A 56900-nucleotide genomic window follows, 5' to 3' on the forward strand; every position below is an offset into this window, starting at 1 on the left:
GTTGTTGGCGACGACCGGCGGCGGCGCGGGAGGCGGGGTTGGCGGCGTCGTTGTCGGGCGCGACCCACCGGCCCCTGGAATGAACGAGAAATCCTCGGCCAGTGAAGAGGAGATCCACGGCACCTGCTCGCCCCGGGAGGCGCGGGTGACGCCCATCTTGGTGCGGTTCAGCGTCTCCTCGGCCATCAGGTCGGGGACGCGGATTTCCTTGAGGAGTTCCTGGACGAACAGGCTGTGCTCGCCGCCGGCGTCCGAGACCACCGAGGCCAGCGCCGCCGAATACATCACCAGCGTGCCGTTCGGCGCGATGACGGGGGTGAGGCCGGCTGAGAAGCTGCGGAACCGGCGCTCGAACGGGTTGCGCCTGGAGGCATCGACCAGCGCGATTTTGACGCCGGCGCCGCGGGTGTTGAGCTCGCCGAGCACGGTTTCGAGGCTGATGCCGTCGCGCCGCACGTCGGATTCGGTCCAGATCTGCGCATCGATCGGCAGCAAATAACTCTGCCGCGCGGACTGGATGCCGAAGCCGCTGAAGAACACCAGTGCCACCGACCCCGGCTTGATCTTGCCGTAGAGCTTGTCGAAGGCGCGGCGCATGCCGTCGCCGGTCAGGTTCTCACCGGTTTCCACGGAAAAGCCGTCGCGCTTGAGCTCGTCGGCGACGTCGCGCGCGTCGTTGAGCGGTTCCTTCAGGGGAGCGTCGGCGTCCGGATATTTGGCATTGCCGATCACCAGCGCAAAGCGATCGCCGGCCGCAAGTGACGGAGCGGTCGGGATGAGCGACACGAGCAAGGACAGAACGAAAAGCAGGCGAATTTTCATAATTAGCGCGATCCAGCCAAAAAGGCGCCGTTTCCAGCTTGCGCCGCGGCGACCTTAACTTACGCAATGTGCATTATCAAACCGGGGAAGGGGGGCGTCAACCGCTTGCAGATTCGGCGCTATCGCGACAATTGACCGCGACGCATCGGCATGTGGCGGGGGGAATAAACGGGCGGTCACGATTGCACGCGATGCATTCTGGTTGTCATTGCGTCTGCACGTTAGGGCAGCCATGGCGACAAGAATGTGATTGGTCTCACATTGCGGACGGGCCTTCTCCGCAACCTCCGGTGTTTGACCTTTGCGGTGGACGATGGCTTGGTGCGGTCGATCGCACTGAAGGTGCATCCACAAAAGAGCAAGATCAAAACCATGGGAAACGCCTACGAAATCTACGCCCTGCGCTATGCGACGATGTCGCCTCGCACCCCCAATATGAACTTCCTAGCGCCCGACCCGCATGACAGCGCGGCGCAGGACCTCGACTATTTCGTCTGGCTGATCCGCGGCAACGGCCGCGACATCCTGGTTGATACCGGCTTCAATGCCGAGGAGGCGGGCTTGCGCGCGCGCAAGCTGACGCTCAATCCGGTCGACGCGCTGGAGCGCTTTGGTGTGGCGGCAGCGAGCATTCGCGACATCATCGTGACGCATCTGCACTACGACCATGCCGGCAATCTCGACCGCTTCGCGAACGCGCGCTTTCATCTCCAGGAGCGCGAGATGGCCTACGCGACGGGGCGCTGCATGTGCAACGGACTGCTGCGACATCCGTTCTCGGTCGAGCACGTCACCCAGATGGTCCGCCATGTCTATGGCGAGCGCGTCACTTTCTATTCAGGGGACGGCGAGATCGCGCCCGGCGTCACCGTGCACCGCGTCGGCGGCCATTCGGACGGCCTGCAGGTGGTGAGGGTCGAGACGGCGCGCGGGCCCGTGGTGCTGGCGTCCGACGCCGCGCATTATTACGCCAATCTCCAGCGGAGGAGCCCGTTCCCGATCGTCTACAATGTCGGCGACATGGCGGTCGGCTGGGAGACGATCGAGCGTCTCGCCGGCCATGCTGACCGGTTCATTCCCGGCCACGATCCGATCGTGACGGAAATCTATCCGCGCGCCAGCGACGAGGGCGATGTCTGGGCGCTGCATTTGCCGCCATCGCGGTCATTTGCCAAGTGATCAATACGCCTGCTTGGCGTCGGCCTCTTCGCTGGTCTGGATCAGGTCGAGGCTCTGTTCGATCTTGCCGAGCAGCGTCGATAGCTGTTTGCGCTGCTGCGCGGAGAGGCAGGCGAGGATCTCGTCTTCCCGTCGCAGCAATTGCGGAAACAGCTCCTCGTAGAGCGTGCGGCCTTTCCTTGTCAGTCGCAGGCGGAATTCGCGGCGGTCGGCTTCGTTCTCGACGCGCTCGATCAAACCCTGTTGCAGCAGCATGGTCACCGCGCGGCTGATGGTGGATTTGTGCGTGCGGGTGCATTGCGCGACGTACTGTGCGCTGCAGGCATCGTTGCGGAAGCCGAGCGTCGCGATCACGCGCCAGGCCGGGATGTCGAGGCCGTGACGTTCCTGATATTCGACCGAAAGCGCGGCGCTGACTTCCGCGGCGAGCCGGTTGAGGCGGAACGGCACGAACCTGAACAGGTCCAGCCGTGTTTTTGGCCGCGCTGAGGCCTCATCGGCCTCGCGTGTCTTCAGCGCGATGTCGCTGGATGTCCTCGCCAAGGAGAGCGCTCCGAATTCCAGTTGACGGCCGGCCGGCTCCGGTCCAAAATAGTTGCACGTGAGACTATTAGCAGATCAGGCCTCTCCTGACCAGAGCCGAGGTTAGCGCATGGCGAAGGCCAATACGCATCAGGCCAAAACCCAGTTCGGCTATCGCCGCCACCCCGATCAGGATCGTCCCGGCCAGAGCGCGGCCGAGCATCCCGTGGTGGTCGTCGGCGCGGGCCCGGTCGGGCTATCGCTTGCGATCGACCTTGCCCAGCGCGGCCAGCGCGTCGTCCTTCTGGATGACGCCGACCGCATCGGAGAGGGCTCCCGCGCGATCTGCTTCTCGAAACGCTCGCTGGAATATTGGGACAGGCTCGGCGTCGGCGACCGCATGGTCGACAAGGGCGTGGTCTGGAGCGTCGGCCGCATCTTCCACGGCGAGCAGCAGCTCTACCAGTTCAATCTGCTGCCGGACGACGGTCACAAGCGGCCGGCCTTCATCAATCTCCAGCAATACTACGCCGAAGCCTATCTGGTCGACCGCATCAGCGAGCTGTCCGAGATCAACCTGCGTTGGCGCAACAAGGTGACGGCGCTGGAGAGCCGCAACGATTCCGTCGCGCTGACGATCGAGACGCCGGAGGGCGCCTATCGCCTGCACGCGCAATATGTCGTCGCCTGCGACGGCGCGCGCTCGTCGCTACGGCAGATGGTGGGCGCCGATTTCGCGGGACAGGTGTTCGAGGACCAGTTCCTGATCGCCGACGTCAAGATGACCGCGGAATTCCCGACCGAACGCTGGTTCTGGTTCGATCCGCCGTTTCATGCGGGACGTTCGGCGTTGTTGCACCGACAGCCCGACGACGTCTGGCGCATCGACCTCCAGCTCAATCGCTATGCAGATCCCGTCGTCGAGAAGAAGCCCGAGAACGTGCGGCCGCGGATTGCGCGCATGCTCGGCCACGACGAGTTCGAGTTCGAGTGGATCTCGCTCTACAAATTCCAGTGCCGGCGGATGGACCGCTTCGTCCATGGCCGCGTGATCTTTGCAGGCGATTCCGCGCACCAGGTCTCGCCCTTCGGCGCGCGCGGCGCCAATTCGGGACTCGAGGACGCCGAGAACCTCTCCTGGAAGCTCGACCGCGTGCTGCGCGGCGCCTCACCCGCGAGCCTGCTCGAGAGCTATCATGTCGAGCGCAGTGGGGCGGCCGACGAGAACATCCGCGAATCCACCCGCTCGACCGATTTCATGGCGCCGAACTCGCATCAGGAAGCGCGGCTGCGGAAGGCGGTGCTGTCGCTGGCGAAGGAAACGGAGTTCGGCAAGCGCATGGTCAATGGCGGGCGGCTCTCGGTGCCGTGCAGCTATGACTCGCCGCTGTCATCGCCCGATGCGGATGCGTGGCGCGCTGGCCCGCTCCCGGGTTGTTCGATGCTCGATGCCCCCGTTACGATGCGCGCGGGCGAGCAAAGCTATTTGACGGATGCGTTCCGGCAGGGCGGAACGGATTTCACGTTGCTGTCGTTCAGCAATGGCGCGGCGATCGATGCGCCCGTTGGTGTGAAGGACATCTGCATCGGCGGTGAGGACGGGCTCGCAGATCCGGCGGGGCTCACCGCAAAGCGATATGATGCGGAACCAGGCTCAGCCTACCTGCTAAGGCCGGACGGCTATGTCGCGGCGCGCTTTCGCCAGCCGACGCGTGCCGGCGTCGCGGCAGCGCTGTCGCGGGCCCAAGGATTGAATTGAGGATTCGCATGCCGCTCTCGACCAGCTCCAACTTCGCGCGACCCGACGACGCCTTTCGCGCCATCATGGAGGCGCATCGTGGCTTCACCGACGAGCAGAGCGCCGATTTCGACGCGGCGCTGGTGCTGATCCTCGCCAACCATATCGGCGATATCGACGTGCTGCGGGAGGCGATCCTCCTCGCCAGGCGGCGCATGATCGACGGCCAGCAGCAACAGCAACAACAGCAATAATGTCCAAAGGAACGAACTGATGGCGAAGAATTTCGCATCCACCGGCGACCTCTCCGAGAAGAAGATCACCTTCTCCGAGATCGGCACCGATCTCTACGCCTTCACCGCGGAGGGGGATCCGAACACCGCGATCATTGTCGGCGACGACGGTTGCCTCGTGTTCGACGCGCAATCGACGCCGGCGATGGCCAACAAGGTGATCGAGCGCGTCCGTACCGTCACGGATAAGCCGATCAAATATGTCGTGCTGTCGCATTATCACGCCGTGCGCGTGCTCGGTGCCTCCGCCTACAAGGCGCAGGGCATCGTCGCCTCGCAGGAGACCTATCGCCTGATCGAGGAGCGTGGCCAGCAGGATTGGGATTCCGAATATGGCCGCTTCCCGCGCCTGTTTCAGGACGCATCGAGCATTCCCGGCCTGACCTGGCCGACGCTGACTTTCGAAGGCGAAATGTCGATCTATCTCGGCAAGCGCGAGGTGCGCCTGATGCAGCTCGGCGCCGGCCACACCTCCGGCGACATCGTCGCCTGGGTGCCTGATGCCGAGGTGATGTTCTCCGGTGACCTGATCGAATACCACTCGGCCTGCTATTGCGGCGATGCGCACTTGCGCGAATGGCCGCTGACGCTGAACGAAATCCGCAACTTCAATCCTAAGGCGATTGCGCCGGGCCGCGGCGATGCGTTGAAGGGTGTCGCCACGGTGCGCGAAGCCATCGCGATGACGCGCGACTTCGTCACCTCGCTCTACGGCGCCGCCGAAATCTCGGTCGCCAAGGGCCGCACGCTGAAGGAATCGATGGCCGCGACGCGCGAGGTGATGGATCCGAAATTTTCGAGCTTCGCCATCTACGAGCACTGTCTGCCGTTCAACGTGTCGCGCGCCTATGACGAGGCGTCGGGGATCGACGACCCCGTGATCTGGACCGACAAGCGCGACCAGGAGATGTGGGCCGCCCTGCAAGGAGGAGGATAGAAATGAACATCAATACCTCGCCCGATCAGATCATTCGCAGCTCTGCCCAGGTCACGCCGGGCTACATGTCGGGCTTCGGCAACAGCTTTGAGACCGAAGCGCTCCCCGGCGCGCTGCCGATCGGGCGCAACTCGCCGCAGCGCTGTGCCTACGGCCTCTATGCCGAGCAGCTTTCCGGCTCGCCCTTCACGGCGCCGCGCGGCAGCAATGAGCGCTCATGGCTCTATCGCATTCGCCCGTCGGTGAAACATTCGGGTCGTTTCGAGAAGGCCGACGGCGGCCTGTGGCGTTCGGCGCCGTGCCATGAAAACGATCTGCCGATCGCGCAATTGCGCTGGGATCCGGCGCCGATCCCGAAGGAGGACATGACTTTCCTTCAGGGCGTGCAGACCATGACCACCGCCGGTGACGTCAACACCCAGGCCGGCATGGCCGCGCATGTTTATCTCATCACCAAGTCGATGGTGGACCAGCACTTCTACAATGCCGACGGCGAACTGATGTTCGTGCTGCAGCAGGGCAATCTTCGCATCGTCACCGAGTTCGGTCGGATCGACGCCGAGCCCGGCGAGATCGTGGTGATCCCGCGTGGCGTCAAGTTCCGGGTGGAGATTCCGAGCGGACCGGCGCGCGGCTATCTCTGCGAAAACTACGGCGGCGCCTTCACGCTCCCGGAGCGCGGGCCGATCGGCGCCAATTGCCTCGCCAATGCCCGCGACTTCCTGACGCCGGTCGCGCACTACGAGGACAAGGACACGCCGACCGAGTTGTTCGTGAAATGGGGTGGATCGTTGTTCAAGACGCAGTTGTCCCACTCGCCTATCGACGTCGTCGCCTGGCACGGCAATTATGCGCCGTACAAATATGATCTGCGGAGCTTCTCGCCGGTCGGTGCGATCGGCTTCGATCATCCCGATCCCTCGATCTTCACCGTGCTGACCTCGCCGTCGGAGACCCCGGGCACGGCGAATATCGATTTCGTGATCTTCCCAGAGCGTTGGATGGTCGCCGACAATACCTTCCGCCCGCCGTGGTATCACCTGAACATCATGAGCGAGTTCATGGGCCTGATCTACGGCGTCTACGACGCCAAGCCGCAAGGCTTCGTGCCGGGCGGCATGAGCCTGCACAATTGCATGCTGCCGCACGGCCCCGATCGAGATGCCTTCGAGCATGCCAGCAACGGCGAGCTGAAGCCGGTCAAGCTGACCGGCACCATGGCCTTCATGTTCGAGACCCGCTACGCGCAGCGCGTCACCGCGCACGCCGCGAATTCCGCGACGTTGCAGGACGACTACGCGGATTGCTGGAAGGGCCTGGAAAAGCGGTTCGACCCGAGCAAGCCGTAGCGTTCTGCCCCTCTCCCCTTGTGGGAGAGGGTGGCTCGCCGCGAAGCGGCGAGACGGGTGAGGGGTTCTCTCTCCCCACATGAGCCTCTTGCAGTATCAATTGTCGATACAACCCCTCATCCGGCGCTTCGCGCCACCTTCTCCCACAAGGGGAGAAGGAAAAAGGACCGTCGAAAAGTGACAACGCACCCCAACGACCCCAGCCTCCGCTCTTTCATCGACGTCGATCCCGCCTCCGACTTCCCGATCCAGAACCTGCCTTACGGCGTGTTCTCGACCGCGGCCAATCCGACTCCGCGCGTCGGCGTGGCGATCGGCAATTATGTGCTCGATCTCTGGGAGCTCGAGCAGGACTCGCGGCTCGATGTCGGGCCGCTCGGCGTGTTCTCGACGTCGTCGCTCAATGCTTTCATGGCGCTGGGGCCAAAGGTCTGGGCGAAGACGCGGGCGCGGATCAGCGAGCTGCTGCGTGCCGATCATCCCGAGCTGCGCGATAACGAGGAGCTGCGCGAGCAGGCGCTGGTGCCGATGCGCGATGCGAAACTGCATCTGCCATTCGCGGTCTCCGGCTACACCGATTTCTATTCCTCTAAGGAGCACGCCACAAATGTCGGCGTGATGTTCCGTGGCAAGGACAATGCGCTGCAGCCGAACTGGCTGCACATGCCGATCGCATATAACGGCCGTGCCTCGACCGTCGTGGTCTCCGGCACCAAGGTGAAGCGTCCGCGCGGGCAGCTCAAGCCGCCGAATGTGGAGGTGCCGAGCTTCGGACCGTGCAAGCGGCTCGATTTCGAGCTGGAGATGGGTGTCGTGGTCGGGCAGCCCTCGCCGATGGGCGGCATGCTCACTGAGCAACAGGCCGAGGAGATGATCTTCGGCTTCGTGCTGCTCAATGATTGGAGCGCGCGCGATATCCAGCAATGGGAGTATGTGCCGCTTGGCCCGTTCCTCGCCAAGGCGTTCGCGACTTCGATCAGCCCGTGGGTGGTGGCGCGCGCGGCGCTGGAGCCGTTTCGCCTGAAGGGGCCGGAGCAGGAGCCGGTGCCGCTCGATTACCTCAAGCAGGGTAAGCCGCAGAACTACGATCTCGAGCTCGACGTCTCCTTGCGTGCCGCCGGAGCCAACGCGCCGGCCGGCATCAGCCGCACCAATTTCAAATACCTGTACTGGTCGTCGGTGCAGCAGCTGATGCACCACGCCTCCTCCGGCTGCGCCATGAATGTCGGCGACCTCCTCGGCAGCGGCACCGTTTCCGGCCCGGAGAAGAACCAGCGCGGCAGCCTGTTGGAGATCAGCTGGAACGGCACCGAGCCGGTCGAATTGCCCGGCGGCGTGAAGCGCACGTTCCTGGAAGACGGCGACAGCCTCGTCATGCGCGGCTGGTGTCAGGGCGAGGGCTATCGCGTCGGTTTTGGTGAGGTCGAAGGGACGATTTTGCCGGCGGAGTAGGGCGCCCCACACTCCGTCTTGTAGGGTGGGCAAAGGCGCATCAGCGCCGTGCCCACCATTCCACTCCGCGATCGCGGTAGCGTGGTGGGCACGCTTCGCTTTGCCCACCCTACGAAGTCAGCGCATTTCAGGCGGTACGTCCTTGACCCGCGCGCAATGCGCCGCGACGTCCTCCATGCTGTACTTCAAATGCACCCGCTTGTCCGACGGCGCCTGCTTGGTCGTGCACACGCCCGGTCGCCATTCCTGCGTTGGCCTGATCGGGCGCGGCGCAAAACCGCCGCCGCAGTTCGGGCAGACGTTGGATAGTTTCGTCTCCACGCAGTCCGCACAGAACGTGCATTCATAGGAGCAGATCCGCGCATCGGTTGCGTTCGGGGGCAGGTCGCGGTCGCAATATTCGCAGTTCGGTCGAAGCTGGAGGGCCATGGCTCAGTCTCCGCAGATTGGCCGGGATCATCGCAGATCGCTCGCGCAGCGCGAATGCCGGATTTCCCTCGATTTCAGCCGGGTTTGATTTCCTTCAGCGGCAGACGCGTGCTTTCCTTGAGCCTGTCGAGCACGATCGAAGAGCGCACATGCGCCACACTCTGGTGCGGCATCAGCACGTCATTGACGAGATTGGAGAGACCCTTCAGGTCGCGCAGCACGGCCTTCAGCACATAGTCGGCGTCGCCCGTGAGCGAATAGGCCTCCTGGATCTCGTCGATTCGGTTGACCAGGGTTCGGAAGCGTTTCGAATTGTCCGGGGAGTGGGTCGCCAGCGTCACCTGGATGAAGGCGACCACGCCGAAGCCCAGCGCCTCGCTGGAGAGATCGGCGTGGTAGCCTGATATCACCTTCTCCTCCTCCAGCCGCATCCGCCGGCGCGAGCATTGCGAGGCCGAGAGGCCTGCGAGGTCGGCCAGTTCCTGGTTGGTAAGGCGGCCGTCGTCCTGGAGCGCGCCCAGGATCTTGAGGTCGAAGGCATCCACCGAAGTCATGCGCAGTTTATCCATTTGATGCACAGATCGTGCACAACTTAGCCAAATGACGTCCCATTTGCACGTTCATTGCAGGCGTCGTGAAGGATAATTCATGGCAGCCGCAATTTGGGAGAGCACCATGGGTCCGTTTCCGCACGATGCACCGCCGGCCACGATCAGCGCCGACAATCCGATGGGCACCGACGGGTTCGAGTTCGTCGAATATGCGCATCCCGATCCGGAACAGCTGCACGCCCTGTTCAAGCTGATGGGCTATGCGCCCGTCGCGCGCCATAGAACGAAGAAGATCACGGTCTATCGCCAGGGCGACATCAATTACCTCGTCAACGAGGAGCCCGGCACCCACGGTCACGATTTCGTCGCCGCGCACGGCCCCTGCGCGCCGTCGATGGCGTTTCGCGTCGTCGATGCGAAGAAGGCCTATGACCGCGCGATTTCGCTCGGTGCCGAACCTGCCGATGTGTCCTCTGCGCAGAAGACGCTCGACGTCCCCGCGATCAAGGGTATCGGCGGCAGCCTGCTCTACTTCGTCGATCGCTACGGCGCGAAGGGTTCGGCCTATGACGGCGAGTTCGAATGGCTTGGCGTGCGCGATCCGCGTCCCGCCGGCGCCGGCCTGTTCTATCTCGATCACCTCACCCACAACGTCCACCGCGGCCGCATGGACGTCTGGACCGGCTTCTACGAGAAGCTCTTCAACTTCCGCCAGATCCGCTTCTTCGACATCGAGGGCCGCGCCTCAGGCCTGTTCTCGCGTGCGCTGACGAGCCCCGACGGCAAGATCCGGATTCCCATCAACGAGGACGCCGGTGATTCCGGCCAGATCGAGGAATATCTCAATATCTATCGCGGCGAAGGCATCCAGCACATCGCCTGCGGCTGCCGCGATATCTACAGCACCATCGAGGGCCTGCGCGAAGCGGGTTTGCCCTTCATGCCGGCGCCGCCCGAGACCTATTTCGAACGGATCGACGCGCGCCTACCCAAGCATGGCGAGGACGTCGCGCGACTTCAGGCCAACGGCATTCTGATCGACGGCGAAGGCGTGGTCGACGGCGGCCAGACCAAGGTGCTGCTGCAGATCTTCTCGGCCAATGCGATCGGCCCGATCTTCTTCGAGTTCATCCAGCGCAAGGGCGACGACGGCTTCGGCGAGGGCAATTTCAAGGCCCTGTTCGAGTCGATCGAGGAGGATCAGATCCGGCGCGGGGTGTTGAAGGTGGATGCGGCGTAGGCCGCGGCTTTTTGGCAGACTGCCGCGTCAAAACAGCTGTCGTCCCGGCGAAGGCCGGGACCCATACCCCCAGGGAGTGGCTGTTGCACGCAGGCGGTAACCCCGAGTCTTCGCCAAACCAAATGTCGCGGCTATGGGTCCCGGCCCCCGTGCGCAATTGCGCACTAGGCCGGGACGACCCGGAGTGTGGTGCGGCAGCAGAGATCTTGCAGCTCCTAGATCTAACGCTCCGCCCACGCCTTCGTCACCGCGCCGATCTCCGCCGCTTCCGGCTCGCGCACCGCTGATGGCGTCCGCGAAAAGCGTGGCGCCGGGGCCGGCTGCTTCACGCCGTGGCGCTCGACGAACACCTGTCGGGCGACCATGTGCGGATGCTCGGTCGCTTCCGACATGGTCAGCACCGGCGCGAAGCAGATGTCGGTGCCTTCCATGATCTTGCACCAGTCCTCGCGCGTCTTGCTCTTGAACACCGTCTTCAGTTTTTCCTTCAGCGCGGGCCATGCGTTGCGGTCCATCTGCGCATCGAAATCGGCGTCGGTCAGGCCGGCGTGCTCGCGCAGCAGCGCATAGAACTGCGGCTCGATCGAGCCGATCGAGACGAAATGGCCGCAGGCGCATTCGTAGACGCCGTAGAAATGCGCGCCGCCGTCAAGGAAATTTTCATTGCGGCCTTCGGTCCAGCGGCCGAGCGTGGTCATGTCGAAGAAGAACGACATCAGCGATGCCGCGCCGTCGCACATCGCGGCATCGACCACCTGACCCTTGCCTGACCGCGAGGCCTCCAGCAGCGCCGCAAGCACGCCGACGACGAGGTAGAGCGCGCCGCCGCCGAAATCGCCGACCAAATTGAGCGGCGGCACCGGCGCTTCCTTCGTGCCGATCGCGGCAAGCGCGCCGGTGATGGAGATGTAGTTGATGTCGTGGCCGGCGGCATTGGCGAGCGGGCCTTGCTGGCCCCAGCCGGTCATGCGGCCGTAGACCAGCTTTGGATTGCGCGCGAGCACCACGTCAGGGCCGAGGCCGAGCCGCTCCATCACGCCGGGACGGAAACCCTCGACCAGCGCGTCGGCATTCGCAAGCAGATCGAGCACCTCTGCGATCGCCGCCTTGTCCTTGAGATCGAGCTCGATCACCTTGCGGCCGCGGCCCGCGACCGACTTCATGTTCTTCCTGGCGCCGACCCGATCGAGCGTGACGATTTCAGCACCCATGTCGGCCAGCATCATGCAGGCGAACGGGCCAGGTCCAATGCCGGCGAATTCGACGATGCGGAAGCCTGCGAGCGGGCCGGAGGTGCGAACGGAGGAGGTGGGGGCTGATTTGTCGAGCAATTTGTTGTTTCCTCGGGTCGCGGGCGGATGCCGATTGTTCGGCAATCGCCTCGGACATTCCTCTGTGGGCGAGTTAACTGGCTGATTAACTTTTCTCGCCTTCACGCCAGTGAGGCAAGCTCTTTTCATCCGCACGGCCAAATAAAAACGGCGCGCACCGAAGTGCGCGCCGCGGAAAATTTGCGTCGAGGCGCTATCAGCGTGCGGCAGCCACCGCGCGCTGCGCCATCACCTTGATGAGGTTGGCGCGGTACTCCGCCGTGCCGTGAATGTCGGCCAGCAGATTGCTCGCCGAAATGCTCACGCCGTCGATCGCCGACGGTGACCAGTTCGCCTTCAGCGCCGCTTCGATGGCGGGGACCCGCATCACGCCGCTTTGCGAAGCTCCGGTGGCGGCCACCCGAATCTCGCCCGACTTCGTCTGCGCAACGAACACGCCGGTCAGCGCGAAGCGAGACGCAGGGTGGCGCATCTTTTCATAGCCTGCCTTCGCCGGAACCGGGAACGACACGGCGGTGATGAGCTCGCCGTCTTCCAGCGCCGTCGTGAACATGCCTTGGAAGAAGTCATCCGCCGTAATCGACCGCTTGTTGGTCTTCACGGTAGCGCCGAGCGCGAGCAGCGCGGCGGGAAAATCCGCTGCGGGATCATTGTTGGCGATCGAGCCTCCGATCGTGCCGCGATAGCGCACCGCGGGGTCGCCGAGCACCGAGGTGAGATAGGCGATTGCAGGAATCGCCTTCTTCACATCGGCATTCTGCATGATGTCGAAATAGGTCGTGCCGGCCTTGATGGTCAACACGTCGCCCGAGAGCTCGACGCCCTGCAGCTCCTTGATCTTGCCGAGGTCGATCACATCGGAGGGGCTGGCGAGGCGCTGCTTCATCACGGGCAGCAGCGTCTGGCCGCCGGCGAGGAACTTTGCTTCGCTGCTCTTGGAGAACAGGGCGACGGCTTCGTCGACCGAGGACGCGCGATGATAAACGGTCTGGTACATCTTCGTTCCTCCTTTATGCCGCGTGGATGGTGCGCCACACCCGGTCAGGGGTTGCGGGCATTTCCAGATTGTTCTTGCCGATCGCATCCGTGATCGCGTTGATCACGGCCGCTGACGCCCCGATCGCGCCGGCCTCACCGCAACCCTTGATGCCCAAGGGATTGCCCGGGCACAGCGTCGTGGTGTGGGAGAGGTTGAACGAGGGAACGTCGTCGGCGCGCGGCATGGCGTAGTCCATGAACGAGGCCGTGACCGGCTGCCCGCTGGCGTCGTAGATCGCGTGCTCGAGCAACGCTTGTCCGATGCCTTGCACAAGACCGCCATGGACCTGGCCCTCGACGATCATCGGGTTGATCAGCCGGCCGAAATCGTCGGCTGCGACGAAGTTGACGAAGGAGGTCTTGCCGGTGCCGGGATCGACCTCGAGCTCGCAGATATAGGTGCCGGCCGGGAAGGTGAAGTTGGTCGGGTCGTAGAAGGCGCTCTCCTTCAGACCCGGCTCCATCCCGTCAGGCAGATTGTGCGCGGTGTAGGCCGCGAGCGCGACCATCGGGAAGGCGATCGCCTTGTCGGTCCCGGCCACCTTGAACTCGCCGTTCTCGATGACGATGTCGCCTTCCGAGGCTTCCAGCGCATGGGCGGCGATCTTCTTGGCCTTGGATTCCATCTTCTCCATCGCCTTCAGGATCGCGGTGAGGCCGACGGCCGCGGAGCGCGAGCCGTAGGTGCCCATGCCGAACTGCACCTTGTCGGTGTCGCCATGGACGATCGAGACCTGGCTGATGGGAACGCCGAGGCGCTCCGCGACGAGCTGGCAGAACGTGGTCTCGTGACCCTGGCCGTGACTGTGCGATCCCGTCAGGACCTCGATGGTGCCGACCGGGTTGACGCGGACTTCGGCGGACTCCCAAAGACCGACGCCGGCGCCCAGGCTGCCGACGGCCTTCGACGGCGCGATGCCGCAGGCCTCGATGTAGCAGGACACGCCGATGCCGCGCAGCTTGCCGTCGGCTTTCGCCTTGGCCTTGCGCCCGGCAAAGCCGGCGTAGTCGATCGCCTTCATCGCGGCGTCGAGCGAGGCGTTAAAGTCGCCGGTGTCATAGGCCATGATCACCGGCGTCTGATGCGGGAACTGGGTGATGAAGTTGGTCCGGCGCAGCGCGGCCGGATCGACCTTCAACTGCCGCGCCGCCGTCTCCATCAGACGTTCGATCAGATAGCTCGCTTCGGGGCGGCCAGCGCCGCGATAGGCGTCGACCGGCGTGGTGTTGGTGTAGACCCCGACCACCTCGGCATGGATCGCCGGGATGTTGTACTGGCCCGACAGCAGCGTCGCGTAGAGATAGGTCGGCACCGAAGACGAGAACAGCGACATGTAGGCGCCGAAATTGGCGTAGGTCTTCACCTTCAGACCGGTGATCTTGTTGTTGGCGTCGAACGCCATCTCGGCATGGGTGACGTGGTCGCGGCCATGCGCGTCGGTGAGAAAGGCTTCGGTGCGGTCGCCGGTCCATTTGACGGGACGGCCGACTTTCTTCGAGGCCCACAGCGCCACCATCTCTTCGGGATAGATGAAGATTTTCGAGCCGAAGCCGCCGCCGACGTCGGGCGCGATCACGCGCAGCTTGTGCTCGGGGGCGATGTTGTAGAACGCCGACAGCACCAGGCGGGCGACGTGCGGGTTCTGCGAGGTCGTGTAGAGCGTGAAATGCTCTTCCGCCGCATCGTAATCGGCAATTGCGGCGCGGGGTTCCATCGCGTTCGGCGCAAGACGGTTGTTGGTAACGTCGAGCTTCACCACGTTGGCGGCCTTGGCGAAGGCGGCATCGGTGGCGCCCTCGTCGCCGATCACCCAGTCATAAACTTGGTTGCCGGGAGCTTCGGGATGCAGCTGCGGCGCGCCGGACTTGATCGCGGCGTGGACATCGGCGACCGCGGGCAGCTCTTCGTAGTTCACGACCACGGCTTCGGCCGCGTCGCGTGCGAGATTTTTGCTCTCGGCGATCACGACTGCGACGGCCTGACCGACGAAGCGCACCGTCTCCGGCGCCATCGCCGGCCATGCGCCCATCTTCATCGGGCTGCCGTCCTTGGAGGTGATGGCCCAGCCGCAGATGAGATTGCCGACCTTGTCGTCGACGATCTCCTGTCCCGTGAGCACCGCGACCACGCCCGGCATCTTCAGCGCGGCAGAGGAATCGATTCCCTTCACCTTGGCATGCGCGTGCGGGCTGCGGATGAAATGGGCATGGGTCATGCCCTGCAACTTGATGTCGTCGACGTAGCGGCCCTTGCCGGTAATGAAACGCTTGTCTTCCTTGCGCACGACACTCGCGCCAATGCCTTCAACACCCATGTCTGGTCCTCCCGACCGGAATTTGTCTTGACCGCGCTTTCCCTCGAAAGCGGCGGCGATCGTTCTTATATCGAGGCGGGCCGCTTACTCGGCCGCCTGCGAGACCTTCATGCGGCCTGCCGCATCCAGCACGGCTTTGACGATGTTGTGGTAGCCGGTGCAGCGGCAGATATTGCCTTCCAGCTCGTGCCGGACGGTGGCTTCGTCGAGCTGGCCACCATAGCGGTGCACGATGTCGATCGCCGACATGATCATGCCCGGCGTGCAATAGCCGCATTGCAGACCGTGATTGTCGCGGAAAGCCGCCTGCATCGGGTGCAGTTCGTCGCCTTTGGCGATGCCTTCGATCGTGGTGATGCTGGCGCCGTCGGCCTGTCCCGCCAGCATGGTGCAGGATTTGATCGCCTTGCCGTCCATATGGATGACGCAGGCGCCGCACTGGCTGGTGTCGCAGCCGACATGGGTTCCGGTGAGGTTGAGGTGGTCGCGCAGCAGCTGAACCAGCAGCGTGCGGTCCTCGACGTCAACGGCAACAGCCTTGCCGTTCACCGTCAGTTTGACTGTAGACACGGTTGAACTCCTCCCGGGATCGATTTTGATTGTTTCTAATTAGAGACAGCGACCCGGAACTTTGCAACTACGATTTTGGTCGCCTGCGTCATGGAAAAGTCATTGATTCAGAATGGCCAACATTGGTTGGGGGGCGAGTCGGCCGGATCGGGTGCGGCGCCGCGGGCGGAGCTGGGATGCCAGCCTCTATATGTCTAAGGGGTCCGCCTTGGCCGATAGAGCCGGAAATGCTGTGGGCGCACCGAATTTACCGCCCCTTATCGATTCTGCCTTAGTTTTGCGCAGCCAGGTCAGGGGGCGGGGCGCCACCGGATCTCGGCTGAATGAAAATGGGGGTGGGAATGTCCGGGCGTATCGCGTCGTCCTCGAAGCGCACAATAATGCCGACCCTCAGGTTCCGCGCCAAGATCATTCTGGGCTTTGCCGCCGTGCTGGTGATCTCCGCCGGCAGCATGGCCTTCTCCTATTTTGGCTTCGAACGGGTCTCGTCCGGGGTCGGGTCCTACCGCAGCAGCGTCACCGAGGCCGATCTCGCCCGCAACATCGACCGGGAGCTGCTCGCCTATCGCTCGGCCGTCAAATATTTCGTCGTCACCGGCAAGGAGGACGACGCCAAGGCGGCGCTGGACGCGGAGACCGGCCTGAAGAGCGCCATCGACCAGGCCGTCAAGAGCGCCAAGAAGCCGGCAGGCCAGGAGAGCCTGGGCAAGCTCGGCAAGGAGTTTTCCAACTTCTCCGCGACCTTCGCAAAGGTCCTCCAGGCCAAGCGTGACAGCGCGCTGCTGGTGCAGAACCAGCTCACGCGCAACGCCAACCTCCTGAAATACAAGCTCGACGACATCGGTAACAACGCCTCCGATTCCGAGGCGCAGGCGATCGAGTTCGGGACCAAGCAGGTCAATGCTCAATTCCAGACCGCGAACGCGGCCGCGACCAATTTCGTGCTGACATCCGACCAGGCGATCGCGACCAGCGCGCTGGCGCGGCTGAAATTCGTCGAGAACTCGCTCAACGCGGTCTATTCCATGGACGACAAGATCGTCGCCGGCCTGAAGGACGCCAAGGAATTGCTCGGTGCCTATCGGGAATCGCTGGAGAAGCTGATCGCCAACGCCAAGATGGTCGATGCTCTCGTCACCGAGATGAGCGGCTCGGCCGGCGCGATCCTTCAGGGCGCCACCGCCATGAAGGCGGACCTCGTTGCCGAACAGCAGCGGTTGGAGTCCGAATCGGAAGCGACCATCGGGAAGACCGAGCAACTGGTGCTGATGCTGGCCGTCGGCGGCACGCTGCTCGGCGCGGTCCTCGCCTTCCTGCTCGGCACCGGCATTTCACGTCCGATGATCGCGATGTGCAAGGCGATGCGCGAGCTTGCCTCGGGCAATTTCGACGTCGTGCTGCCGGGCCTGGGCCGCAAGGACGAGATCGGCGAGATGGCCGGCGCCGTCGAAGAATTCAAGGTCCAGGCCGTGGCCAAGGCCGAGCGCGACGCCGCGGCCAACGAAGCCCAGAATAAAGAAGCGAGCGCTGCTCGCCGCTCCGAACTGATCCGCTTCGCCGACGATTTCGAGAGCGCGGTTGGCGCCATCGTCTCCAACGTCTCGGCTTCCGCCGTGCAGCTGGAATCGGCGGCCTCGACGCTGACCCGCACCGCCGAGACCACGCAGAGCCTGTCGAGCCAGGTCGCCGACGTCTCCGAGCAGGCCTCCAGCAACATGCAGTCGGTCGCAACCGCGACCGAAGAGCTTTCAGCCTCGGTCGAGGAGATCGGCCGTCAGGTGCGCGATTCCAGCCGCATTGCCGAAGCTGCCGTGGTGCAGGCAAAGGAGACCGATAATCGCATTGGCAAGCTCTCGCATGCCGCCCAGCAGATCGGCGAAGTCGTCAAGCTCATCACCGCGATCGCCGAGCAGACCAATCTTCTGGCGCTCAACGCGACCATCGAGGCGGCACGCGCCGGTGAAGCCGGCCGCGGCTTTGCAGTGGTCGCCAGCGAAGTGAAGTCGCTCGCAAGCCAGACCGCGAAGGCCACCGACGAGATCTCCTCGCACATCACGGGCATGCAGGGCGCCACCGCCGAGTCGGTTGCGGCGATCAAGGAGATCGGCGCGACCATCGGCCAGATATCGTCGATCTCGACATCGATTGCGAGCGCGGTGGAGCAGCAAGGCGCGGCGACGCAGGAAATCGCACGCAGTGTCCAGACCGTCGCACAGGGTACTCAGACCGCCGCCACCGACATCGGTCAGGTCAACCGCGGCGCTGCCGAAACTGGCTCGGCCTCGGAAGAGGTGCTGCACTCGGCCAAGACACTGTCGTCCGAAAGCACCCGCCTGCGCGCCGAACTCGACCGCTTCATGGGGAATATCCGGGCAGCGTAAGCTCGAAGCGCGTCACGCACTCCGCCGTCGTCCTGGCGAAAGCCAGGACCCATGACCCCAAGGCGGAGTTGTCGGGCGAACTGCTAACTCCGAGTCATCGCCAAACTGCTCCCCGGGGTAACAGGTCCTGGATCAGCGCTTCGCTTGTCCAGGACGACCAGACCCTGCGTCACCTAACCGTCGGTTGCGGCGCCACAAATTTACCGCCGCTTATCCTTTGCCATTTACCGTGCTCACGCGTCAGGAAGCGGGCTGCTTCCGGGCTGCGCCTGGTTTTTCCGCGAATGGAATGGGGTGGGGGAATGCCCGTCAAGTCGAAGCCGACCACATCGAAGCTGCTCACCTTGCGTTTTCGCGCAAAAATCATCCTCGGCTTCGTGGCGGTGCTCGCCATCCTCGCCGTCAGCATGGCTTTCGCGTATTTCGGCTTCGAGCGGATTCAGGCCGCCGTGGCCTCCTACCGCACTAGCGTCGCCGAAGCGGACCTTGCGCGGACGGTCGATCGCGAGCTGATCGCTTACCAGGGGCTGGCGCGGGCCTACACGCTGACCGGCGCGGCCGATGATGAGACCGCTGCCAAAGCAGCCGAAGAGAATTTGAGGGCCGCGATCGCCAAGTCGGCGGCGGCCACCACGGGCGCGGCGCGCCGCGAGCAGGTCGGCAAGCTCGAGGCCGACTTCAAGAGCTTTACCAAGGTGTTCGGCGAGATCATCGGTTTGACGCGCGAGAACGGCAAGATCGCGACCGATGAGCTCAACAGCGTCGGCAACAAGATCCGGTTCAAGTTCGACGACCTCGCCGATACCGCGGCACTGGCGGGCCTGAATTCGGTTCAGAGCACGGCCAAGGACATCACATCGCAATATCTGGCGGTCTCCACCTCGGTCAGCGCCTTCGTCGCCAAGCCGGAGCCGAAGACCGCCGACGGCGTGATCGCCCGCATCAAATTCCTGGAGACCTTGCTGGTCTCGATCTATGCCAACGACCAGAAGATCACCGACCGCGTTACCGAGATCAGCAATCTCCTCAAGCAGTACCGCACCTCCTTTTCAAAGCTGACCGAGAACGTGAAGGTCATCGTCAAGCTGAACGGCGAGATGACCAAGACGGCCGCGTCCATTCTCAAGCTCTCGGGTGAGCTGCGGTCGGAGCTGACGGCGGATCAGCAGCGCATCGAAGTGAGCGCCAATGCCACCATTGGCGACACCGAGCGGACGATGCTGATGATGGCGCTCGGCGGCCTCGCCATTGGTGCCGCGTTGGCCTGGATGCTGGGCAATGGCATTTCACGTCCGATGATCGCGATGTGCAAGGCGATGCGCGAGCTTGCCTCGGGCAATTTCGACGTCGTGCTGCCGGGTCTGGGGCGCAGGGACGAGATCGGCGAAATGGCCGGCGCGGTCGAAGAATTCAAGGTCCAGGCCGTGGCCAAGGCCGAGAGCGATGCTGCCGCCAACGAACTCCAGAACAGGGAGCAGGCCGCAAGCCGTCGTTCCGAGCTGATCCGTTTCGCCGACGATTTCGAGAGCGCGGTTGGCGCCATCGTCTCCAACGTCTCGGCCTCCGCCGTGCAGCTGGAATCGGCGGCCTCGACGCTGACCCGCACCGCCGAGACCACGCAGAGCCTGTCGAGCCAGGTCGCCGACGTCTCCGAGCAGGCCTCCAGCAACATGCAGTCGGTCGCGACCGCGACCGAAGAGCTTTCAGCCTCGGTCGAGGAGATCGGGCGCCAGGTGCGCGATTCCAGCCGCATTGCCGAAGCTGCCGTGGTGCAGGCAAAGGAGACCGACAATCGCATTGGCAAGCTTTCGCATGCCGCCCAGCAGATCGGCGAAGTCGTCAAGCTCATCACCGCGATCGCCGAGCAGACCAATCTTCTGGCGCTGAACGCGACCATCGAGGCGGCACGCGCCGGCGAAGCCGGCCGCGGCTTTGCAGTGGTCGCCAGCGAAGTGAAGTCGCTTGCGAGCCAGACCGCGAAGGCCACCGACGAGATCTCCTCGCACATCACGGGCATGCAGGGCGCCACCGCCGAGTCGGTTGCGGCGATCAAGGAGATCGGCGCGACCATCGGCCAGATCTCGTCGATCTCGACATCGATTGCGAGCGCAGTAGAGCAGCAAGGCGCGGCGACGCAGGAAATCGCGCGCAGCGTCCAGACCGTCGCACAGGGCACTCAGACCGCCGCCACCGACATCGGTCAGGTCAACCGCGGCGCAGCCGAAACCGGCTCGGCCTCGGAAGAGGTGCTGCATTCGGCCAAGACGCTGTCGTCCGAAAGCACCCGCCTGCGCGCTGAGCTCGACCGCTTCATGGGGAATATCCGGGCGGCGTAGGGGCAATCCCGCCAATGTCGTCCTGGCGAAAGCCAGGACCCATGACCCCAAGGCGGAGTTGTCGGGCGAACTGCCCACTCCGAGTCATCGCCCAACTGCTTCCTGGGGTCATGGGTCCTGGATCAGCGCTTCGCTTGTCCAGGACGACCTAGCGCTCACTCCCTCCCGAACGCCCGCTTCAGCTCCACCTTTGCCCGCTCCAGCAGCGTGCGCTGCGTCTGCGGCAGCGTCTTGCCGGCGCGGTTGATGTAGAACGTCAGCATCGACAGCGCTGAGCGGTAAGCGCCGGTCTTGCGGCGCGCGCTGTGCTCGGCCGAGCGCTTCAGCGAAGCCGCGATCTTCTTTGCGCTGGTCAGCTTGAACACGCCTTGTTTGAGGTCGAGCGCGTCGCTGGCCTTCGTCACGCGCTGTGACCAGCGCTTCGGTGCGGTGCGTTTGGTGCTCTTGCGCGCCGCTGTTCTGCGAGAATGTGTCGTCTTTCTGGCATGAGCCATGCGTCAACTCCTTGCGGCTCCGGCGAAAACCGGCGGCGCGAACAGTCGTTCCACGGGGAACCTGCCCTAACCGCAGACGTTGTCGCAGGTGGCAGGCGGAATGCCGCACCCCCTTGATCGGATCGCCCCCCTCCACGTCATGTGAACCGGGGCCATGTCCATTGGTCAGATGCAACAACGCGATGGAATTGCAGCGAAGCCCAGCGCCGAACGATGGACCTGTGGTCTCCAAGGCGGTCGCGAAGGCGGCCGCGGCCGATCGCATCATCGAAACCAGCATTCCCGCACGACTTGACGCGCTGCCGTGGAGCGGCTTTCACACCCGCGTCGTGCTCGCGCTCGGCATCACCTGGATTCTGGATGGCCTCGAGGTGACGCTGGCCGGCGCGCTCTCCGGCGCGCTGAAGCAGAGTCCCACCCTGCATTTCTCCAATCTCGATCTCGGCATTGCCAATTCCGCCTATCTTGCGGGCGCGGTGCTCGGCGCGCTCGGTTTCGGCTGGCTGACCGACCGCATCGGCCGCAAGAAGCTGTTCTTCATCACGCTGGCGCTCTATCTCTCGGCGACGGCCGCGACCGCTCTGTCATGGGATGTCGCGAGCTACGCGCTGTTTCGCTTTCTCACAGGTGCCGGCATTGGCGGCGAATATACCGCGATCAATTCGACCATCCAGGAACTGGTGCCCGCGCGCTATCGCGGCTGGACCGATCTCGTCATCAACGGCAGCTTCTGGATCGGTGCCGCGATGGGCGCGGTGGCGGCTATCGTGCTGCTCGATCCCGCGGTGATCGGCCCCGATCTCGGCTGGCGTCTCGCTTATCTCATCGGCGCGGCCATCGGCCTCGTCGTGCTCTTGATGCGGATGTGGATTCCGGAGAGTCCGCGCTGGCTGATGATCCACGGGCGTCCCGACCAGGCCCACGCCATCGTCGACGAGATCGAACGCTCGGTGATCGGACACGACCAGGATACGAGCGAGGCGCGCTTCGCCAAGATTCGCCTGAAAATGCGGAGTCACACGCCGATCCGCGAGGTCGTGCACACGCTGTTCTCGGTCTATCGACAGCGGGCGATGGTCGGCCTGGTGCTGATGATCGCACAGGCTTTCTTCTACAACGCCATCTTCTTCACCTTTGCGCTGGTGTTGACCGACTTTTACGGGATCAGCGCCGATCACGTCGGCTGGTATCTGCTCCCCTTCGCGGCCGGCAACTTCCTCGGTCCGCTGCTGCTCGGTCGCCTGTTCGATACGCTCGGCCGCCGTACCATGATCATGTTCACCTATGGGACGTCGGGCCTGTTGCTGGCGCTGTCGGGCTATCTGTTCTCGATCGGCGCCTTGAGCGCGCAGGGGCAGACCATCGCCTGGATGGTGATCTTCTTCTTCGCCTCGCCCGCTGCGAGCGCCGCCTATCTCACCGTCAGCGAGACCTTTCCCTTGGAAGTCCGCGCGCTCGCGATCGCCGTGTTCTATGCGGTCGGCACCGGCATCGGCGGCGTGATCGGCCCCGCGTTGTTCGGTGCGCTGATCGACACGGGATCACGCACGAGCGTGTTCGCAGGCTATCTGCTGGGGGCATTCCTGATGATCGCGGCCGCGATCGTGGCGTGGCGCTATGCCGTCTCGGCGGAACGCAGATCGCTCGAAGAAATCGCACGGCCGCTTGCTTCCATGGAGTAGACTATGAAATCGGAACTGGCTGAATTGGATCAAAAGCGCACCATGATCGACGATGAAGCGCCCGATGCGGTGCCGGTGCCTCACGCGCTCGTGCCGCATCTCAATGAAACAGCGATCCTGCTCGACATCGACGGGACGCTGCTCGACCTGATGCCGACGCCGCGTGAGGTGTGGGTGCCGCCAGGCCTGTCGGAAACACTGAACCGGTTGACGGAGCGCACCTCGGGCGCGCTGGCGATGGTCAGCGGCCGTTCGCTCAATGACATCGATCTGATCTTCGCGCCCGATGTCTTTCGCGCCGTCGCCGGCCACGGCGCGGAAATGCGGCTTTCCATTGACAATGAAGCCGATGCCATCGGTGCGCCGCCGCTGGACAAGGAGCTGAAGCGGCGGCTCGCGGCGGTTGCCAAGCTCAGTCCCGGCATTCTGCTCGAAGACAAGGGCTATTCGCTGGCGCTGCACTACCGCCTTGCGCCGCATGCGGAGAAGGCGATCTATGAAGCCGTTTCGCTGATCCGCGCCGACCTGCCCAATGCGCCGATCGAGGTGCTGCCCGGCAAGTTCGTTTGCGAGATCAAGCATTCCGGTTTCACCAAGGCGACCGGGGTGCGCGAGTTGATGAAGCACGAGCCTTTTAAGGGACGCCGTCCGATCTTCATCGGCGACGACGTCACCGACGAAACCGTGTTCGCGATCATGCCCGACATGGACGGGCTCGCCTTCTCGGTCGGTCGCCGCGCCAGGGGTGTCAACGGGCACTTCGACGCGCCGAACGATGTGCGCGCGTTCCTTGCGCGGCTGCTCGACGACTCACGGTTGGAATAAGGCGCCGACATCGCGAAGCCACATTATCGCGCGCGCAATCCCCTGGCGCGCTCGCTTCGTGCTGCGCGCCGACGGTTCCGAAACCGAGTTTGTGCAGCGAAAACGTCAGGTTCCCTGGAGGTAAACCGGTTCCAACGCGCTCGCCCGATTTTGGTTTCAATTGGTGCAAAGGATGATCAGGAACCATATTGATGAACGGCAGTTAAATGGGGTGGAATGAAACAGGAGGGGACGACCTGTGAACTTAGTCGTCGTTTCGAATCGCGTCGCGCGCGGCAAACCCAACGAGCCCATGACGGGCGGTCTCGCGGCGGCCTTGTTACCTGTCGTAGAACATTCGGGCGCGATCTGGGTAGGTTCCTCGGGCCGTGTGCGTGACGGTCATCAAAAGGAGCCGTTCGCCGAGATCGAAGCACTGGGTTCGGGCGCGATCGCGACGTTGGATCTGCCGGCGGCGCACTATGGCGGCTATTACGAAGGCTTTGCCAATTCGGCTCTGTGGCCGGCGCTGCATTCGCGCAGCGATCTGATCCGCGTCTCGCGCGACGACTACGTCAGCTATCGCGAGGTCAACGCCTTCATGGCGCGCGCCTTGATGCGTTTCCGGAAAGCACAAACCGCGTTCTGGGTGCAGGATTATCATTTCCTCGCGCTCGGCGCGGAGCTGCGCGACCTCGGCGTCGACGATCCGATCGGCTTCTTCCTCCATACGCCATGGCCGGTCGCCGCGGTGATGCAGGGCGTGCCCAATCATCGCGAGCTGATCACGGCGATGCTGGCCTACGATCTGATCGGCTTCCAGACCCATGACGATTGCCAGAATTTTCTCGGCTATGTCGCGAGCGAACTCGGCCTCGCCGTCGAAGACGGCGTTGCGATCTCGCAGCATGGCCGAACGCGCTGCGAGGTGTTTCCGATCGGCATCGACGCCGAGAAGTTCGCGCAATACGCGGCGAAATCGGCGTCGCATCCGGACGTGTCGCGGCTGCGCCGCAGCCTCAACGGTGAGCGGCTCGCGATCGGCGTCGACCGGCTCGATTATTCCAAGGGCCTCGTCAACCGCATCAGCGCGTTCGATCGACTCTGGACCGATCATCCGCAATTTGCGCGCAGCATTTCGCTGTTGCAGATCGCAAATCCCTCGCGCGGTGCCATCGAAGCCTATGGCAATTTGCAGAACGAGGTTGCGCGGCTCGTGTCCGACGTCAATGGCCGCCACGGCGAGGCCGACTGGACACCGATCCGCTATCTCAACAAGGGTTTTAGCCAGGCCGTGCTGGCGGGTCTCTACCGCACCGCGCAGATCGGCGTCGTGACCCCGCTGCACGACGGCATGAACCTTGTCGCCAAGGAATACGTCGCCGCGCAAAACCCGGCCGATCCCGGCGTGCTGGTTTTGTCGAAATTCGCCGGCGCGGCCAACGAACTCGACGCCGCGCTGCTGGTCAATCCGCACGACATCGACGGCATGGCGCGCGCGATCGCGGTCGCTGCCGCGATGCCGCTCACCGAGCGCAAGATGCGCTGGGATGCGATGATGAAGAAGCTGCGCGGCCACACCATCCAGCAATGGTCTGCGGATTTCGTCGCTGAGCTGGAGAAGTGCCGGACCGAGAAGGCCGCGGTCGCGCCGCTCGCCAACCAGCCGCCGCAAGCGCTGCGCTGGCTCAAGTCGGCGATATCAGGTGTGCGGTTGATCTAGTCTTCTTCTCCCCGTTTTTTCGGGGAGGGCAGGGGCGAACACGAGAACCTCAATAGCAATACGACACGCCCTCCAGAATCGCGCACTGCCGCTTGTTCGGCGCGTTCGGATCGTCGAGCGGCACCATGCCCTTGCCTTGGCCGACGAACACGCCTGGCCCGACATGCACCGACCTCTTGTTGCCGATGATGACGCTTTGATGCGGCGTCGAGCTCGAACGCGTGCCGTCCGGCCAGAGGATTGAGTCTCCCGAAAGCATCCCGCGCCGTCCGTCGTCGCAGCTGACGTCGAGCCCTTGCCGGGTGCAGACCTGTGCGGCGGCCGGTCCGGCGAAGGCGGCGGCAAGGGCCGAAATCAGGCTCAGCGCAGCGATGGTGTTGCGGATGGTCATGGTGCCCCCGGACGTGTTTGACGGTCTTGAGTGAATCGTCGCGCCAAACCCGCCACCGGTTCAGTTGGCGGGCGGTTCCGAGCGGTGGCGCCGCGCCTGATATTATCTATAAAATACAACACCTTACGGAAAAATCACCCGATTTCCCCGCGATCCCTTGCAAAATCATCGGCGCCCCTTCAAGAGAGTGCGCTCCGGAGAGATGGCCGAGTGGCTTAAGGCGCACGCTTGGAAAGCGTGTGTGCGGGAAACCGTACCGTGGGTTCGAATCCCACTCTCTCCGCCATCAGCCCCGTCCGGCCAATCTATACCTTGCGTCCCTCTCGCCCGTCCGCAACACCCTTCCATCGGCGATCGCTGCTGACATGGCGATGCTATGCAGCTGCAGGCAAATGCTCCAATTGTCGCTGTCCAAATGGCGGCGTCAAAACCCGGGCGCGATGCGGCAATCTGGCGGCAGTTTATTCCATCATTCAACCAGTACATGCGTCGTTGGAAAAGAACCAAAGGTGCATGAGCGCTGCCGCGTGCTTCGGCCGCCACAATGCGTCGCGACGGCTCGCCATGCAGAAACGCGCCTGTACACGGTCGCGTGACCTCCATAACTTCCGCGGCGCAATGTGAGGAGATGCGACGTGGCGAAGAAGACGGCGATCAGGAAGAAAACTGCTGCGAAGAAAGCAGCGAAGACCTCCAGCAAGAAAACCGCCGTTCGCAAGGGCAAGGCTGCGAAGGCTGCAACGAAGCCGGTCAAGCAGGCAGCCCCGCGCAAATCGTCCGCACCGCGCCGTCCCAAGGGCCCGGCCTGGCAATGGTCGGCGGTCGAGACCGCAGCCGCAATCCGCTCCGGCGCCATCTCCGCGGTCGAGACCGTCGAGGCGCATCTCGATCGGATGCGTGCCGTCAACCCGAGGCTGAACGCCGTCGTCGTCGATCTCTCGGAGGAGGCGCTGGCTGCGGCGCATGCGGCCGACAAGCGGCGCGCGAAGGGCGGCGAGCTCGGCCTTCTGCATGGCGTACCGATCACGATCAAGGAGAATGTCGATTACGAAGGCCGTCCGAATTTCAACGGCGTGCCGGCGAACAAGGACCTCATCGCGCCGTCGGATTCGCCGGTGGTGCGCAACCTGAAGAGAGCTGGCGCGATTGTCATCGGCCTCACCAACACGCCGGAATTCTCCTTCCGCGGGTTCACCGACAATCCATTGCACGGGCTGACGCTCAATCCCTGGGATCCGGATATCACCTGCGGTGGCTCCTCGGGCGGTGCGGGTTCGGCGGTCGCCGCCGGCATCGGCACCATCGCGCACGGCAACGACATCGGCGGCTCGCTGCGCTGGCCGGCGCATTGCAACGGGGTTGCGACCATCAAGCCGACGCAGGGGCGTATCCCGGCGTTCAACGCAAGCGCAACCGCCGAACGGCCGATGCTGGCGCATCTGATGTCGGCGCAGGGGCCGCTCGCCCGCCACGTCGCCGACGTCAGGCTCGGGCTGGAGGTGATGAGCCAGCGCGATCCACGCGATCCCTGGTGGGTGCCGGCGCCGCTGGTCGGACCGAAGCCGAAGGGGCCGATCAAGGTCGCGCTCGCCAGGATTCCTGAAGACATGGACGTCGATCCGCACGTCGCGGCGGCGTTGCGCCAGGCCGCCGATCATCTGGAGCGTTCCGGCTATCGGGTCAGCGAGGTCGAGGTGCCCGACATCGACGGCGTCTGGCAGACCTGGTGCGACATCATCACCAACGAGACGATGGTGATGCAGGAAGCGGGCATGTTGAAGGTGACGTCCGAAGACTTTCACAAGGCGTGGGGCGGCATGAAAGCCAAGGCCAACGTGCTCGACCTCAAAGCCTGGATGCAGGCGACCGCCGCGCGCAACGGCCATATCCGCGCCTGGCAGCTGTTCTTCGAGGAGTATCCGGTGGTGCTGGCACCGACCACGGTGAAGCCGATTCCGGGCCCGCGCGAGGATACTGTCAGCCCCGAGCGCGTGCGCGAGATTTTCTGGGGCGAAATCCGCTTCATCTCCGCGATCAACGTGCTGGGCTTGCCCGGCGCCGTGGTGCCGGTGGCGCTGCACGACGGCAAGCCGATCGGCGTGCAGCTCATTGCCGGGCGCTATCGCGAGGACCTCGCGCTCGATGCGGCGACCGCGATCGAGAAACGCGCCGGCGTGCTCGCCCATCGGCTGTGGGAACAGATGGACTGACAGGGCAGCGAAGTTGTTTCCCTCTCCCCTTGTGGGAGAGGGTGGCTCGCCGCGCAGCGGCGAGACGGGTGAGGGGTCTCTCTCCGCTAACGCAAGCTTGGCCGTATGGATAGAGACCCCTCATCCGGCGCTTCGCGCCACCTTCTCCCACAAGGGGAGAAGGGAGTGCAGCGTGGTCGCTGCCTTCATTAACAATTTGACTTGAATTTTAGCCAATTCCCCAACAAGTGTTAGGGTTACTTCCTCGATCTCTAGACGAATTATTGTCCGCTTTACCACCCGCCTCTAACAGAGGGACGGCGGACAACGCACATGCCTCATACAGGCCAATAAGTGCGGCCCGCTCCACGCGGAGGTGGCACGATGCGCAACGAGACGATCGCTATTCACGCCGGCTACGAGCCCGAAGCCACCACGCACGCGGTTGCCGTGCCGATCTACCAGACCGCGGCCTACGCCTTCGATAGCGCCGATCACGGCGCGGCGCTCTTCAATCTCGAGACCGAAGGCTATCGCTATAGCCGCATCGCCAATCCGACCAGCGCGGTGCTGGAGAAACGTATCGCCGAGCTCGAGGGCGGCGTCGGCGCGCTTGCGGTCGCGACCGGGCAGGCCGCGCTGCATTTCGCCTTCGTCAATGTCGCCGATCACGGCGGCAACATCGTTTCCGTGCCGCAGCTCTACGGCACCACGCACACGCTGCTCTCGCACATCCTGCCGCGGCAGGGCATCACCGGCCGCTTCGCCGAGAGCGACAAGCCCGAGGCGATCGAAAAGCTGATCGACGAGAACACCCGCGCCGTGTTCGCCGAAACCATCGGCAATCCCGCCGGCAATGTCTGCGACATCGAAGCACTGGCGAAGATCGCGCATGCGCATGGCGTGCCGCTGATCGTCGACAATACCGTTGCAACCCCCATCCTGCTCAAGCCGTTCGATTACGGCGCCGACATCGCCGTGCATTCGCTGACCAAGTTTTTGGGCGGCCACGGCACCACGCTCGGCGGCGCCATCGTCGATTCCGGAAATTTCCCCTGGGCCAAGCACGCCGATCGCTTCCCGGGCTACAACAAGCCGGACGCCTCCTACCATGGCCTGGTCTATGCCGAGCGCTTCGGCAAGACGGCCTATATCGAACGCGCGCGCAGCATCTATCAGCGCACCATGGGTTCGGTGCTGTCGCCGTTCAACGCCTTCCTGCTGCTCCAGGGCATCGAGACCGTCGCGCTGCGCATGGAGCGCCACTGCGAGAATGCCCGCAAGGTCGCCGAATTCCTGCGCAAGGATCCGCGCGTCGCCTGGGTCAACTACACCGGTTTCCCGCATAGCCCCTATTATCCGCTGGTGCAGAAATATCTCGACGGCAACGCGTCGTCGCTGTTCACCTTCGGCATCAAGGGCGGCATGGAAGCCGGCAAGTCCTTCTATGATGCGCTGAAGCTGATCACGCGTCTCGTCAATATCGGCGATGCCAAGTCGCTGGCCTGCCATCCGGCCTCGACGACGCACCGGCAGATGTCGGCGGAGCAGCAGCGGGTCGCCGGTGTTTTGCCGGAAACGATCCGCTTGTCGATCGGTATCGAGCATTGCCAGGACATCATCGAGGACCTCGACCAGGCGCTGGAAAAGGCCTGCCCGTCCGCGCGCCTCCAGGCCGCGGAGTAGGCGGCCGCGCCGATGACGATCCTGATCGACAGGGATCAAGCCATATCGAGCCCGACGCTGGTGCCGCGAGCGGGTGATCTGGCGCGCGAGCCCGGCGGCACCGAGCTCACCATTGGCCTGATCAACAACATGCCGGATCCCGCGCTGAAGGCGACCGAGCGGCAGTTCATGAAGCTGCTGCAAGCTGCAGCAGGTCCGCGCCGCGTCCGCTTTCAATGCTTCTCGCTGCCCTCGGTCAAGCGCTCGCCGCAAGCGAGATGGCATGTCGAGAGCGAATATTCGGAACTCACCGAACTCAGGCGCCACAAGTTCGACGGTCTGATCGTGACCGGCGCCGAGCCGATCGCGCCCGAGCTCGACCAGGAACCATACTGGCGCGACCTCACCGAGCTGATCGACTGGGCCAAGGTCAACACGCGCTCGACGATCTGGTCGTGCCTCGCTGCCCATGCCGCGGTGCTGCATCTCGACCGCATCGAACGGCGGCCGCTGCCGGCCAAATGTCACGGCATTTTCGACTGCGAAGCCGTCACCAGCGATCCGCTGACGCGGGCCGCGCCTGCGCCCCTCAAGGTCTCGCATTCGCGTCTCAACGAGATCGCCGAGAGCGACCTCGCGCAGGCCGGTTACCAGGTGCTGACGCGTTCTGCAAAGGCCGGCGTCGATATCTTCGTCCGGCAATATGCCAGCCGCTTCCTGTTCTTCCAGGGCCATCCGGAATATGACGCGCTGTCGCTTCAGCGCGAATATCTGCGCGACGTCGGCCGTTACCTCGCGCGTGAGCGCGACAATTATCCGCATTTGCCCGTGAGCTATTTTGACGCTGCGAGCGAAGAGAAGCTGGTGCGCTTCGAGAAGCAGGCAAGGCACCAGCGCCACCCCGCGCTCAGCAACGAACTGCCGGCGCTGAATTTGCGTGCCGATATCGCCGCGGGCAGCGCCGCGGCGGCATTGTTCCGGAACTGGCTGCAATATCTCGGCGCGGAGACCGACGCGTCGGTGCTTGCACGATAGGTCAGGACGGCGGGGTCGACGTTAGGACTAACGAAGTGTGAAGCTTGCCTCAAGCAGCGCACGAATGCTTCAGTGAGGGGCGGGGCAGACAGGAAATGCGAGTCGTGTGGTCGGCACTCCAGGGACGCGTGAGCAATCGGCTGGCCCGGCATTTCCGCGCCGCGCCGCACCGGCTGCCCGCGCATGCGCCCATGGTGAGCTTCACCTTCGACGATGCCCCCGATAGCGCCGCAGGCGAGGGGGCCGGGCTTCTGGAGCAGCATGGCGGCCGCGGCACGTTCTATCTCGCCGGCAGCCTGGTCGATCGTCCCTCGGACCACTGGCACGGCCTGTCAAACGACGCCGTGGTGCGGCTTCACCGGGCCGGGCACGAGATCGCCTGCCACACCTTCTCGCATCAGAGTGCGGTCAATCTCGACGAGGCCGCGATGGCCCGCGAGATCGAGCGAAACCGCAGCCATTTTCGCGCCATCGATTCCTCGATCACGCTGGAAAATTTCGCTTACCCCTATGGCATCGCGTCGGTGTGGCGCAAGCCGCAGCTCGCCAAGACCTTCCGCTCGGCGCGCGGCATCCTTCCCGGCGTCAATCGCGACGTCATCGATCTCCAGTTCCTGAGGGCCTCGCCCTTGGTCGATTGCGAGATCGATATTGCCGGTGTCGATCGCCATTTCGACGAGGCGGTCGAGAGCGGCGGATGGCTGATCTTCTACGGTCATGACGTCGCCAACGCGGCGAGCCCGTATGGCTGCACGCCGCACCTGATGCGCCATGCGCTGCAGGCCGCCGGGAAGCGCGACATGCCAATCGTGACGGTCGCGGAAGCGCTGCGAAGGATCGGGGCGTAGCGACTTCTTCCCTTCTCCCCTTGTGGGAGAAGGTGGCGCGAAGCGCCGGATGAGGGGTTGTTTCCGCGAATTCAACTGCAGCAGGCTCACGCGCGGAGAGGTACCCCTCACCCGTCTCGCCGCTACGCGACGAGCCACCCTCTCCCACAAGGGGAGAGGGGAAGACTCGCGTCTCGCTCCGCAAACAGTCTTGCCACGCCTGCGCGGTCATGCGACTGGCCTTGTGACGAATCCCAGGTCCGCCACTCCATGTCCCCTCCTTCCACTGCTCCGCTTCCTGCGCCCCAAAACGGCCGCGATGCGCTGTCGGTGCTGCGTTCGGTGTTCGGCCTGCCCGGGTTCCGCGGCGCGCAGGGCGAGATCATCCGGCACGTCACCGACGGTGGCAATTGCCTCGTGTTGATGCCGACCGGCGGCGGCAAGTCGCTTTGCTATCAATTGCCGGCACTGCTGCGTGAAGGCTGCGGCATCGTGGTGTCCCCCTTGATTGCGCTGATGCGTGACCAGGTCGCCGCCATGCTCGAAGCCGGGGTCAACGCCGCTGCGCTGAACTCGTCGCTGACCCCGCAGGAAGCCTCCGATATCGAGCGGCGCCTGATTGCGGGTGATCTCGACCTGCTCTATGTCGCGCCGGAACGGCTGGTGACGCCGCGCTGCCTGGCGCTGCTGGCGCGGGCGAAGGTGGCGCTGTTCGCGATCGACGAGGCGCATTGCGTCTCGCAATGGGGCCATGATTTCCGCCCCGAGTATGTCGGCCTGTCGATCATCGCCGAGCGCTTTCCCGACGTGCCGCGCATCGCGCTGACTGCGACTGCCGACGAGTTGACCCGCAAGGAGATCGTCGAGCGGCTTCAGCTTGCAGACAGTCCGCACTTCGTCTCCAGCTTCGATCGTCCCAACATCCGTTACGAGATCGTCGACAAGCGCAATGCGGTGTCGCAGCTCAAGGATTTCATCCGGGATCGTCACGCGGGCGATGCGGGCGTCGTCTATTGCCTGTCCCGCAAGCGGGTCGAGGAGGTCGCCGCCGCGCTCGACGACGCCGGCATTGCGGCGTTGCCCTATCACGCCGGGCTCGACAGCAGCGTGCGCTCGCGCAACCAGGACCGCTTCCTCAACGAGGACGGCATCGTCATCGTCGCGACCATTGCCTTCGGCATGGGCATCGACAAGCCCGACGTGCGCTTCGTCGCGCATCTCGATCTGCCCAAGAGCATCGAGGCCTATTACCAGGAGACAGGACGCGCCGGCCGTGACGGCAAGCCGTCGGCGGCCTGGATGGCGTACGGTCTCTCGGACATCGTGCAGCAGCGTCGCATGATCGACGAGTCGAGCGGCTCCGACGAATTCAAGCGGGTCTCGATCGGCAAGCTCGATGCGCTCGTTGGCCTTGCCGAAACGCCGCACTGCCGGCGCCGGCGGCTGCTCGCCTATTTCGGCGAGATCGTGATGGGCGAGGGCTGCGGCAATTGCGACAACTGCCTGACGCCGCCGAAAATGCGCGACGGCAAGGTGCTGGCGCAAAAACTGCTATCCTGTGCCTATCGCACCGGGCAGCGTTTCGGCGCTATGCATCTCATCGACGTGCTGATCGGACGCCTGACCGAGAAGGTGACGCAGTTCGGCCACGACAAGCTGACGGTGTTCGGCATCGGACGCGAGCTCAACGAGAAGCAGTGGCGCACGGTGCTGCGGCAGCTCGTGGCGATGGGACATTTGTTGAGTGACAGCGAAGCTTTCGGCGCGCTGAAGCTGACGGATTCGTCGCGCGGCGTGCTGCGGGGCGAAACGGAAGTGTGGCTGCGCGAGGAAGCGCCCGGCGCCCGGATCCGTTCGAGCCGCGCCAAGTCCCGCCGCGGTGATCTGGCGCCGGCGGCCGGCGCGCCGCAGGGCGATGTCGATCCTGAATTGCGTACGCGGCTACGAGCGTGGCGCTCGGATATTGCCCGCGAACGTGGCGTTCCGGCCTACGTCGTGCTGCACGACGCCACCATCGACGGCATCGTTCGCGCATGGCCGACCACGCTGGACGAGCTGCGCAACGTGCCCGGCATCGGCGACAAGAAGCTCGAGCATTACGGCGACGAGCTGCTGCAGATCGTCAGGACGCGGTAGGGCGCGGTGGCGGTTGTTAGCGCGCCAACTCTCTCCACATCGTCATCCCGGACAAGCGCAGCGAAGCGGAGCGCAGATCCGGGATCCATACCGCGTGATTTCTCTTGGGGCACGCGCGACGACGCTCCTCGCCAAACCACTCCCTGGGGTTATGGGTCCCGGCCCCCGTGCGCAATTGCGCACTAGGCCGGGACGACAGCGGTAAATGAGGCGCGAGGCGGGCAACCTCAGCCGTTCCTGAACGCATACCCATAGCCGTTCAGCGCCGGCGCGCCGCCGAGATGGGCGTAGAGGATCTTGGCGCCCTTCTCGAAATAACCCTTCTGCGTAAGGTCGATCAGGCCCTGCATCGACTTGCCCTCGTAGACGGGGTCGGTGATCATGGCTTCGAGACGCGCGGTCAGGCGGATCGCCTCCTTGGTCTCTTCCGACGGCACGCCGTAGGCGGGATAAGCATAATCCTCGATCAGCACGACGTCGTCGGCGACGAGATCCTTGCCGAGCTCGACGAGCTTGGCCGTGTTCTGCGCGATCGAGAGCACCTGCGCCTTGGTCTGCGCCGGGGTGAAGGAGGCGTCGATGCCGATCACCTTTCGCGCGCGGCCATCGGCGGCGAAGCCGACCAGCATGCCGGCATGGGTCGAGCCGGTGACGGTGCAGACCACGATATAGTCGAACTTGAAGCCGAGTTCGGCTTCCTGCTTGCGCACTTCCTCGGCGAAGCCGACATAGCCGAGCCCGCCGTATTTGTGCACGGAGGCGCCGGCGGGAATCGCATAGGGCTTGCCGCCCGCCGCCTTCACCTCCTCGATCGCCTCCTCCCAGCTCTTGCGGATGCCGATGTCGAAGCCGTCGTCGACCAGGCGCACGTCGGCGCCCATGATGCGCGACAGCATGATGTTGCCGACGCGGTCGTAGACGGCGTCCTCGTGCGGCACCCAGGCCTCCTGCACCAGGCGGCACTTCATTCCGATCTTGGCCGCCACCGCCGCGATCATGCGGGTGTGGTTGGATTGCACGCCGCCGATCGAAACCAGCGTGTCGGCGTTCGAGGCGATCGCGTCGGGGATGATGTATTCGAGCTTGCGCAGCTTGTTGCCGCCATAGGCGAGCCCGGAATTGCAGTCCTCGCGCTTGGCATAGACCTCGACATTGCCGCCGAGATGCTTGGACAGCCGCTCCAGCTTCTCGATGGGCGTCGGACCAAAGGTCAGCGGATAGCGCGCGAATTTTTCGAGCATCGTCAGGTCATCCCGATTGGCGTTAATGTCTGCGAAAACGCTAGCATCGCGCTGCAAAAAGGTGCTTTCAAATATTGCGCCTATGTTGCGGTTGATCTTGCGATATTGAGGGCCGATACGTGCTATTCCTTTCGCAATAGATGTCATTTACGGAAGCTTCTTCCATGTCTGCTCGTCTCGATCGTATCGACCTTAAGATGTTGCGATTGCTGCAAAATAACGGCCGGCTCAGCAACGCGGAGCTGGCCGAAACCGTCGCCATCAGTCCGGCCACCTGCCATCGCCGCACCCAGCGCCTGTTCGAGCACGGCTTCATCGCCGCCGTCCGCGCCATGGTCGCGCCGAAGAAGGTGGCAAAGGGCACGTTGGTGATGGTCGGCGTCGTGCTCGACCGTTCGACGCCGGAGAGCTTTGCGATCTTCGAGCAGGCGATCACCAGGCTGAAATTTGTGCTCGACTGTCACCTCGTCGCCGGCGACTTCGACTATTTCCTCAAGATCCGCGTCGGCGACATGGAGGATTTCAACCGTATCCACGGCGAGCAACTGATCGCGCTGCCCGGCGTGCGCCAGACCCGCACCTTCTTCGTGATGAAGGAAGTCGTCGACAACGCGCCGCTGGAGTTTTGAGCGGGAGCTATTGATGCGCGATCCGCATCATGAGAGATTCAGCCGATGCAGACATTTCCCTTCCGGCATCTCAATCCGGCCGGACCGGCCTATCGGCGCGGATGGGTCGACGAAGCGGTCGCCGCGATCGAGGCCGACCAGTGCCGCACGGCCGACACGCATCTGATCCGGCTGATCGTGCCGGCGCTATCGGGCATCGACATCTATCTGAAGGATGAGTCGACGCATCCGACCGGCAGCCTGAAGCATCGGCTCGCGCGCTCGCTCTTCCTTTACGCGCTCTGCAACGGCCACATCCGCGAAGCCACGCCTGTGGTCGAGGCCTCGTCGGGATCGACCGCGGTGTCGGAAGCCTATTTTGCACAGATGATCGGCGTGCCCTTCTATGCCGTGATGCCGCGCACGACCTCGGCGGAGAAGATCGCCGCGATCGAGCATTACGGCGGCAACTGCCATCTGATCGACGACGGCCGTGCGCTGTATGCAGAAGCCGGCGCGCTGGCCGCACGGCTGGGCGGCCACTACATGGACCAGTTCACCTTCGCCGAGCGCGCTACCGACTGGCGCGGCAACAACAACATCGCCGAATCCATCTTCACCCAATTGCAGGGCGAGCCGCGCCCGCTGCCGGACTGGATCGTGATGGGCGCGGGCACCGGCGGCACCTCGGCCACCATCGGACGCTATTTGCGTTATCGCCAATATCCGACGCGGCTGTGCGTCGCCGACGTCGAGCATTCCGCCTTCTTCGACTGCTTCAGCTCGCAGGACCGCTCTCATGTTTGCGAGCGCCCCTCGCTAATCGAAGGTGTCGGCCGGCCACGCTGCGAACCCTCCTTCGTGCCGGGCGTGGTCGACCGCATGATGAAGATCCCGGATGCGGCGACGATCGCGGCGATGAACGTGTTGTCGCGCCGGCTGCGCCGCCCGGTGGGAGGCTCTACGGGCACCAATTTCCTGGCGCTGTGCCGGCTCGCCTCGGAGATGCGAAAGACGAATCAGACGGGGTCGCTGGTGACGCTGATCTGCGATTCCGGCGAGCGCTACCGGCAGACCTATTATGAGCCCGCCTGGCTGAGAGCGCGCGGTCTCGATCCAGCTCCGTTCGAGGCGGCGTTGTCGTCATTCCTCGACACGGCACAGCCACTGGCGCTCGAGTTCGAAGACGTAACGAATCCGCAGAACCTGCAAAATCCTGAGGCCTGATAGCTGGCGCCTCCCTGCCGTTGCGAAATTGCACGGCCGTCACGGCAACTTCACTTGCCTTGCGCCGTCGCGCGGGCGAGCCTCGCTGCTTCTCAACGAGGAGACTCTGCTGTGCGCCTTCCCATTCTCGATCCGAAAGACCTGAGTGCCGAACAGAAGCCGCTCTATGACGACATGCGAGCGGGCATCAAGGACCACTTCAAGGGCTTTGTGAACATGCGCGACGATGGCGCGCTGCTCGGTCCCTGGAATCCCTGGATCCGTGAGCCGCGCTTCGGCAAGCCCGTGTGGGAGCTGGTCAAGTCGATCGCGGCGAACCCGCTGCTGCCGGCGCCGGTGCGTGAGGTCGCGATCCTTGTCACCGGCTCGCATTTCCGCTCCGGCTACGAGCTCTATGCGCATGTGCTGGTCGCCGAGCAGCGCGGCCTCTCCGACGAGAAGCTCGCGACCATCGTCGCCGGACAGCGCCCGGTGGATCTCACAAAGCAGGAGGCCGTCGCCTACGACGTGGCGTCCGCATTGGTCAGCGGCGGCGTGCTGCCGGAACTGACTTATCGGGCCGCGGTCAAGGAATTCGGCGAGCACGGCGCGGCCGAACTGTCCTATCTCGTCGGCGTTTACTGCATGGTGTCGGTCACGCTGAACACGTTCGACGTGCCGGTGCCGGAATAGATCTGCGGTGCGATCACTCCGCCGCCTTGTTCATGGGCGGCGGGGGCGACCAGGCAATACAGCGGTTGCGACCGTCGGCCTTCGCCTGGTAGAGCGCGTGATCGGCCGCGCTCATCAAGGCGTCGATGCCGGACATGCTGACACTGGCTTCCGCAATGCCGATGCTCACGGTGACGCCGAACTGAACCTGATTGGCAACGATCTGCGAGCTCATTACGCGCTTGCGGATTCTCTCGGCGACGATCCTTGCACTCGACAGGCTGGTCTCCGGCAGCAGAATCGCGAACTCCTCGCCACCGAAGCGGCCGACGACGTCCGATTTGCGCTTGCCATCAAGGCATGCGGCTGCCACGGCCTTGATCGCCTCGTCTCCGACCGCGTGACCATAGCGATCGTTGACCGACTTGAAATGGTCGATGTCGAGCATCAGGACCGAAACAGAGCGATAGTAGCGCTGGAAGCGGCTCCATTCGGCCTCGAGCGAGCCGAGCAAATGGCGGCGATTATAGAGGCCCGTGAGCGGGTCGGTGGTGGCCAGACGCTCCAGCATGTTGGCCTTGTTGGTGAGATCGGTAATGTCGACATAGGTCAGCATGCGGCCGCCGTTCGACATCGTGGTGCAGTGGGCCCTGATCCGCCGAGCATCCGGTGTCTGGAGGTCGCGCACATGATCGCCCGCCTTGACCTCGGCGACGCGCTTGATGGGAAATTTCGCCAGTTCGTTAGCCGGAAGATCGGGCGCGCTCGCACGGTGCACCCGGCTCACCAACGATGCATAGGTCGGGCGGGCGGCGGCATCCTGTTCGCTCACCTCCCAGAACCGCCGCATGCGCCGGTTCATGAAGCTGGCGTTGAGATCGCGGTCGAGCAGCAGCACGCCGTCCTCGACATTCTCGAGGGCGTCGCGCAGCAATTTCAGCTCGTCGGAATAGCGCACGATGTCGGTGACCGGCGTATAGGTCAGCATCCGCCCGCCGTCGGGCAGAGGCGTGCATTGCATCCGAACGACGTCGCCGCCGGTACGGCGCAGGTCGCGCGGCGACGCATCGCCTGCCTGTATTTGACGGACGCGCTCGGCGACATAAGCCTCCAGCTCGGCCGGCGGAATCTCGTAGGCGAGCGTATCGCGGCCATGATGCATCAGCGTCGCAAATGACGGGTTGCTGTTGGCGACTTCCTCCGGCAGGAGCCACATCTGCCGGAACGCCCGATTGATCAACTGCGCGCGGAGATTGGCGTCCAGCAGCACGATGCCCAGCGGAACGAAATCGAGAGCCGCGCGAAGCGCCAGCATCTGTCCGCGAATCAGCGAAGCGGTCGGCCGCTCCTGGTCATCCACGGCCTTCGGTTCGACATGATCTCCGAGCGCAACCCCGACCTGACGGTCCGACCGCCAGAGCACACGACAGGAGAGGATCTCCTCGCCCGCGAGCCGGAGCTGGAACCGATCGGGCACGCCGAGGCTGCTCTGCATCTCCAGCGTCGCGCCATCTTCGGACATCCGGCGCACGACGCAATCGATCGTCGACTGGCCGAAGTTGAAGAAGATCTGGCCGGCGAGGAACGTTCGTTCCGATACCAAGCGGGGCATTCCCAACCTCCCAGGCGAAAGCGGCCCAGTTTGCCCGAAGCTTACTTGCAGAAGGGTAAGCTGGTGCGCGATTTTGCGAGAGGGCTAATAATTGGTTCACGCATCCGGCCGTCGTCTACCTCAACGATGAGGGGAGCGGCCGCTGTCGTGACAATCCGACGCGTCTGATGGCGGAACTGCCTGCTGGATGGAATGTGATCGCCCGCGTGGTCAAGCGGTGCCCGCAATCGGTGGACGGTGCGAATGCACGCAGGTACGTTGCCGTGACCGCACCGACACAGTCCCCCGCCAGAGTGCAGGCCGGACAATGGAGAACGACAGCCATGGACACGTCACGCCGCATCCTGCTCGCCGGACTGGCGGGACTCGCCGTTGCGCCGACCGCCGCAGGAGCCGCGCCCTCGGCCGCGTCCGATGATGTGACAGTCGCTGAAGAGCGCTTTGCGCGCATGATTGCGGCTGCGCATGCGCCCGACGTCACCTGCGCGCGACAAGCCGAGCGTTATGCGGACACGCATTGGCCAAACTACGTCGCGGCAGCGCGTTCCGTCATCGAGGCGAGAGCGTGAGGCATTCTCTTTCCTCTCCCGGTGCAAGAGACGACAAGACGAGGTGCTTCACGTCCCCACCGCCCGCCTGACCTGCTCACCGATCTGCGACAGCACGAGCTGCGCCTGCGGCAGAATTGCGCCCATGGCGTGGAAATTGTGGACCATGCCCTCGTGGCAGACGTGCTCGACGGCGACGCCCGCGGCGAGCAGCTTGCGCGCATAGGCATTGCCCTCGTCGCGCATCGGGTCGAACTCGGCGGTGTGGATGATGGCGGTCGGCAGGCCCGCAAGCCGCGTCGCGCGCAAGGGCGAGATGCGGGGATCGGCGGCATCCAGGGCCTCGGGCAGATAGTCGGCGAGATCGGCTTCGATCGTGGCGCGGTCGATCAGGTGGCCCTCGGCGAACGCCTCGCGCGAAGGTGAGGCCTCCTCGAAATCCAGCACCGGGCAGATCAGGCATTGCGCGACGATGGAAAGGCCTGCGCTCTGCGCCGCCTCCTGGCACACGATCGCAGCGAGCGTTGCACCCGCGGAATCGCCGCCGAGCACCAGACGCCCGGCGTCGATGCCGAGCGATGCGGCCTCGCGCGCCACCCATTCGGTGGCTGCGATCGCATCGTCCACGGCGGCGGGGAATTTGTGCTCGGGCGCCAGCCGGTAATCGACCGAGACGAGACGGCAGCCGGTCGCATGTGCCAATGCCGCCGCGATGCGGTCATGCGTGGCAATGCTGCCGGCAACGAGGCCGCCGCCGTGAAAGAACACGAAGCCGGGCGCGCGATCATCGGCGCCTGCGGGTGAATAGAGGCGATAGGGCAGCGCGCCGCCGGGACCAGGCAGCACGCCGTCGGACGACGTCACGTCAGGCGCATCGGCGCGCGCAAACTGCATCAGTTTTGCCAATGATTGCCGGCGTGCCTCCACGCTGGGCCGGCTCCGTGCCTGCGGCGCAGCCGCAGCCATCATGGTCAACAAGCGCTTTGCGAGCGGATCGAGCGGCATGGGACTCCCTTTCCCTTCCGGGAGGGTAACTCACCATTCTCCCGCAGGGAATCATTTAGAAATTGCGCCCAATAGTGGCGCTATAATGCGGCACCACGCCAAGGGGGAGGCCGGTCATGGCCGAGATCAAAAAACCCATCGCATATTCGCCAAGCTGGACTTTCTTCGAGGGCAATTGGCACGACGGCAATGTGCCGATCATGGGCCCGCGCACGCATGCGGCCTGGCTCGGCTCGGTCGTGTTCGACGGCGCGCGTGCGTTCGAAGGCGTCGCGCCCGATCTCGACCGCCACGTCGCCCGCGCCAATCAATCCGCGATCAACTTTGGCCTGAAGCCGGTGGTCGATACCGGAACCTGGATGACGCTCGCAAACGAGGGCATCGCACGCTTCGCGCCGAATGCCGAGCTCTACGTCCGTCCGATGTACTGGGCACGGAACGGCTCGGGCGGCGGCGTGCTGTTCGATCCCGAGACCACCGATTGGTGCCTGTGCATCTACGAGGCGCCGATGCCAAAACCCGTCGGCAGCGCGATCACGCTGTCGCCGTTCCGCAGGCCCACCGCCGAATGCGCCCCGGTCGAGGCCAAGGCCGCCTGTCTCTATCCGAACAATTCGCGCGCGCTTGCCGAAGCCGCCTCGCGCGGCTTCCAGAATGCGCTGATGCTCGACATGCTCGGCAACGTCGCAGAGTTCGGCAATTCCAACGTGTTCATGGCCAAGGACGGCGTGGTCTACACGCCGGTGCCGAACGGCACCTTTCTCAACGGCATCACCCGCCAGCGCGTCATCAGCCTGCTTCGCGCCGATGGCGTCACCTTGGTCGAGAAGACGCTACGCTATGCCGACTTCCTCGCCGCCGACGAGATCTTTTCGACGGGCAATTTCGCAAAAGTCGCGCCGGTGATCCGCATCGACGACCGCGAGCTGAAGCCGGGCCCGCTCTACATTCGCGCGCGCAAGCTCTATTGGGACTTTGCCCACGCGGTGAAGCTGGCGGCTTGATTCGCGCTGCCCTTAGCTGTGTCGCTTGAACCGGCTGAACTGAAACGCCTGCGTCGAATTCCACGGCGTGTGGTGCGCCTCGTTGCGCGTTTCGACCAGCTCGAACCCCGGCCCGAGCTCAGCCGCAAGACTCGCGCTGTCATGACGCTGCACCGGCAGGCCGCTGCATTTCTCGGGGCCGTCGAGTGCAAACGTCGCAATGATGACGTGGCCGCCGGGCGCAACCGCCGACCGCAGCCGCTCGATGTAAGCGGTCCTGTCGCCGGAATCGGTCAGGAAGTGAAACGCCGCCCGATCGTGCCATAGATCGTATGCCTTTGTCGGGCGCCATGTCGTGGCGTCGGCAACGATCCAGTCGACCCTCGAAGCGGCTGCGCCGATTCGCTTCTTTGCAGCATCAAGCGCATTGGCTGAGAGATCCAGCACGGCGACGTCGCGATATCCGTCCAGCAGGAGAGCATCGACAAGTCGCGATGCGCCGCCGCCGATGTCGATGATCGCGGCCGCGCGGTCCGGATTGGCCGCCCGGATCATCGCGAGCGAAGTCGCCGGACTGTTCTGAAACCAGCTGACCTCGGCTTCGCCCTTGGTGGCGTAAACGTTGTCCCAATGGGTGCTTCGGTCGGACATGCGCGTCCTCCGGCTTGCCGGGAGCCGGCGCAGAGGGACGATCTACTCGTCCTTCTTCGACATCCGCTCGAGGCGTTCCTGCATGTCCTTCATCTGCTGGCGCAGATCGTCGATGTTGCTGTCCTTCGGCGCTTCGGCGGGCGCATCGGGCACCGGCTCCGTGGAGCCCGCGGGGCGTGCCGCGCCGGGCGCAAAAGGCTTGAACATCGAGAAGGTCTGCTGGAACAACTCCATGTTGCGGCGGACCTGTTCCTCTAGCGGCGCAAACGGGGTTCCGGACAGCGAGGTGGCGATCTGCTTGCGGAACTTCTCCTGCTCCTGAGTGAGCGACGCGATGGCCTGTTCCAGATATTTCGGCACCACCATCTGCATGCTGTCGCCGTAGAAGCGGATCAGCTGGCGCAGGAAGGTGGTCGGCAGCAGGTTCTGGCCGGCCTTGTTCTCCTGCTCGAAGATGATCTGGGCGAGCACGGAGCGGGTGATGTCGTCGCCGGTCTTGGCGTCGTAGACCAGGAAATCTTCGCCGTCCTTGACCATGGCGGCGAGGTCTTCCAGCGTCACGTAAGTGCTCGTTCCGGTGTTATAGAGCCGGCGGTTCGCGTATTTCTTGATGGTGGTGGGTTGGTCTGATTTCGCCATGGGCTCTCACTTGCAAGACGCGGAGAACGGGAACCTGTCGGGCTATGCCGCAGGGCGGGAAGAGTACGCAACGCAACAAAATAAGCATTTTCAAAGGGGTCACGCTACCGTTTTGTGCGCCACGGTTAATCGGGCAGCAAAAACGTGCTTGCGAAAGCGCCAAGAACGCTATTTTGAATGCGCTGCGGGATGAATTCGGCCGCCGGCCGATTGACATGCCTCAACGACGTTAACAGGATGCCGTCCGAGACTGGCGAGCCGTTTCCCCAGCCCCGTCTGCCCCCATACAACCCAGGAGATGCCCATGTCAGACGATGTCGTCATCGTCAGCGCCGCCCGCACCCCGGTCGGAAGCTTCAACGGAGCGTTCGCAACCCTTCCCGCCCATGATCTCGGGGCCATCGCCATCAAGGCCGCGCTGGAGCGCGGCGGCATCGAGCCCGGCCGGGTCTCCGAAGTCATCATGGGCCAGATCCTGACCGCCGCCCAAGGCCAGAACCCGGCCCGTCAGGCTTCGATCAATGCCGGCATCCCGGTCGAGAGCCCGGCCTGGGGCGTCAACCAGCTCTGCGGCTCGGGTCTGCGCACCGTTGCGCTCGGCTATCAGGCGCTGCTCAACGGCGATTCCGAGATCGTGGTCGCCGGCGGGCAGGAATCCATGAGCATGGCTCCGCACGCCCAGTATCTGCGTGGCGGCGTCAAGATGGGTGCAGTCGAATTCATCGACACCATGATCAAGGACGGCCTGTGGGACGCCTTCAACGGCTATCACATGGGCAACACCGCCGAGAACGTCGCGCGGCAGTGGCAGATCACCCGCGCCCAGCAGGACGAGTTCGCGGTCGCCTCGCAGCAGAAGGCGGAGGCCGCGCAGAAGGCCGGTAAATTCAACGACGAAATCGTTCCCGTCACCATCAAGGGACGCAAGGGCGATGTCGTCGTCAGCGCCGACGAATATCCGCGCCATGGCGCAACGGTCGACGCGATGGCGAAGCTCCGTCCCGCGTTCGAGAAGGACGGCACGGTCACCGCGGGCTCTGCGTCCGGCATCAATGACGGCGCTGCCGCCGTCGTGCTGATGACCGCCAGGCAAGCCGCCAAGGAAGGCAAGAAGCCGCTCGCGCGCATCGTGTCCTGGGCGCAGGCGGGCGTCGATCCGAAGATCATGGGCTCTGGCCCGATCCCGGCCTCGCGCGCCGCGCTGAAGAAGGCCGGCTGGAATGTCGGCGATCTCGACCTGATCGAGGCCAACGAAGCCTTCGCGGCGCAGGCCTGTGCGGTCAACAAGGATCTCGGCTGGGATACTTCCAAGGTCAACGTCAACGGCGGCGCGATCGCGATCGGCCATCCGGTCGGCGCCTCCGGCGCGCGCGTTCTGGTGACACTGCTGCACGAAATGCAGAAGCGCGATTCGAAGAAGGGGCTCGCCACGCTGTGCATCGGCGGCGGCATGGGTATCGCGATGTGTGTGGCGCGCGACTGAGATAGTTGACGCATCATTTGCGCGTGCGCTGCACGCGTTGCTGAGTGCGTTGCACGCGATTAAAAAGGCAGCGGTTGCAAATCAAATATTCTTCGCAACCGTACAAGCCTCGACTAAAGAGAAACGCCCGGCTCGACGCCGGGCGTTTTGTTCTTGATGTCCGTCAAACGTCCCCCATAATCCGCACTTAAAAACGATCACTCAGAAACGTCCGAAGAGTCCAAGGGAAGGAAATACGATATGGCACGTGTTGCATTGGTGACGGGTGGTACGCGGGGCATCGGAGCTGCAATCAGCAAGGCGCTGAAGGCGGCTGGCTACAAGGTTGCGGCGAGCTATGCCGGCAATGATGCGGCGGCGGAGAAGTTCAAGGCCGAGACCGGCATCGCGGTCTACAAATGGGACGTCAGCAATTTCGATGCCTGCGCCGAGGGCGTGAAGAAGGTCGAGGCCGAGGTCGGCCCGATCGACGTGCTCGTCAACAATGCCGGCATCACCCGCGACACCGCCTTCCACAAGATGACCCTCGAGCAGTGGAACGCTGTCATCAATACCAACCTCGGTTCGCTGTTCAACATGACGCGTCCAATCATTGAAGGCATGCGTGCGCGCAAGTTCGGTCGCATCATCTCGATCTCTTCGATCAACGGCCAAAAGGGACAGTTCGGCCAGGTCAACTATTCCGCGGCGAAGGCCGGTGACATCGGTTTCACCAAGGCGCTCGCGCTCGAGAACGCCAAGGGCGGCATCACCGTCAACGCGATCTGTCCCGGCTACATCAACACCGAAATGGTGCAGGCCGTGCCAAAGGACGTCCTGGAAAAGAACGTGATCCCGCAGATCCCGGTGAACCGGCTCGGTGAACCGGAAGAGATCGCGCGCGCGGTCGTGTTCCTGGCGGCGGATGAGGCCGGCTTCATGACCGGCTCGACGCTGACCATCAACGGCGGCCAATACCAAGCCTGATGACGCCAATTCTCTCGGCTGGACGTCGCTGAGCCAAATGCCTGTAGCTTCAGGCGCGACAAGGCGATAGTGAAGACGAAAATGCCCGGCCTTGTGCCGGGCATAAACGTCCTCAGAGCCTTTTGATCGATGACTCCCCGCACGGCAACGCTGATCGGACTGACCGCGATCCTGATGTGGTCGCTGCTGTCAGTGATGACGGTGGCGACCGGAAAAATCCCGGCGTTCCAGCTCGCCGCGATGACGTTCGCGATCGGCGGTCTGGTCGGCCTGCTCACTTGGATCGGCCGCGGCGAGGCGGCCAAAAGCCTGCGTCAGCCGCTGGCCGTGTGGACCGTCGGTGTGGGCGGACTGTTCGGCTATCACGCGCTGTATTTCCTCGCGCTGCGTTTCGCGCCGCCGGCGGAAGCGGGTTTGCTCAACTACCTCTGGCCGCTCCTGATCGTGCTGTTCTCGTCGTTGCTGCCGGGCGAGCGGCTGGCCGCGCATCACATCGTCGGCGCCATGCTCGGCCTCGTCGGCACCGTGCTGCTGTTCGCCGGCAACACCTCCGGCTTCACACCGGAGCAATTGCCGGGATTGGCCGCGGCCTTCATCGCAGCGTTCGTGTGGGCAACCTATTCGGTGCTGTCGCGGCGCTTGAAGGCAGTGCCGACCGATGCGGTCGCCGGATTCTGCCTCGCCACCGCGGTGCTTGCCGCGCTGATGCATGGACTGCTTGAAACCACCGTATGGCCGGACACCACGCTGCAATGGCTTTCCGTCATCGCGCTCGGCATCGGTCCCGTCGGTGCTGCGTTCTACGCCTGGGACATCGGCATGAAGCGCGGCGACATCCGCGTGCTCGGCGCCGCCTCCTATGCGACGCCGCTGCTCTCAACCGGCTTCCTCATCGCCGCGGGGTTTGCCAATGCTAGCGCCAACATCGCCATCGCCGCGATCCTGATCGCCGGCGGCGGCCTGATCGCCGCGAAGGACATGGTGCTGCGGAAGCGATGAGGCGCTCGTTCGCCATACTGCTGATCTCGATGCTCACAGCTCCGGGCGCCGTGGCGCAAGTCAGCGCGGCGCCCGAAACATTCACCGGCGTTTATCGGAACGAGCACGCGAATGGCCGGCCCGAGACCGTTACGATAAGCGATGGAAAATCCTTCATTGAATTGACAGAGGAAGATTATCGAGCCGGTGGTTATCGGCCGGCCTATGAGAGGCTTCCGGCGAGGTTTGTTCGTCGAATACCCGTGCGGAAGCCCACTCCAGCCGACCAGGATTGATCCGCAGCTAAAGCGCCGGCTGCCAACCCGGCGGCCGATACATCGCCTCCGGAATCTGTCCGAGTTCGGAGCGCTGCAAGCGTTGTGGCATTAGGCCGTAGAACTCCTGGAAGCTGAGGATCAGCGGCCGCCATTTGTCCGGATCGATGCGGTTGCTTGCACCGTCCATCATGATGTTGGGATGCGCATGCACGCGGGTAATGCGGACCTCGATCGCGGCCAGATGGCCGCGAAAGACCTGATCGTCCTGCGCCATCTCGTGCATATGCGCGACCTTGGCTTCCATCTGCACGGGGCACTCGGCCGCGCGTGGTGCGCCGACCGTTTCGCCTGCCAGCGCTGTCAATCCGCAAACGCTGAACTTGTCCTTTTCGTGCCGATAGCCGCGATAGAGTTTGCCGGGCGGCACCGGAGCCGATCCCGTGGTCCGTGCGAGGCGATCGACCGCGGCTACGAGATCGGCGGACGGCAGATTGAGCACGCATTCGCCCGTGCGAATCATGTTCTCGGTGGTCTTGGAATTTCGGGCCAGTCCCAGCATGCAGCGCCACCCGACCCACCATGCCGACGACATCGGCGCGAGATTGGAAGTGCCGTCTTCATTGGTTGAGCCGATGAGGACGACGGGCGTGCCGAAATACAAAATGGCCGGGTCGATCTGGACGGCGGCGGGGCCGAGTGTTCCGTGCATCGTGCGCTCCTGTTCGCTGGAAGCGCTGTCCTAAGGCGTGACGCGGACCGAACCCACCCGATTCCAGATTGAGATTCAGGGCTCCCAGCCCTTCGGCGCGAGCTCGAACTTGGCGAACTCGAAGGCGGGTGCCACGGTGCAGCCGACCAGGGTCCACTCGCCGGTGGTCTCCGCCGTCTGCCACGCATCGGCCGGCACGATCGCCTGTGGCCGCTCGCCGTTCAACAGATCCGTGCCGAGCCGCACCTCGTGCTGCGAGCAGCCGTCGTGCGCGATGCGCAGCGTCAGCGGGCTGCCGGCGTAATAGTGCCAGCTCTCGACAGCATCGATGCGATGCCAGTGCGAGCGCTCGCCGCGCGCCAGCAGGAAGTAGATGAGCGTCGAGCGCGCGCGGCCGTTGAGGTCCGTGGTTTGGTCGCGAAACGTCTCGCGATAGTGCCCGCCTTCGGGATGCGGTCGGAGTTCAAGGCGCGCGATGATCTCGGCTGCGGTCGGCATTGATCCCCGTCAGGATTTGCTCTTCAAGACTTGTTCTTGCGCTCGCGCAGTTCGCCGAACACCGCGGTGGCATCCGCGCCCTTCATGTGCAGCCTGGCTGCGATCGACGGTTCGTCGGCGCGTAGGAACACGTTTGTCCGCTTCTCGTCACCGAGCAGCGAGGGAATGGTCGGTTTGTTCTCGGCCCGCAGCCTCGCCACCTCCGCCGCGCGCGCCTGCAGCGCCGCATTGTCGGGATCGACGGTCAGCGCGAACTTGACGTTGGACGCCGTGTATTCATGGCCGCAATAGAGCTTGAAGTCGTCGGGCAGGGCACGCAGCTTCAGAAGCGAATCCCACATCATCGGATAGGTGCCCTCGAACACGCGGCCGCAGCCGATCGAGAACAGCGTGTCGGCGGCGAACAGCGCTTTCTCGGTGTCGAACACGTAGGAGATGTGGTCGAGCGTGTGGCCGGGCGTCTCCAGTACACGCCCCAGCAAGCTGCCGACCTTGACGATTTCGGCATTGGCGACGCGCAGGTCAACGTCTGCGATCTTAGTCGTCTTGTCATGCGGCGCGACGACGCGGCAATTGTATTTCTGCTTGAGTTCGGCGACCCCGCCGACATGATCGCCATGATGATGGGTGATCAGGATGTCGGTGAGCTGCCAACCCTCGCGCTCGAGCGCCTTCAGGATGGGACCGGCCTCCGGCGCGTCGATCGACGCCGTCGCCTTGGTTTCCACATCGTGGATCAGATAACCGAAATTGTCGTTTAAACAGGTAAAAGTACGAATTTCGGCGGCCATGTCATCTCCATCGCGCTCAGCTCCGTCAGACAAATATGGCGTTAACGTTGCGCAGGCAATGCAATATTCCGCGCGCGGGGGCCGCCTCGTGCATGTTACATTGCGGTCATGACCATTGATGTCGTTGACCTCCGCGAGTTCTACTCCCGTCGCCTCGGGATTGTGGCGCGGCAAATGATCAATCGCGGCATTCGGGAGCGCTGGCCGCGCGTCGACGGCCAGCGCGTGCTCGGCTTCGGCTATCCCACGCCCTATCTCGGGTTGTTCCGCGAGGATGCGGAGCGCTGCATTGCCTTCATGCCGTCGGCCCAGGGCGTCCTGAAATGGCCGACGGGACGGCCGGCGCTCGCCTCGCTGGTGGATGAGTTCTCGATGCCGCTTCCCGACGCCGCGGTCGATCGCATCCTGCTGGTCCATGCATTGGAAATGTCGGACGATCCGGCCGCGCTGCTGCGCGAGGTGTGGCGCGTGCTGTCGCCGTCCGGCCGCATGATTGCGGTCATCCCGAACCGGCGCGGGGTGTGGACCCGCACCGACAGTACGCCGTTCGGTCACGGCCGGCCCTATTCGCGCTCGCAGATCACCGACCTGTTGCGCCAGACCTGGTTCACCCCGACCACTTGGGGCGAGGCGCTGTTCATGCCGCCTTATGCCGGCGGCTGGGTGCTGAAATCCGCGCAGATGTGGGAGCGCGCCGGCGCCGCGCTGTCGCTGCCCTTTGCCGGCGTGCACATCGTCGAGGCGACCAAGCAGGTCTACCGCGCGATCCCCGCCAAGCGCGAGCGGGCGCGGCTGATTCCCTCGCTGGCGAAGCCGGTGCTGGTACCGTCCTCGACGACGGCGACGCGCAGCTAAAAACAAATCGTCCCGGACATGCCGGGACGATTCAGGTCAGGGTATCTGGCGCAAGATGTCCGGCGAAAGGTTTACTCGCCGGGGGCCACTTCGTCGCTCGAGGCGGCCGGAGCGGCTTCGCGCTCGGGGCGCGGGCCATTCGGCCGGCGGCGCCGCCGCGGAAAGCGCTCGCCACCACCACCCTCGAAGCCGGCCTGGCCGGGCGCGCCACCGCTCACCTGCGGTTGCGGGCCGGTGATGAAAGAGGGCAGCCGATCGACGCTGACAGCGTCGGCGACGACGGGCTGGGGCTGATTCAGCGGCAGCGGTTGCGGCTGGGGCTGATATTGCGGCTGCGGACGATGGTCGCGTTCGCGATGCTCGCGCGGCTGCTGGTTGTCGCGCTGATAGTGGTTGTCGCGGGGCTGATGATCACGCGGTTGATGATCGCGCGGGCCGTCGCGGTCGCGCGTGAAGGGCTGCGGCGGCGGCTGTGGGACAAAGCCCGGCTCCTGGCCGAAATTCGAGAAATTCTCGCCGTCGTCCTCGCCGTCGTCGCCGCTGCTATTGCTGATGGGCTCATCGCCGCGCGGCTGCTGGTTCTGCCGGAACTGTTCCTGAGCCGTCGCGATCAGGCGAAAATAATGCTCGGCATGCTGGTAGTAGTTCTCGGCCGCAACGGGGTCTCCGGAGGAGCGCGCGTCGCGCGCGAGCTGGAGATACTTTTCAGCAATATGCGAAGCCGTGCCGCGGATCTTGATGTCGGGTCCGTTGGACTCGTAGACCCGGGTCATCGGGTTCTGGCCGCGCCGGTTATTATTGTTGTTATTGTTATTATTATTGTTGCGGTTGCGCATCCGCTGCTTGTTCTGACCGTTTCTCATGTCCTGCCTTTAATTCCAGCCCTAAAGGTTGCACGCATTACTGATTGCCGAGAGTGACCTGGTGACAGCGGTTCACATCGCTTGCGCGCAACCGCACGCAAGAGCGGATTGATCCCTGCCGATGTTCGTCGACCGTCGCGTTCAACAAAAGACGCGTTCCCCACCGCCAGCATCCATCGCCAGCGAACCCATTCATATCGCCTGCCGAAACAAGCCCTGCTTTGTTGCGTAAGTCTTCAAGCGCAATATCAGGCTTTCGTTCACGTTGCGGTCGGTAAGCAGCGCAGCTCAAATGGCCATCGCGCTCAACAGGACCTGCGGCTTGGAACCATTATCAGTAAGCTCTCGCCCGAGAGCCCGGCTTTCGCCCGTAGGTCTACGGGGCCGGCACCGATGTGTTGATCGGAAGGTAGTCGTTCCCAAGGGATATTCCAAGAGGTTTTTTGCAGCCCAATCCGGCTTTTATGGGGGCATTTTCCGGGCCGAAACCGCCCGCGGTATGCCCGCCAGATCGGCCTTGGGCGGCCTGTCCACGACCAACGCGGCAGCCGTCATCAAGGTTTCAATATTCCGGGCCTGGCCCTGTCCGGCCTCGACGATCAGTGCTCCGCCGGGGGCGAGACGTTCAGCCGCCTGCGGGATCAGGGCCCGATAGGCGTCGTAACCGTCATTGCCGCCATCGAGCGCCAGATGTGGATCGTGCTCGCGCACCTCGATGCTCAGTTTCGGAATTTCGGCCGACGAGATGTAGGGCGGGTTCGACACGATGAGATCGAACGGGCCGCGGAGCGCGGCTGCGTAGGAGCAGGCGACGAAGCTGGCGCGGTCGGCGAGGCCCAGAGCCGCGGCGTTGTCTCTGGCGGTCTTGAGCGCGGTCAGACTGAGATCGGTGCCGACGCCGGAGGCGCCGGGAATTTCGTGCAGCAACGCGAGCAGGATGGCGCCGGATCCGGTGCCGATATCAGCGATGCGGATCTGATGAGAGGCTTGCCGCTCGCGAAGGATTTCGAGCGCGAGTTCGACCACGGTCTCGGTATCGGGACGCGGCACCAGCGTTGCTTCCGACAGACGAAACGGCAGGCCCCAGAATTCACGTGTGCCGAGAATGCGGGCGACCGGCTCGCCGGCGATGCGGCGCCCGGCATATTGCGCGAGCCGCGACGTCTCGGCTTCCGCGAGCAGGCGGGCGGCCTGCGCGATGAGGCCCGTGAGATCAAGTCCGAGTGCCGCGCCGAGCAGGATACGCGCGTCGAGCTCGGCTTCTTCGAGCTGCGCCGATCTCAGTTGCGCGGCCAGCGCGCGCCGCGCGCTCTCAACGGATAATCCGGTGAAGGGATTGCTCACGCGCCGGTCACGCCGCCGCGCCCTGGGCGGCGAGCTGCGCGGCCTGGTGCTCGGTGGTCAGCGCGTCGGTCAATTCGCCCAGCGCTTCGCCCGCCATCACCTGCGGCAGCTTGTAGAGCGTCAAATTGATGCGGTGATCGGTGACGCGTCCTTGCGGGAAATTATAGGTGCGGATGCGCTCGCTGCGATCGCCGGAGCCGACCTTCTCCTTGCGCTCGGCCGAGCGCGCCGCGTCGAGGCGCTGCTGCTCGGCGTCGTAGATGCGCGAACGCAGGATGTTCATGGCGGAAGCGCGATTCTTGTGCTGCGAGCGGCTGTCCTGCATCATCACCACGATGCCGGTCGGGATGTGGGTGATGCGGATCGCCGATTCCGTCTTATTGACGTGCTGGCCGCCGGCGCCTCCGGCGCGCATCGTCTCGATACGCAAATCATCGTTCCTGATCTCGACATCGACCTCCTCGACCTCGGGCATCACGGCGACGGTGGCGGCGGATGTGTGGATGCGCCCCTGCGTCTCGGTGTCCGGCACGCGCTGCACCCGGTGCACGCCGGACTCGAACTTCAGCTTCGAGAACGCGCCGCGGCCCTGCACCTCGGCGATGATTTCCTTATAGCCGCCGACGCTGCCCTCGCTCGCCGAGATCACCTCGACCTTCCAGCCCTGCAGGGCCGCGAAGCGCTCGTACATCCGGAACAAATCGCCGGCGAACAGCGAAGCCTCGTCGCCGCCGGTTCCGGCGCGGATTTCCAGCACCACGTTGCGGTCGTCCATGGCGTCCTTCGGCAGCAGCGCGACGCGGATCTTCTGGACCAGCTCCTCGATCTTGGGCGTCAGCTCGTCGCGCTCGGCTTCCGCCATGCTGCGCATCTCCGCATCGGTCGCGGGGTCGGCGATCAGCGCTTCGGTGTCGGCGAGCTCCTTGACGGCCGAACGATAGGTTTTGACCGCCTCGATCAACGGCGTGAGCTCGGCGAGTTCACGGGTGATCTGCACATAGCGTTCGGAGGCGAGCTGACCGAGCGATTCGGCCTCCAGCGAGGCGTGATGCGCGAGCAGGACGTCCAGTTTGGCTTCGGGGAGTGACGACATCGGTTCAGTCTCAAAAATGCGGAAAAGGGCGAGGCGGCGGGAAGGGGCGACAGGCCCGCTACAACGCCAGGCCTTCGGCCTCGGCAAATTCCGTCAGCTTCTGCCGGATCGAGACGCTGCCGGCGGGCGCGTCCAGCAACGGACCGAGCATCGCTTCGGCCTTCTTGGCGTCAAGATCGATCACCATCGCCTTGACCGGGCCGAGCGCGGTGGCCGAGAGCGACAGCGAGCGATAGCCCATCGCGATCAGGGCGAGTGCTCCGATCGGCTTCGAGGCCATCTCGCCGCAGAGCGACAGCGATTTCTTCGCGGCTTGCGTCTTGCGCGCAATGTCGCGCAGCGCGCGCAGGATCGGCGCCGACATGGTGTCAAAGCGCTCGGAGACTTTTGCGTTGCCGCGGTCGACAGCGAACAGGAACTGGAACAGATCGTTGGAGCCGACCGAGATAAAGTCGACCTTCTTCAGGAGCTCGTCGAGCTGATAGAGCAGCGCCGGCACCTCGACCATGGTGCCGATGTCGATTCTTTCAGGCAGCGTGTGGCCGTGCTGGCGCAGATAGGTCAGCTCGCGTTCGACCAGCGCCTTCGCCGAATCGAATTCACCCACCTCCGAGATCATCGGGAACATGATGCGCAGCGCGCGGCCGCCGCCGGCGCGCAGCAGCGCGCGGATCTGGCCGCGCAACAGGCCGGGACGGTCGAGCCCGAGCCGGATCGCGCGCCATCCGAGCGCGGGATTCTCCTCGATCACCGCCTCCATGTAAGGCAGCGCCTTGTCGCCGCCGATGTCGAGGGTGCGGAAGGTGACCGGCTTCGTGCCGGCGGCATCCAGCACGGTGCGATAGAGCGCGAGCTGGTCGCTGGTGCGCGGCAGGCTCTGGCCGACCATGAATTGCAGCTCGGTGCGGAACAGGCCGATGCCGGCGCTGCCGGTGTCTTCGATGTGCGGCAGGTCGATCGCGAGACCCGCATTGATCATCAGCTCGACCTTCTGGCCGTCTTTGGTGACGCAGGGCAGGTCGCGCAGCGCCAGATACTGCGCCTGGCGGCGGGCGCGGAAGCGCACGCGCTCCGCAAAGGCCGCCTCGACCTCCTGCGATGGGCGCACATAGATCATGCCGGAGGTGCCGTCGACGATGACGGCGTCGCCGGGATCCGCGATACCAGGCGCGTTCGGGACCTCGCCGACCGCGGGAATGCCGAGCGCGCGCGCCACGATCGAGACGTGAGAGTTGGCGGTGCCTTCCTCCAATATGATGCCGCGCAGGCGCTTGCGGTCGTAGTCGAGCAGCGCCGCCGGGCCCATCGCGCGCGCGATGACGATGGCGTTGTCGGGCAATTGTTCGCGTGAAGGCGCGTGATCCTGGCCGACCAGCTGCCGCATCAGGCGATAGCCGAGATCCTCGAGATCATGCAGCCGGTCACGCAAATAGGGATCGGTCGAGCGCAGCATGCGCGCGCGGGTGTCGGATTGCACACGCTCGACGGCGGCTTCCGCCGTGAGGCCGGTGGCGACCGCCTCGTGCAGCTTGTGCGACCAGCCCTGGTCGTTGGCGAACATGCGGTAGGCTTCCAGCACCTCGCGATGCTCGCCGCCTTCCGCCACGTCGCCGCGCTCCAGCATGCGATCGAGATCGGCGCGCAGCTTGGCGAGTGCGGTGTCGAGCCGCTTGATTTCCTTCGGCAGGTCCTCGGCGATGTAGTCCTTGATGACGACGCGCGGCTCGTGCAGCACGACATGGCCGAGTGCGATGCCTTCCGACAGGATGGCGCCGACCTTCTGCGCCGAATGACGCGCCGCGGGCTCATGGCCCGGCTGGGCCAGCGCAGACAGCTCGCCGGAGGCGATCAGCTCCGCCAGCACCATCGCTGTGGTCTGAAGCGCCTCGAGCTCCTCCTCGACATAGTTGCGCTTGGCGCGGTTCTGCACCACCAGCACGCCGAGCGTGTTGCCGGCGCGCAGGATCGGCACGCCGAGGAAGGAGTGGTAGATTTCTTCGCCGGTCTCCGGGCGGAACGAGAAGGCCGGATGGCTCTGCGCATCGCTCAGGTTGAGAGGGGTTGCCTCGCTGGCGACCAGGCCGACAAGGCCCTCGTGGGCGCTGAGCACGGTGTGGTGCACCGCCTCGCGGTTAAGGCCTTCGGTGGCATAGAGCTCGAGCGTGTTGTCGACGCGCAGCACATAGACCGAGCACACCTCGGCCACCATGTTGGCGGCGATCAGCACCACGATCTTGTCCAGCCGCTCCTGGGCCGAGACCTGCTCCGCCATGGTTTCGCGGAGCCGTCTCAACAAGACGCGGGGACCTCCCGACGCGCTCCGCATGAACCGTCAATCTCCTCCGTCTGCCGGGGCCGAAAGGACCCGCGGCGGCTCGCCCAGAAATCCAGAAAAACAACAAATTTGCTCGTCCGGCCCCGGCCCCGGCGGTTGCCTGGGCCGAATCAGCACCGCCTCAACTGGGGCACAGTTTCCGGCAGCCCACCCTGTTCGCCGTATAGCGAATTGGGGCTTGTTTTGCCAAGCAAAACGCCTGCCAAACGCGAAAGTGTGGAGACCTTAGCGTTTGCTGCGACCGCTAAGAGAAAATTAGCCTAAGCTTGATCGAGACCGTAGAGCGTGTGCAGCGTGCGCACCGCAAGCTCGGTATAGGCGGTGTCGATCAGGACCGAGAATTTGATCTCGGAGGTTGTAATGGCCCGGATGTTGATATTCCGTCCTGCGAGGGCCGAGAACGCCTGGGCGGCAACGCCTGCATGGCTGCGCATGCCGCTGCCGATCACCGAGATCTTGGCGACGTCGGTCGCGGTGTCGAGCCGGGCATAATTGATCTGGCTCTTGGCCGCGGTGATGGTCTCCTTGGCCCTGGTGTAGTCGGCGGCCGGGACCGTGAAGGTGAGATCGGTGGTCTTGCCGTCCTCGGAGACGTTCTGCACGATCATGTCGACGTTGATGTTGGCATCCGCGAGCGGGCCGAAGATCGACGCTGCCACGCCGGGCTTGTCCTCGATCTGGCGCACCGAGATCTGGGCCTCGTCCTTCGAAAAGGCGATGCCGGTGACGACGTGGCTTTCCATGATCTCCTCCTCGCTGCAGATCAGCGTGCCGGGCGGCTGGTTGGCATGCGGGTCGATATCCTCGGGCTTGTCGAAGCTCGAGCGGACGAAAATCGGCATGTTGTGGACCATGCCGAGTTCCACCGAGCGGACCTGGAGCACCTTGGCGCCCTGGGAGGCCAGCTCCAGCATGTCTTCGAACGCGATCTTGTCGAGCCGGCGCGCCTTCGGCACGATTCGCGGATCGGTCGTGTAGACACCGTCGACGTCGGTGTAGATGTCGCAGCGGTCGGCTTTGACGGCGGCGGCGATCGCCACGGCCGAGGTGTCGGAGCCGCCGCGGCCGAGCGTGGTGATGCGGTTGGTCTCGGGGTTGATGCCCTGGAAGCCGGCGATCACGGCGACTTCCTTGCGCTCCCTGAAGCGCTTGATGATCTCGCTGCCGTCGATGCCCTCGATCCGGGCCGAGGCATGGGCGTCGCTGGTCTTGATCGGGATCTGCCAGCCCTGCCAGGAGCGGGCCTGGATGCCCATGCCCTGAAGCACGATGGCAAGCAGGCCGGACGTCACCTGTTCGCCCGAGGCGACGACGGCGTCGTATTCGCGCGCGTCGTGCATCGGCGAGGCCTCGGTGCACCAGGCCACCAGCTCGTTGGTTTTCCCCGACATCGCCGAGACGACCACGGCCACTTCATGGCCGGCGTCGACCTCACGCTTCACATGGCGTGCGACGTTGCGGATACGTTCAATGTTGGCGACGGATGTGCCGCCGAATTTCATCACGAGGCGGCTCATGACGACGCGTGCATTCCCTCATAAGGATAAGTATGGTGACCCGCGCTGGACGGGTGCCTGCGATACCGACCGCGCGTATACAGAGCGGCGGGGCCGGGGGCAAGCGGGTTCCTGCGCAGGCCAATCCGGGCAATGGGTTAATCGAGGTCATGGCGCGTTATATCGACGAGATCCTGCAACCGGGCGAGCGGGTGCTGTATTCGACCAATGCGCACTGGATCTTCTATTTGCCGGCGATCCTGGCCTGGATCGTGGCGCTGGCCCTGTTCGTCCTGTCCCGGCAAACCATCGTCGAGGGGCTCGTGCTGCTCTGCCTCGTCGCGGCCGGCCTGGTGGCTCTGGCGGCGCTGTACTGGACCGTGAAGGGCTGGTTCCATCGCTTTACCACCGAGACCGACGTGACCAATTTGCGGATCGTGCACAAGACCGGCTTCATCAAGCGCCGCACCTTCGAGATGGCGCTGGACAAGGTCGAGAGCGTCGATGTGAATCAGACCATTCTTGGACGCATTCTCAACTATGGCGACGTCACCATCAATGGCGTGGGGGAAGGCCGCGAAACCATCCGCACCATCGCCTCGCCGCTCGCCTTCCGC

50 protein-coding genes and 1 tRNA gene (1 of these 51 running past the window's edge) are annotated in these 56900 nt (G+C 64.2%); 28 read left to right on the forward strand and 23 right to left on the reverse strand.

All coding sequences use genetic code 11. The features are described from left to right. Positions 1-822 (reverse strand): caspase family protein (locus GWG67_RS28530; RefSeq protein WP_275172664.1); only part of this gene is annotated, 822 nt, incomplete at its 3' end. A 372-nt stretch (positions 823-1194) separates the two neighbouring features. On the opposite strand from GWG67_RS28530, the gene GWG67_RS28535 reads away from it, so the two are divergent. After that, entirely contained in the window at positions 1195-2001 is an 807-nt protein-coding gene (locus tag GWG67_RS28535; RefSeq protein WP_275172665.1) for an N-acyl homoserine lactonase family protein, read from the forward strand. Here GWG67_RS28535 and GWG67_RS28540 read toward each other — a convergent pair whose 3' ends face one another. Further along, positions 2002-2544, reverse strand: a complete 543-nt coding sequence (locus GWG67_RS28540; protein ID WP_275172666.1) for a MarR family winged helix-turn-helix transcriptional regulator — start codon at positions 2542-2544, stop codon at positions 2002-2004. A gap of 109 nt (positions 2545-2653) precedes the next feature. Here GWG67_RS28540 and GWG67_RS28545 point away from each other — a divergent pair, with 109 nt between their 5' ends. The 5 genes from GWG67_RS28545 (at position 2654) to fahA (ending at position 8292) form a co-directional block, all read left to right on the forward strand. Continuing rightward, the gene (locus tag GWG67_RS28545) at positions 2654-4282 is read left to right on the forward strand and encodes an FAD-dependent oxidoreductase (protein WP_275172667.1); all 1629 of its coding nucleotides are present in this window, start codon (positions 2654-2656) and stop codon (positions 4280-4282) included. A gap of 8 nt (positions 4283-4290) precedes the next feature. Further along, positions 4291-4515, forward strand: coding sequence for a DUF2783 domain-containing protein (locus GWG67_RS28550; protein WP_275172668.1), 225 nt, complete (start codon positions 4291-4293; stop codon positions 4513-4515). A 19-nt stretch (positions 4516-4534) separates the two neighbouring features. Further along, complete coding sequence (locus GWG67_RS28555) at positions 4535-5491, forward strand: MBL fold metallo-hydrolase (protein WP_275172669.1); 957 nt, start codon at positions 4535-4537, stop codon at positions 5489-5491. 2 nt (positions 5492-5493) lie between these two features. Beyond that, positions 5494-6840 (forward strand): homogentisate 1,2-dioxygenase, encoded by a 1347-nt coding sequence (gene hmgA / locus GWG67_RS28560; RefSeq protein WP_275172670.1) that lies wholly within the window; start codon positions 5494-5496, stop codon positions 6838-6840. 177 nt (positions 6841-7017) lie between these two features. Then, entirely contained in the window at positions 7018-8292 is a 1275-nt protein-coding gene (fahA, locus tag GWG67_RS28565) for a fumarylacetoacetase (protein WP_275172671.1), read from the forward strand. Positions 8293-8409: 117 nt separating this feature from the next. Here the strand turns inward: fahA and GWG67_RS28570 are convergent, their stop codons facing one another. Both GWG67_RS28570 and GWG67_RS28575 read right to left on the reverse strand, forming a co-directional pair. Beyond that, positions 8410-8721: a DUF1272 domain-containing protein gene (locus GWG67_RS28570; RefSeq protein ID WP_275172672.1), complete on the reverse strand. Its 312-nt coding sequence runs from the start codon at positions 8719-8721 to the stop codon at positions 8410-8412. Between the two features lie 74 nt (positions 8722-8795). Continuing rightward, complete coding sequence (locus GWG67_RS28575) at positions 8796-9275, reverse strand: Lrp/AsnC family transcriptional regulator (RefSeq protein ID WP_247496000.1); 480 nt, start codon at positions 9273-9275, stop codon at positions 8796-8798. Between the two features lie 121 nt (positions 9276-9396). On the opposite strand from GWG67_RS28575, the gene hppD reads away from it, so the two are divergent. Further along, the gene (hppD, locus tag GWG67_RS28580; protein WP_275172800.1) at positions 9397-10512 is read left to right on the forward strand and encodes a 4-hydroxyphenylpyruvate dioxygenase; all 1116 of its coding nucleotides are present in this window, start codon (positions 9397-9399) and stop codon (positions 10510-10512) included. Positions 10513-10733: 221 nt separating this feature from the next. On the opposite strand, the gene GWG67_RS28585 is transcribed toward hppD, so the two are convergent. The 4 genes from GWG67_RS28585 to GWG67_RS28600 form a co-directional block, all read right to left on the reverse strand. Then, positions 10734-11843, reverse strand: a complete 1110-nt coding sequence (locus GWG67_RS28585) for a CaiB/BaiF CoA-transferase family protein (RefSeq protein ID WP_275172673.1) — start codon at positions 11841-11843, stop codon at positions 10734-10736. A 196-nt stretch (positions 11844-12039) separates the two neighbouring features. Then, entirely contained in the window at positions 12040-12840 is an 801-nt protein-coding gene (locus tag GWG67_RS28590) for a xanthine dehydrogenase family protein subunit M (RefSeq protein ID WP_275172674.1), read from the reverse strand. Positions 12841-12853: 13 nt separating this feature from the next. After that, the gene (locus GWG67_RS28595) at positions 12854-15196 is read right to left on the reverse strand and encodes a xanthine dehydrogenase family protein molybdopterin-binding subunit (RefSeq protein ID WP_275172675.1); all 2343 of its coding nucleotides are present in this window, start codon (positions 15194-15196) and stop codon (positions 12854-12856) included. Between the two features lie 84 nt (positions 15197-15280). Further along, complete coding sequence (locus tag GWG67_RS28600; RefSeq protein WP_275172676.1) at positions 15281-15766, reverse strand: (2Fe-2S)-binding protein; 486 nt, start codon at positions 15764-15766, stop codon at positions 15281-15283. A gap of 341 nt (positions 15767-16107) precedes the next feature. Between GWG67_RS28600 and GWG67_RS28605 the strand changes: the two genes are divergently transcribed. Together GWG67_RS28605 and GWG67_RS28610 are read left to right on the forward strand one after the other, a co-directional pair. After that, positions 16108-18147 carry a methyl-accepting chemotaxis protein gene (locus tag GWG67_RS28605; RefSeq protein WP_275172677.1) on the forward strand — a complete coding sequence of 680 codons (2040 nt, stop codon included), beginning with the start codon at positions 16108-16110 and terminating at the stop codon, positions 18145-18147. Positions 18148-18449: 302 nt separating this feature from the next. Next, the gene (locus tag GWG67_RS28610) at positions 18450-20483 is read left to right on the forward strand and encodes a methyl-accepting chemotaxis protein (protein WP_275172678.1); all 2034 of its coding nucleotides are present in this window, start codon (positions 18450-18452) and stop codon (positions 20481-20483) included. Positions 20484-20638: 155 nt separating this feature from the next. Here the strand turns inward: GWG67_RS28610 and GWG67_RS28615 are convergent, their stop codons facing one another. Continuing rightward, entirely contained in the window at positions 20639-20977 is a 339-nt protein-coding gene (locus tag GWG67_RS28615; protein ID WP_275172679.1) for a DUF3175 domain-containing protein, read from the reverse strand. 182 nt (positions 20978-21159) lie between these two features. On the opposite strand from GWG67_RS28615, the gene GWG67_RS28620 reads away from it, so the two are divergent. From GWG67_RS28620 to GWG67_RS28630, 3 genes are all read left to right on the forward strand, one after another. Beyond that, complete coding sequence (locus tag GWG67_RS28620) at positions 21160-22659, forward strand: MFS transporter (protein ID WP_275172680.1); 1500 nt, start codon at positions 21160-21162, stop codon at positions 22657-22659. A 3-nt stretch (positions 22660-22662) separates the two neighbouring features. After that, positions 22663-23484: a trehalose-phosphatase gene (otsB, locus tag GWG67_RS28625; protein ID WP_275172681.1), complete on the forward strand. Its 822-nt coding sequence runs from the start codon at positions 22663-22665 to the stop codon at positions 23482-23484. A gap of 238 nt (positions 23485-23722) precedes the next feature. Then, on the forward strand, positions 23723-25186 hold the full coding sequence (locus GWG67_RS28630) for a trehalose-6-phosphate synthase (protein WP_275172682.1): 1464 nt from the start codon (positions 23723-23725) through the stop codon (positions 25184-25186). A 49-nt stretch (positions 25187-25235) separates the two neighbouring features. On the opposite strand, the gene GWG67_RS28635 is transcribed toward GWG67_RS28630, so the two are convergent. Beyond that, complete coding sequence (locus GWG67_RS28635; protein WP_275172683.1) at positions 25236-25577, reverse strand: hypothetical protein; 342 nt, start codon at positions 25575-25577, stop codon at positions 25236-25238. 196 nt (positions 25578-25773) lie between these two features. On the opposite strand from GWG67_RS28635, the gene GWG67_RS28640 reads away from it, so the two are divergent. The 6 genes from GWG67_RS28640 (at position 25774) to recQ (ending at position 33429) form a co-directional block, all read left to right on the forward strand. After that, positions 25774-25863: transfer RNA gene (locus GWG67_RS28640), tRNA-Ser, on the forward strand. Positions 25864-26212: 349 nt separating this feature from the next. Further along, positions 26213-27787 carry an amidase family protein gene (locus tag GWG67_RS28645; RefSeq protein ID WP_275172684.1) on the forward strand — a complete coding sequence of 525 codons (1575 nt, stop codon included), beginning with the start codon at positions 26213-26215 and terminating at the stop codon, positions 27785-27787. A 363-nt stretch (positions 27788-28150) separates the two neighbouring features. After that, on the forward strand, positions 28151-29452 hold the full coding sequence (locus GWG67_RS28650; RefSeq protein ID WP_275172685.1) for an O-acetylhomoserine aminocarboxypropyltransferase/cysteine synthase family protein: 1302 nt from the start codon (positions 28151-28153) through the stop codon (positions 29450-29452). Between the two features lie 12 nt (positions 29453-29464). Continuing rightward, the gene (locus GWG67_RS28655) at positions 29465-30466 is read left to right on the forward strand and encodes a homoserine O-succinyltransferase (protein ID WP_275172686.1); all 1002 of its coding nucleotides are present in this window, start codon (positions 29465-29467) and stop codon (positions 30464-30466) included. Between the two features lie 104 nt (positions 30467-30570). Beyond that, positions 30571-31314 carry a polysaccharide deacetylase family protein gene (locus GWG67_RS28660; RefSeq protein WP_342761061.1) on the forward strand — a complete coding sequence of 248 codons (744 nt, stop codon included), beginning with the start codon at positions 30571-30573 and terminating at the stop codon, positions 31312-31314. A 249-nt stretch (positions 31315-31563) separates the two neighbouring features. Then, positions 31564-33429, forward strand: a complete 1866-nt coding sequence (recQ, locus tag GWG67_RS28665) for a DNA helicase RecQ (protein WP_275172688.1) — start codon at positions 31564-31566, stop codon at positions 33427-33429. Positions 33430-33656: 227 nt separating this feature from the next. Here recQ and GWG67_RS28670 read toward each other — a convergent pair whose 3' ends face one another. Further along, entirely contained in the window at positions 33657-34670 is a 1014-nt protein-coding gene (locus tag GWG67_RS28670; RefSeq protein ID WP_275172689.1) for a 1-aminocyclopropane-1-carboxylate deaminase, read from the reverse strand. A 164-nt stretch (positions 34671-34834) separates the two neighbouring features. On the opposite strand from GWG67_RS28670, the gene GWG67_RS28675 reads away from it, so the two are divergent. From GWG67_RS28675 to GWG67_RS28685, 3 genes are all read left to right on the forward strand, one after another. Next, positions 34835-35299 carry an Lrp/AsnC family transcriptional regulator gene (locus GWG67_RS28675; RefSeq protein WP_007599137.1) on the forward strand — a complete coding sequence of 155 codons (465 nt, stop codon included), beginning with the start codon at positions 34835-34837 and terminating at the stop codon, positions 35297-35299. A gap of 45 nt (positions 35300-35344) precedes the next feature. After that, the gene (locus tag GWG67_RS28680; RefSeq protein WP_275172690.1) at positions 35345-36505 is read left to right on the forward strand and encodes a PLP-dependent cysteine synthase family protein; all 1161 of its coding nucleotides are present in this window, start codon (positions 35345-35347) and stop codon (positions 36503-36505) included. A 111-nt stretch (positions 36506-36616) separates the two neighbouring features. Further along, entirely contained in the window at positions 36617-37177 is a 561-nt protein-coding gene (locus GWG67_RS28685; protein WP_275172691.1) for a carboxymuconolactone decarboxylase family protein, read from the forward strand. Positions 37178-37190: 13 nt separating this feature from the next. Here GWG67_RS28685 and GWG67_RS28690 read toward each other — a convergent pair whose 3' ends face one another. Beyond that, positions 37191-38768: a sensor domain-containing diguanylate cyclase gene (locus tag GWG67_RS28690; RefSeq protein WP_275172692.1), complete on the reverse strand. Its 1578-nt coding sequence runs from the start codon at positions 38766-38768 to the stop codon at positions 37191-37193. Positions 38769-39091: 323 nt separating this feature from the next. Here GWG67_RS28690 and GWG67_RS28695 point away from each other — a divergent pair, with 323 nt between their 5' ends. Beyond that, a complete protein-coding gene (locus GWG67_RS28695) occupies positions 39092-39337 on the forward strand; it encodes a hypothetical protein (protein WP_275172693.1) in 246 nt (81 codons plus the stop codon). 48 nt (positions 39338-39385) lie between these two features. Here the strand turns inward: GWG67_RS28695 and GWG67_RS28700 are convergent, their stop codons facing one another. Further along, positions 39386-40321, reverse strand: a complete 936-nt coding sequence (locus GWG67_RS28700; RefSeq protein WP_275172694.1) for an alpha/beta hydrolase — start codon at positions 40319-40321, stop codon at positions 39386-39388. Positions 40322-40437: 116 nt separating this feature from the next. Between GWG67_RS28700 and GWG67_RS28705 the strand changes: the two genes are divergently transcribed. Continuing rightward, positions 40438-41325, forward strand: coding sequence for a branched-chain amino acid aminotransferase (locus GWG67_RS28705; RefSeq protein WP_275172695.1), 888 nt, complete (start codon positions 40438-40440; stop codon positions 41323-41325). Positions 41326-41337: 12 nt separating this feature from the next. On the opposite strand, the gene GWG67_RS28710 is transcribed toward GWG67_RS28705, so the two are convergent. Further along, on the reverse strand, positions 41338-41955 hold the full coding sequence (locus GWG67_RS28710; protein WP_275172696.1) for a trans-aconitate 2-methyltransferase: 618 nt from the start codon (positions 41953-41955) through the stop codon (positions 41338-41340). 42 nt (positions 41956-41997) lie between these two features. After that, positions 41998-42594 carry a polyhydroxyalkanoate synthesis repressor PhaR gene (phaR, locus tag GWG67_RS28715; RefSeq protein ID WP_275172697.1) on the reverse strand — a complete coding sequence of 199 codons (597 nt, stop codon included), beginning with the start codon at positions 42592-42594 and terminating at the stop codon, positions 41998-42000. Between the two features lie 304 nt (positions 42595-42898). Between phaR and GWG67_RS28720 the strand changes: the two genes are divergently transcribed. The 3 genes from GWG67_RS28720 (at position 42899) to GWG67_RS28730 (ending at position 46042) form a co-directional block, all read left to right on the forward strand. Continuing rightward, positions 42899-44077 (forward strand): acetyl-CoA C-acetyltransferase, encoded by a 1179-nt coding sequence (locus GWG67_RS28720; protein WP_275172698.1) that lies wholly within the window; start codon positions 42899-42901, stop codon positions 44075-44077. Between the two features lie 240 nt (positions 44078-44317). Continuing rightward, positions 44318-45043 (forward strand): acetoacetyl-CoA reductase, encoded by a 726-nt coding sequence (gene phbB, locus GWG67_RS28725; protein ID WP_275172699.1) that lies wholly within the window; start codon positions 44318-44320, stop codon positions 45041-45043. Between the two features lie 129 nt (positions 45044-45172). Then, positions 45173-46042 (forward strand): DMT family transporter, encoded by an 870-nt coding sequence (locus GWG67_RS28730; protein WP_275172700.1) that lies wholly within the window; start codon positions 45173-45175, stop codon positions 46040-46042. Between the two features lie 282 nt (positions 46043-46324). On the opposite strand, the gene GWG67_RS28735 is transcribed toward GWG67_RS28730, so the two are convergent. The 3 genes from GWG67_RS28735 to gloB form a co-directional block, all read right to left on the reverse strand. Next, entirely contained in the window at positions 46325-47008 is a 684-nt protein-coding gene (locus GWG67_RS28735; protein WP_275172701.1) for a flavin reductase family protein, read from the reverse strand. Positions 47009-47083: 75 nt separating this feature from the next. Then, the gene (locus GWG67_RS28740) at positions 47084-47506 is read right to left on the reverse strand and encodes a cupin domain-containing protein (protein ID WP_275172702.1); all 423 of its coding nucleotides are present in this window, start codon (positions 47504-47506) and stop codon (positions 47084-47086) included. A 23-nt stretch (positions 47507-47529) separates the two neighbouring features. Next, positions 47530-48297, reverse strand: a complete 768-nt coding sequence (gene gloB, locus GWG67_RS28745; protein WP_275172703.1) for a hydroxyacylglutathione hydrolase — start codon at positions 48295-48297, stop codon at positions 47530-47532. Between the two features lie 108 nt (positions 48298-48405). Here gloB and GWG67_RS28750 point away from each other — a divergent pair, with 108 nt between their 5' ends. Next, a complete protein-coding gene (locus GWG67_RS28750; protein WP_275172704.1) occupies positions 48406-49152 on the forward strand; it encodes a class I SAM-dependent methyltransferase in 747 nt (248 codons plus the stop codon). A 71-nt stretch (positions 49153-49223) separates the two neighbouring features. On the opposite strand, the gene GWG67_RS28755 is transcribed toward GWG67_RS28750, so the two are convergent. The 5 genes from GWG67_RS28755 to GWG67_RS28775 all read right to left on the reverse strand — a co-directional run bounded on the left by GWG67_RS28755 (position 49224) and on the right by GWG67_RS28775 (position 56304). Next, entirely contained in the window at positions 49224-50015 is a 792-nt protein-coding gene (locus tag GWG67_RS28755; protein WP_063992452.1) for a DUF4167 domain-containing protein, read from the reverse strand. 462 nt (positions 50016-50477) lie between these two features. Then, positions 50478-51359 (reverse strand): peptide chain release factor N(5)-glutamine methyltransferase, encoded by an 882-nt coding sequence (gene prmC / locus GWG67_RS28760; protein ID WP_275172705.1) that lies wholly within the window; start codon positions 51357-51359, stop codon positions 50478-50480. A 7-nt stretch (positions 51360-51366) separates the two neighbouring features. Continuing rightward, a complete protein-coding gene (gene prfA, locus GWG67_RS28765) occupies positions 51367-52452 on the reverse strand; it encodes a peptide chain release factor 1 (protein WP_275172706.1) in 1086 nt (361 codons plus the stop codon). A 58-nt stretch (positions 52453-52510) separates the two neighbouring features. After that, positions 52511-54778 (reverse strand): phosphoenolpyruvate--protein phosphotransferase, encoded by a 2268-nt coding sequence (ptsP, locus tag GWG67_RS28770; protein ID WP_275172707.1) that lies wholly within the window; start codon positions 54776-54778, stop codon positions 52511-52513. A gap of 269 nt (positions 54779-55047) precedes the next feature. Further along, positions 55048-56304 carry an aspartate kinase gene (locus tag GWG67_RS28775; protein ID WP_035973494.1) on the reverse strand — a complete coding sequence of 419 codons (1257 nt, stop codon included), beginning with the start codon at positions 56302-56304 and terminating at the stop codon, positions 55048-55050. Positions 56305-56453: 149 nt separating this feature from the next. On the opposite strand from GWG67_RS28775, the gene GWG67_RS28780 reads away from it, so the two are divergent. Next, positions 56454-56900: the 5' portion of a PH domain-containing protein gene (locus GWG67_RS28780; RefSeq protein ID WP_035973495.1), read on the forward strand. The gene runs 21 nt beyond the window's last position; the window shows 447 of its 468 coding nt (coding positions 1-447); it begins with the start codon at positions 56454-56456; the stop codon falls past the right edge of the window.

The sequence above is a fragment of the Bradyrhizobium sp. CSS354 genome (assembly GCF_029051725.1).
GTDB lineage: Bacteria > Pseudomonadota > Alphaproteobacteria > Rhizobiales > Xanthobacteraceae > Bradyrhizobium.

What these genes read in the sequence shown, in the direction of transcription:
- GWG67_RS28555 (WP_275172669.1), top strand. Translation starts at nt 4,535, where the DNA reads ATGGCGAAGAATTTCGCATCCACCGGCGACCTCTCCGAGAAGAAGATC.
- GWG67_RS28710 (WP_275172696.1), bottom strand. Translation starts at nt 41,955, where the DNA reads ATGTCCGACCGAAGCACCCATTGGGACAACGTTTACGCCACCAAGGGC.
- phbB (WP_275172699.1), top strand. Translation starts at nt 44,318, where the DNA reads ATGGCACGTGTTGCATTGGTGACGGGTGGTACGCGGGGCATCGGAGCT.
- GWG67_RS28655 (WP_275172686.1), top strand. Translation starts at nt 29,465, where the DNA reads ATGACGATCCTGATCGACAGGGATCAAGCCATATCGAGCCCGACGCTG.
- GWG67_RS28595 (WP_275172675.1), bottom strand. Translation starts at nt 15,196, where the DNA reads ATGGGTGTTGAAGGCATTGGCGCGAGTGTCGTGCGCAAGGAAGACAAG.
- hppD (WP_275172800.1), top strand. Translation starts at nt 9,397, where the DNA reads ATGGGTCCGTTTCCGCACGATGCACCGCCGGCCACGATCAGCGCCGAC.
- GWG67_RS28550 (WP_275172668.1), top strand. Translation starts at nt 4,291, where the DNA reads ATGCCGCTCTCGACCAGCTCCAACTTCGCGCGACCCGACGACGCCTTT.
- otsB (WP_275172681.1), top strand. Translation starts at nt 22,663, where the DNA reads ATGAAATCGGAACTGGCTGAATTGGATCAAAAGCGCACCATGATCGAC.
- GWG67_RS28675 (WP_007599137.1), top strand. Translation starts at nt 34,835, where the DNA reads ATGTCTGCTCGTCTCGATCGTATCGACCTTAAGATGTTGCGATTGCTG.
- prfA (WP_275172706.1), bottom strand. Translation starts at nt 52,452, where the DNA reads ATGTCGTCACTCCCCGAAGCCAAACTGGACGTCCTGCTCGCGCATCAC.
- GWG67_RS28690 (WP_275172692.1), bottom strand. Translation starts at nt 38,768, where the DNA reads ATGCCCCGCTTGGTATCGGAACGAACGTTCCTCGCCGGCCAGATCTTC.
- GWG67_RS28545 (WP_275172667.1), top strand. Translation starts at nt 2,654, where the DNA reads ATGGCGAAGGCCAATACGCATCAGGCCAAAACCCAGTTCGGCTATCGC.
- GWG67_RS28605 (WP_275172677.1), top strand. Translation starts at nt 16,108, where the DNA reads ATGTCCGGGCGTATCGCGTCGTCCTCGAAGCGCACAATAATGCCGACC.
- GWG67_RS28620 (WP_275172680.1), top strand. Translation starts at nt 21,160, where the DNA reads ATGGAATTGCAGCGAAGCCCAGCGCCGAACGATGGACCTGTGGTCTCC.
- recQ (WP_275172688.1), top strand. Translation starts at nt 31,564, where the DNA reads ATGTCCCCTCCTTCCACTGCTCCGCTTCCTGCGCCCCAAAACGGCCGC.
- GWG67_RS28720 (WP_275172698.1), top strand. Translation starts at nt 42,899, where the DNA reads ATGTCAGACGATGTCGTCATCGTCAGCGCCGCCCGCACCCCGGTCGGA.
- GWG67_RS28575 (WP_247496000.1), bottom strand. Translation starts at nt 9,275, where the DNA reads ATGACTTCGGTGGATGCCTTCGACCTCAAGATCCTGGGCGCGCTCCAG.
- hmgA (WP_275172670.1), top strand. Translation starts at nt 5,494, where the DNA reads ATGAACATCAATACCTCGCCCGATCAGATCATTCGCAGCTCTGCCCAG.
- GWG67_RS28650 (WP_275172685.1), top strand. Translation starts at nt 28,151, where the DNA reads ATGCGCAACGAGACGATCGCTATTCACGCCGGCTACGAGCCCGAAGCC.
- GWG67_RS28730 (WP_275172700.1), top strand. Translation starts at nt 45,173, where the DNA reads ATGACTCCCCGCACGGCAACGCTGATCGGACTGACCGCGATCCTGATG.
- gloB (WP_275172703.1), bottom strand. Translation starts at nt 48,297, where the DNA reads ATGGCCGCCGAAATTCGTACTTTTACCTGTTTAAACGACAATTTCGGT.
- GWG67_RS28735 (WP_275172701.1), bottom strand. Translation starts at nt 47,008, where the DNA reads ATGCACGGAACACTCGGCCCCGCCGCCGTCCAGATCGACCCGGCCATT.
- GWG67_RS28535 (WP_275172665.1), top strand. Translation starts at nt 1,195, where the DNA reads ATGGGAAACGCCTACGAAATCTACGCCCTGCGCTATGCGACGATGTCG.
- GWG67_RS28705 (WP_275172695.1), top strand. Translation starts at nt 40,438, where the DNA reads ATGGCCGAGATCAAAAAACCCATCGCATATTCGCCAAGCTGGACTTTC.
- GWG67_RS28615 (WP_275172679.1), bottom strand. Translation starts at nt 20,977, where the DNA reads ATGGCTCATGCCAGAAAGACGACACATTCTCGCAGAACAGCGGCGCGC.
- GWG67_RS28590 (WP_275172674.1), bottom strand. Translation starts at nt 12,840, where the DNA reads ATGTACCAGACCGTTTATCATCGCGCGTCCTCGGTCGACGAAGCCGTC.
- GWG67_RS28755 (WP_063992452.1), bottom strand. Translation starts at nt 50,015, where the DNA reads ATGAGAAACGGTCAGAACAAGCAGCGGATGCGCAACCGCAACAATAAT.
- GWG67_RS28695 (WP_275172693.1), top strand. Translation starts at nt 39,092, where the DNA reads ATGGACACGTCACGCCGCATCCTGCTCGCCGGACTGGCGGGACTCGCC.
- GWG67_RS28740 (WP_275172702.1), bottom strand. Translation starts at nt 47,506, where the DNA reads ATGCCGACCGCAGCCGAGATCATCGCGCGCCTTGAACTCCGACCGCAT.
- GWG67_RS28610 (WP_275172678.1), top strand. Translation starts at nt 18,450, where the DNA reads ATGCCCGTCAAGTCGAAGCCGACCACATCGAAGCTGCTCACCTTGCGT.
- phaR (WP_275172697.1), bottom strand. Translation starts at nt 42,594, where the DNA reads ATGGCGAAATCAGACCAACCCACCACCATCAAGAAATACGCGAACCGC.
- GWG67_RS28635 (WP_275172683.1), bottom strand. Translation starts at nt 25,577, where the DNA reads ATGACCATCCGCAACACCATCGCTGCGCTGAGCCTGATTTCGGCCCTT.
- GWG67_RS28775 (WP_035973494.1), bottom strand. Translation starts at nt 56,304, where the DNA reads ATGAGCCGCCTCGTGATGAAATTCGGCGGCACATCCGTCGCCAACATT.
- GWG67_RS28680 (WP_275172690.1), top strand. Translation starts at nt 35,345, where the DNA reads ATGCAGACATTTCCCTTCCGGCATCTCAATCCGGCCGGACCGGCCTAT.
- GWG67_RS28750 (WP_275172704.1), top strand. Translation starts at nt 48,406, where the DNA reads ATGACCATTGATGTCGTTGACCTCCGCGAGTTCTACTCCCGTCGCCTC.
- GWG67_RS28570 (WP_275172672.1), bottom strand. Translation starts at nt 8,721, where the DNA reads ATGGCCCTCCAGCTTCGACCGAACTGCGAATATTGCGACCGCGACCTG.
- GWG67_RS28670 (WP_275172689.1), bottom strand. Translation starts at nt 34,670, where the DNA reads ATGCTCGAAAAATTCGCGCGCTATCCGCTGACCTTTGGTCCGACGCCC.
- GWG67_RS28700 (WP_275172694.1), bottom strand. Translation starts at nt 40,321, where the DNA reads ATGCCGCTCGATCCGCTCGCAAAGCGCTTGTTGACCATGATGGCTGCG.
- ptsP (WP_275172707.1), bottom strand. Translation starts at nt 54,778, where the DNA reads ATGCGGAGCGCGTCGGGAGGTCCCCGCGTCTTGTTGAGACGGCTCCGC.